The 56,789-nt window shown below is 58.4% G+C and carries 52 protein-coding genes, 4 tRNA genes and 1 pseudogene (2 of these 57 running past the window's edge); 11 read left to right on the forward strand and 46 right to left on the reverse strand.

The annotated features are described in order from the left end of the window. The 9 genes from pheT to VE934_RS13830 all read right to left on the reverse strand — a co-directional run. Positions 1-162, reverse strand: the 5' end (the start) of a protein-coding gene (gene pheT, locus VE934_RS13790; RefSeq protein ID WP_324888438.1) for a phenylalanine--tRNA ligase subunit beta. The gene continues 2,265 nt to the left of window position 1, outside the view; only the first 162 of its 2,427 coding nucleotides appear in the window; it begins with the start codon at positions 160-162; the stop codon falls past the left edge of the window. A gap of 38 nt (positions 163-200) precedes the next feature. After that, positions 201-1,253: a phenylalanine--tRNA ligase subunit alpha gene (pheS, locus tag VE934_RS13795; RefSeq protein WP_324888440.1), complete on the reverse strand. Its 1,053-nt coding sequence runs from the start codon at positions 1,251-1,253 to the stop codon at positions 201-203. A 112-nt stretch (positions 1,254-1,365) separates the two neighbouring features. Then, entirely contained in the window at positions 1,366-1,725 is a 360-nt protein-coding gene (rplT, locus tag VE934_RS13800) for a 50S ribosomal protein L20 (protein WP_324888443.1), read from the reverse strand. A 25-nt stretch (positions 1,726-1,750) separates the two neighbouring features. Further along, the gene (gene rpmI, locus VE934_RS13805; protein WP_296924174.1) at positions 1,751-1,954 is read right to left on the reverse strand and encodes a 50S ribosomal protein L35; all 204 of its coding nucleotides are present in this window, start codon (positions 1,952-1,954) and stop codon (positions 1,751-1,753) included. 265 nt (positions 1,955-2,219) lie between these two features. Then, positions 2,220-2,837: a translation initiation factor IF-3 gene (gene infC, locus VE934_RS13810; protein ID WP_324888565.1), complete on the reverse strand. Its 618-nt coding sequence runs from the start codon at positions 2,835-2,837 to the stop codon at positions 2,220-2,222. 87 nt (positions 2,838-2,924) lie between these two features. Next, on the reverse strand, positions 2,925-4,832 hold the full coding sequence (thrS, locus tag VE934_RS13815; protein ID WP_324888447.1) for a threonine--tRNA ligase: 1,908 nt from the start codon (positions 4,830-4,832) through the stop codon (positions 2,925-2,927). Between the two features lie 229 nt (positions 4,833-5,061). Beyond that, complete coding sequence (locus tag VE934_RS13820; protein WP_324888449.1) at positions 5,062-5,247, reverse strand: hypothetical protein; 186 nt, start codon at positions 5,245-5,247, stop codon at positions 5,062-5,064. 142 nt (positions 5,248-5,389) lie between these two features. Next, entirely contained in the window at positions 5,390-6,709 is a 1,320-nt protein-coding gene (gene aceA, locus VE934_RS13825; RefSeq protein ID WP_324888451.1) for an isocitrate lyase, read from the reverse strand. A 340-nt stretch (positions 6,710-7,049) separates the two neighbouring features. Beyond that, complete coding sequence (locus VE934_RS13830) at positions 7,050-7,478, reverse strand: gamma-glutamylcyclotransferase family protein (RefSeq protein WP_324888453.1); 429 nt, start codon at positions 7,476-7,478, stop codon at positions 7,050-7,052. 83 nt (positions 7,479-7,561) lie between these two features. Between VE934_RS13830 and VE934_RS13835 the strand changes: the two genes are divergently transcribed. After that, positions 7,562-8,494, forward strand: a complete 933-nt coding sequence (locus tag VE934_RS13835; protein ID WP_324888455.1) for a DMT family transporter — start codon at positions 7,562-7,564, stop codon at positions 8,492-8,494. Here VE934_RS13835 and VE934_RS13840 read toward each other — a convergent pair. The 6 genes from VE934_RS13840 to hemN form a co-directional block, all read right to left on the reverse strand. Further along, positions 8,484-9,317, reverse strand: a complete 834-nt coding sequence (locus VE934_RS13840) for an ABC transporter permease (RefSeq protein ID WP_324888566.1) — start codon at positions 9,315-9,317, stop codon at positions 8,484-8,486. The two genes, VE934_RS13835 and VE934_RS13840, sit on opposite strands and share 11 nt — an antisense overlap. A 13-nt stretch (positions 9,318-9,330) precedes the next feature. Then, complete coding sequence (locus VE934_RS13845; protein ID WP_324888456.1) at positions 9,331-10,272, reverse strand: ABC transporter permease; 942 nt, start codon at positions 10,270-10,272, stop codon at positions 9,331-9,333. Positions 10,273-10,297: 25 nt separating this feature from the next. Beyond that, positions 10,298-11,401, reverse strand: a complete 1,104-nt coding sequence (locus tag VE934_RS13850) for an ABC transporter ATP-binding protein (protein WP_324888458.1) — start codon at positions 11,399-11,401, stop codon at positions 10,298-10,300. A 102-nt stretch (positions 11,402-11,503) separates the two neighbouring features. Beyond that, the gene (locus VE934_RS13855; RefSeq protein WP_324888460.1) at positions 11,504-12,664 is read right to left on the reverse strand and encodes an extracellular solute-binding protein; all 1,161 of its coding nucleotides are present in this window, start codon (positions 12,662-12,664) and stop codon (positions 11,504-11,506) included. Positions 12,665-12,799: 135 nt separating this feature from the next. Then, positions 12,800-13,480 (reverse strand): sulfite exporter TauE/SafE family protein, encoded by a 681-nt coding sequence (locus VE934_RS13860; protein WP_324888462.1) that lies wholly within the window; start codon positions 13,478-13,480, stop codon positions 12,800-12,802. Continuing rightward, positions 13,480-14,862, reverse strand: a complete 1,383-nt coding sequence (hemN, locus tag VE934_RS13865; RefSeq protein WP_324888463.1) for an oxygen-independent coproporphyrinogen III oxidase — start codon at positions 14,860-14,862, stop codon at positions 13,480-13,482. Before hemN ends, VE934_RS13860 begins: the two co-directional genes overlap by 1 nt. Positions 14,863-15,057: 195 nt before the next feature. Here hemN and fnr point away from each other — a divergent pair, with 195 nt between their 5' ends. Further along, positions 15,058-15,777, forward strand: a complete 720-nt coding sequence (gene fnr / locus VE934_RS13870; RefSeq protein WP_324888465.1) for a fumarate/nitrate reduction transcriptional regulator Fnr — start codon at positions 15,058-15,060, stop codon at positions 15,775-15,777. On the opposite strand, the gene VE934_RS13875 is transcribed toward fnr, so the two are convergent. The 9 genes and pseudogenes from VE934_RS13875 to VE934_RS13915 all read right to left on the reverse strand — a co-directional run bounded on the left by VE934_RS13875 (position 15,755) and on the right by VE934_RS13915 (position 23,652). Next, the gene (locus tag VE934_RS13875) at positions 15,755-16,030 is read right to left on the reverse strand and encodes a hypothetical protein (protein ID WP_324888467.1); all 276 of its coding nucleotides are present in this window, start codon (positions 16,028-16,030) and stop codon (positions 15,755-15,757) included. The two genes, fnr and VE934_RS13875, sit on opposite strands and share 23 nt — an antisense overlap. Beyond that, positions 16,017-16,301, reverse strand: coding sequence for a FixH family protein (locus VE934_RS13880; RefSeq protein ID WP_324888469.1), 285 nt, complete (start codon positions 16,299-16,301; stop codon positions 16,017-16,019). The genes VE934_RS13875 and VE934_RS13880 overlap by 14 nt, the downstream gene beginning before the upstream one ends. A gap of 23 nt (positions 16,302-16,324) precedes the next feature. Continuing rightward, positions 16,325-17,764 (reverse strand): cytochrome c oxidase accessory protein CcoG, encoded by a 1,440-nt coding sequence (gene ccoG / locus VE934_RS13885; RefSeq protein WP_324888568.1) that lies wholly within the window; start codon positions 17,762-17,764, stop codon positions 16,325-16,327. Positions 17,765-17,829: 65 nt separating this feature from the next. Continuing rightward, positions 17,830-18,801 carry a cytochrome-c oxidase, cbb3-type subunit III gene (ccoP, locus tag VE934_RS13890; RefSeq protein ID WP_324888471.1) on the reverse strand — a complete coding sequence of 324 codons (972 nt, stop codon included), beginning with the start codon at positions 18,799-18,801 and terminating at the stop codon, positions 17,830-17,832. Positions 18,802-18,812: 11 nt separating this feature from the next. Continuing rightward, positions 18,813-18,950: a cbb3-type cytochrome c oxidase subunit 3 gene (locus tag VE934_RS13895; RefSeq protein WP_324888473.1), complete on the reverse strand. Its 138-nt coding sequence runs from the start codon at positions 18,948-18,950 to the stop codon at positions 18,813-18,815. A 10-nt stretch (positions 18,951-18,960) separates the two neighbouring features. Then, entirely contained in the window at positions 18,961-19,566 is a 606-nt protein-coding gene (ccoO, locus tag VE934_RS13900; RefSeq protein ID WP_324888475.1) for a cytochrome-c oxidase, cbb3-type subunit II, read from the reverse strand. Positions 19,567-19,578: 12 nt separating this feature from the next. Further along, positions 19,579-21,054, reverse strand: a complete 1,476-nt coding sequence (gene ccoN / locus VE934_RS13905) for a cytochrome-c oxidase, cbb3-type subunit I (protein ID WP_324888477.1) — start codon at positions 21,052-21,054, stop codon at positions 19,579-19,581. A gap of 115 nt (positions 21,055-21,169) precedes the next feature. Beyond that, a pseudogene (ccoS, locus tag VE934_RS13910) lies at positions 21,170-21,304 on the reverse strand (cbb3-type cytochrome oxidase assembly protein CcoS); the annotation flags it as partial. After that, positions 21,304-23,652 (reverse strand): heavy metal translocating P-type ATPase, encoded by a 2,349-nt coding sequence (locus VE934_RS13915; protein WP_324888479.1) that lies wholly within the window; start codon positions 23,650-23,652, stop codon positions 21,304-21,306. The gene VE934_RS13915 and the pseudogene ccoS, both read right to left, overlap by 1 nt. Positions 23,653-23,756: 104 nt before the next feature. On the opposite strand from VE934_RS13915, the gene VE934_RS13920 reads away from it, so the two are divergent. After that, on the forward strand, positions 23,757-24,200 hold the full coding sequence (locus tag VE934_RS13920) for a universal stress protein (protein WP_324888481.1): 444 nt from the start codon (positions 23,757-23,759) through the stop codon (positions 24,198-24,200). Positions 24,201-24,262: 62 nt separating this feature from the next. On the opposite strand, the gene VE934_RS13925 is transcribed toward VE934_RS13920, so the two are convergent. From VE934_RS13925 to VE934_RS13955, 7 genes are all read right to left on the reverse strand, one after another. Further along, the gene (locus tag VE934_RS13925; RefSeq protein WP_324888483.1) at positions 24,263-25,780 is read right to left on the reverse strand and encodes a malonyl-CoA synthase; all 1,518 of its coding nucleotides are present in this window, start codon (positions 25,778-25,780) and stop codon (positions 24,263-24,265) included. Positions 25,781-25,805: 25 nt separating this feature from the next. Next, complete coding sequence (locus VE934_RS13930) at positions 25,806-26,588, reverse strand: enoyl-CoA hydratase/isomerase family protein (protein ID WP_324888485.1); 783 nt, start codon at positions 26,586-26,588, stop codon at positions 25,806-25,808. An 18-nt stretch (positions 26,589-26,606) separates the two neighbouring features. Beyond that, complete coding sequence (locus tag VE934_RS13935) at positions 26,607-27,605, reverse strand: tripartite tricarboxylate transporter substrate binding protein (protein ID WP_324888487.1); 999 nt, start codon at positions 27,603-27,605, stop codon at positions 26,607-26,609. Positions 27,606-27,674: 69 nt separating this feature from the next. Then, positions 27,675-29,156 (reverse strand): malonyl-CoA decarboxylase, encoded by a 1,482-nt coding sequence (locus VE934_RS13940; protein ID WP_324888489.1) that lies wholly within the window; start codon positions 29,154-29,156, stop codon positions 27,675-27,677. Next, positions 29,153-29,821 carry a GntR family transcriptional regulator gene (locus VE934_RS13945; protein ID WP_324888491.1) on the reverse strand — a complete coding sequence of 223 codons (669 nt, stop codon included), beginning with the start codon at positions 29,819-29,821 and terminating at the stop codon, positions 29,153-29,155. Before VE934_RS13945 ends, VE934_RS13940 begins: the two co-directional genes overlap by 4 nt. A gap of 215 nt (positions 29,822-30,036) precedes the next feature. Then, the gene (gene lgt, locus VE934_RS13950; RefSeq protein ID WP_324888493.1) at positions 30,037-30,852 is read right to left on the reverse strand and encodes a prolipoprotein diacylglyceryl transferase; all 816 of its coding nucleotides are present in this window, start codon (positions 30,850-30,852) and stop codon (positions 30,037-30,039) included. A 29-nt stretch (positions 30,853-30,881) separates the two neighbouring features. Further along, entirely contained in the window at positions 30,882-31,793 is a 912-nt protein-coding gene (locus tag VE934_RS13955) for a LysR family transcriptional regulator (protein WP_324888495.1), read from the reverse strand. 99 nt (positions 31,794-31,892) lie between these two features. On the opposite strand from VE934_RS13955, the gene ilvD reads away from it, so the two are divergent. Continuing rightward, positions 31,893-33,602, forward strand: coding sequence for a dihydroxy-acid dehydratase (gene ilvD / locus VE934_RS13960; protein WP_324888497.1), 1,710 nt, complete (start codon positions 31,893-31,895; stop codon positions 33,600-33,602). A 174-nt stretch (positions 33,603-33,776) separates the two neighbouring features. Here the strand turns inward: ilvD and VE934_RS13965 are convergent, their stop codons facing one another. Then, positions 33,777-34,016: a TIGR04438 family Trp-rich protein gene (locus tag VE934_RS13965; protein ID WP_324888499.1), complete on the reverse strand. Its 240-nt coding sequence runs from the start codon at positions 34,014-34,016 to the stop codon at positions 33,777-33,779. Positions 34,017-34,134: 118 nt separating this feature from the next. On the opposite strand from VE934_RS13965, the gene VE934_RS13970 reads away from it, so the two are divergent. Continuing rightward, positions 34,135-34,449 carry a c-type cytochrome gene (locus tag VE934_RS13970; protein ID WP_324888500.1) on the forward strand — a complete coding sequence of 105 codons (315 nt, stop codon included), beginning with the start codon at positions 34,135-34,137 and terminating at the stop codon, positions 34,447-34,449. Positions 34,450-34,539: 90 nt separating this feature from the next. On the opposite strand, the gene acs is transcribed toward VE934_RS13970, so the two are convergent. Further along, positions 34,540-36,537, reverse strand: coding sequence for an acetate--CoA ligase (acs, locus tag VE934_RS13975; RefSeq protein ID WP_324888502.1), 1,998 nt, complete (start codon positions 36,535-36,537; stop codon positions 34,540-34,542). Between the two features lie 167 nt (positions 36,538-36,704). On the opposite strand from acs, the gene VE934_RS13980 reads away from it, so the two are divergent. Next, positions 36,705-37,319 (forward strand): YqhA family protein, encoded by a 615-nt coding sequence (locus VE934_RS13980; RefSeq protein WP_324888505.1) that lies wholly within the window; start codon positions 36,705-36,707, stop codon positions 37,317-37,319. 116 nt (positions 37,320-37,435) lie between these two features. Here VE934_RS13980 and fumC read toward each other — a convergent pair whose 3' ends face one another. After that, positions 37,436-38,821 carry a class II fumarate hydratase gene (gene fumC, locus VE934_RS13985; protein ID WP_324888506.1) on the reverse strand — a complete coding sequence of 462 codons (1,386 nt, stop codon included), beginning with the start codon at positions 38,819-38,821 and terminating at the stop codon, positions 37,436-37,438. A gap of 91 nt (positions 38,822-38,912) precedes the next feature. Between fumC and VE934_RS13990 the strand changes: the two genes are divergently transcribed. The 3 genes from VE934_RS13990 to VE934_RS14000 all read left to right on the forward strand — a co-directional run bounded on the left by VE934_RS13990 (position 38,913) and on the right by VE934_RS14000 (position 42,074). Continuing rightward, entirely contained in the window at positions 38,913-40,466 is a 1,554-nt protein-coding gene (locus VE934_RS13990) for a fumarate hydratase (RefSeq protein WP_324888508.1), read from the forward strand. Further along, on the forward strand, positions 40,463-41,233 hold the full coding sequence (gene murI / locus VE934_RS13995) for a glutamate racemase (RefSeq protein WP_324888510.1): 771 nt from the start codon (positions 40,463-40,465) through the stop codon (positions 41,231-41,233). The genes VE934_RS13990 and murI overlap by 4 nt, the downstream gene beginning before the upstream one ends. Positions 41,234-41,456: 223 nt before the next feature. Beyond that, positions 41,457-42,074, forward strand: a complete 618-nt coding sequence (locus tag VE934_RS14000; protein ID WP_324888512.1) for an alternative oxidase — start codon at positions 41,457-41,459, stop codon at positions 42,072-42,074. Positions 42,075-42,092: 18 nt separating this feature from the next. Here VE934_RS14000 and VE934_RS14005 read toward each other — a convergent pair whose 3' ends face one another. The 10 genes from VE934_RS14005 to VE934_RS14050 all read right to left on the reverse strand — a co-directional run bounded on the left by VE934_RS14005 (position 42,093) and on the right by VE934_RS14050 (position 51,253). Further along, entirely contained in the window at positions 42,093-42,728 is a 636-nt protein-coding gene (locus VE934_RS14005) for a DUF6806 family protein (RefSeq protein WP_324888514.1), read from the reverse strand. 166 nt (positions 42,729-42,894) lie between these two features. Then, a tRNA-Leu gene (locus VE934_RS14010) sits at positions 42,895-42,986 on the reverse strand. A gap of 76 nt (positions 42,987-43,062) precedes the next feature. Further along, positions 43,063-43,136: transfer RNA gene (locus tag VE934_RS14015), tRNA-Cys, on the reverse strand. A 104-nt stretch (positions 43,137-43,240) separates the two neighbouring features. Next, positions 43,241-43,316, reverse strand: a tRNA-Gly gene (locus tag VE934_RS14020). A 61-nt stretch (positions 43,317-43,377) separates the two neighbouring features. After that, a complete protein-coding gene (lon, locus tag VE934_RS14025) occupies positions 43,378-45,807 on the reverse strand; it encodes an endopeptidase La (protein WP_324888516.1) in 2,430 nt (809 codons plus the stop codon). A gap of 182 nt (positions 45,808-45,989) precedes the next feature. Then, complete coding sequence (gene clpX, locus VE934_RS14030; protein WP_324888518.1) at positions 45,990-47,255, reverse strand: ATP-dependent Clp protease ATP-binding subunit ClpX; 1,266 nt, start codon at positions 47,253-47,255, stop codon at positions 45,990-45,992. Between the two features lie 148 nt (positions 47,256-47,403). Next, on the reverse strand, positions 47,404-48,021 hold the full coding sequence (gene clpP / locus VE934_RS14035; RefSeq protein ID WP_324888520.1) for an ATP-dependent Clp endopeptidase proteolytic subunit ClpP: 618 nt from the start codon (positions 48,019-48,021) through the stop codon (positions 47,404-47,406). A gap of 112 nt (positions 48,022-48,133) precedes the next feature. After that, positions 48,134-49,447 (reverse strand): trigger factor, encoded by a 1,314-nt coding sequence (gene tig / locus VE934_RS14040; RefSeq protein WP_324888522.1) that lies wholly within the window; start codon positions 49,445-49,447, stop codon positions 48,134-48,136. Between the two features lie 90 nt (positions 49,448-49,537). After that, positions 49,538-49,624: transfer RNA gene (locus VE934_RS14045), tRNA-Leu, on the reverse strand. A 165-nt stretch (positions 49,625-49,789) separates the two neighbouring features. After that, complete coding sequence (locus VE934_RS14050; protein WP_324888524.1) at positions 49,790-51,253, reverse strand: PLP-dependent aminotransferase family protein; 1,464 nt, start codon at positions 51,251-51,253, stop codon at positions 49,790-49,792. A gap of 110 nt (positions 51,254-51,363) precedes the next feature. On the opposite strand from VE934_RS14050, the gene VE934_RS14055 reads away from it, so the two are divergent. Then, entirely contained in the window at positions 51,364-51,846 is a 483-nt protein-coding gene (locus VE934_RS14055; RefSeq protein WP_324888526.1) for an OsmC family protein, read from the forward strand. Between the two features lie 13 nt (positions 51,847-51,859). Continuing rightward, positions 51,860-52,501, forward strand: a complete 642-nt coding sequence (locus tag VE934_RS14060) for an FMN-binding negative transcriptional regulator (RefSeq protein WP_324888528.1) — start codon at positions 51,860-51,862, stop codon at positions 52,499-52,501. Positions 52,502-52,654: 153 nt separating this feature from the next. On the opposite strand, the gene VE934_RS14065 is transcribed toward VE934_RS14060, so the two are convergent. Then, positions 52,655-55,846 (reverse strand): efflux RND transporter permease subunit, encoded by a 3,192-nt coding sequence (locus tag VE934_RS14065; protein WP_324888530.1) that lies wholly within the window; start codon positions 55,844-55,846, stop codon positions 52,655-52,657. A 7-nt stretch (positions 55,847-55,853) separates the two neighbouring features. Next, positions 55,854-56,789, reverse strand: partial view of an efflux RND transporter periplasmic adaptor subunit gene (locus VE934_RS14070; protein WP_324888532.1) — the 3' portion only. 213 nt of this gene lie beyond the right edge of the window; only the last 936 of its 1,149 coding nucleotides appear in the window; the start codon falls outside the window, past its right edge; it ends in the stop codon at positions 55,854-55,856.

Below are 56,789 nucleotides of genomic sequence, written 5' to 3' on the forward strand. Positions count from 1 at the left end.
CACCGCCTCCTTGATTTCGCCGACCACAATTTTGGTGAAAGGCGGAGCCACGGGCTTGAGCTCTTCAACTTCCAGACCAGCCATGGTCAGGGTTTCGGCGAGGGCCTCGGTGCTCAGGGGCGGGTTGCAGAATTCGCGCAACCAGGATTCAGGGAATTGCATGTTTTGCTTTGCTGCCTGTTATTTTGTTGTGTTTGTTCTTATTGGAATTGCGAGAGGAAGCGCAAGTCGCCGTCAAAAAACAGCCGCAAGTCGTTGACGCCATAACGCAGCATCGTCAAACGATCTGGGCCCATTCCAAACGCAAAGCCGATGTAGTTTTCAGGATCCAGGCCCATGTTGCGCACCACATTCGGATGCACCTGTCCGGAGCCGGCAACCTCCAGCCAGCGGCCAGCCAACGGTCCGGTCTGAAACTGGATGTCAATCTCCGCACTGGGCTCGGTGAAGGGGAAAAAACTCGGGCGAAAGCGCAGCACCAAGTCGTTCGATTCAAAAAACGTGCGGCAAAAGTCGGTGAAGACAACCTTCAGGTCTTTGAAGCTGACGTTCTGGCCGATCCAGAGGCCTTCGCACTGATGAAACATGGGTGAGTGGGTTGCGTCGCTGTCAACGCGGTAGGTGCGGCCAGGCGCAATGACGCGAATCTCCGGCATCACACCGCCCGCATCAATCAGCGCACGGTGTTTTTTGACATGCTGCACCGCATGGCGGATCTGCATCGGGCTCGTGTGAGTGCGCAACAAGTTGGGGGAAGCCTCGGTGCCGCCCTCGACATAAAAGGTGTCGTGCATGGAGCGCGCGGGATGGTCTTCTGGCGTGTTGAGCGCCGTGAAGTTGAACCAGTCGGTCTCGATCTCGGGGCCCTGTGCAACATCGAAACCCATCGATCCGAAAATCGCCTCGATACGTTCCAGTGTGAGAGACACCGGATGCAAACCGCCCTGCGCACGCTGACGGCCGGGAAGCGACACATCCAGCGCTTCAGCCTGGAGTTGAGCCTGGAGTTCCGCCTCGGCAAGCGCCTGGCGCCGTGCAGTGAGTGCGGCCTCAATGGCCTGCTTGGCCAGGTTGATGGCAGCGCCCCGGGACTTTTTTTCATCCACCGGCAAGGCTGCCAAGCCCTTCATCAGTTCCGTAACGCGGCCAGACTTCCCTAAAAACTGGGCCTTGGCGTTCTCAAGGTCGGCTGGCGTTGCTGCCTGCGCGAAGCTGCTTGTCGCCGAGTCCACCAGAGCATCAAGTTCGTTCATAAATATCTTGTGTTTGTTTTGTGCAGAAAAAAGGGCCAGAGCCTTTTCAAGCTCCAGCCCTTTATTTTCTTGCGCAATACGCTACTAATTCAATAGCATTCTGCTCCGAAAATCAGGCAGCCAGCTTGGTCTTGACCTGGTCCACGATGGCACCAAAAGCAGCGCTGTCGTGAATCGCCATGTCGGACAGAACCTTGCGGTCGATCTCGATGCCGGCTTTTTTCAGGCCATTGGCGAACTGGCTATAGGTGATGCCGAATGAACGGCTGGCTGCGTTGATACGCGCAATCCAGAGGCGGCGGAACACGCGCTTCTTGGTGCGGCGGTCACGGTAGGCATATTGCCCGGCCTTCATCACCGCTTCTTTGGCGATGCGGAAGACGTTACCGCGGCGACCGCGGAAACCTTTTGCAAGGGCTAAAACTTTTTTGTGGCGGGCGCGAGCCGTTACACCACGTTTGACGCGAGGCATGTGTGTACTCCTTGTTCGTCGTTAATTAAATACCCATGCCAGGCAGCATCTGTGCCATGTGACCCATATTGGTCTCATGAACAGCAACTGCACCGCGCAAATGGCGTTTATTTTTGGTGGTCTTCTTGGTCAGGATGTGACGTTTGAAGGCTTGACCGCGCTTGACGGTGCCACCAGGACGAACGCGGAAACGCTTTTTGGCGCCGCTCTTGGTCTTCATTTTGGGCATTAAATGCTCCTTTTCATTTGTGCTCGTGAGGCGCTGCGAACCTTCCGCAGACTTGATGGCCCCGAGCCACTTGTAAGTGGCGAGTTCTTAGCTCTGCCACTTGTAAGTGGCGAGTTTTTAGCTCTGCCACTTGCAGCGAGTGTTACCCCGCCGCTTTTAGGAAACAGTTTTCACTGCTCCCGGGAAATGCTTCACACACTCCCCTGAAATACCTACCGGTGACCAAACCCGCAGGTAGAACTCTTTGTCTCTACGACTCCCGCCCTCAGGCGCTTGTCGACGCCGCCGGTGCCGCTTCTGCAGCAACCGGTGCTGGCTTGGCAGCAACCTTTTTCTTGCCCGGCGCGATCATCATGACCATCTGCCGACCTTCGAGTTTTGGAAACTGCTCGACCACAATCAGATCTGCCAACTCATCACGGATACGCGCCAACAGGGCCAAACCCAGTTCCTGGTGCGTGATCTCGCGACCACGAAAGCGCAAGGTAATCTTGCACTTGTCGCCCTCTTCCAAAAAGCGCTTGATGTTGCGCAATTTGATGTTGTAGTCACCATCATCGGTGCCGGGCCGGAACTTGATTTCCTTAACCTCGATCACCTTCTGCTTTGATTTCGCGTCCGCCGCTTTTTTCTGTTCGGCGTACTTGAACTTGCCGTAGTCCATCAATCTGCACACAGGCGGCACCGCCGTGGGCGAAATTTCAACCAGATCTACGTCGTATTCACCGGCAAGGCGCAAGGCTTCCATCGTGCTGACAACGCCAAGCGGCTCATTGTCCGGCCCGGTCAGTCGCACTTCGGGGGCCATGATTTCACGGTTCAAGCGATGCTTGCGTTCTTCGCGGTGACGGCGGTCACGAAATTCAGTAGCGATGGTTCTAATCCTTTTAAAACTTGCTATAAAAGCTATAGCTGCTTGCGCCCGTCCTGCAAGGACGAATAGCCAAAATCATCAACAAACAGTCAAAAATCAGGCTTTTTGGGTAATGTCAGAAGCGATCGTTTGGGCAAAGGCTTCGAGTGACATGACGCCAAGGTCTTTGTTACCCCGGGCGCGCACTGCAACAGCGCCAGCTTCTTTCTCCTTGTCGCCCACGACGAGGATGTAAGGAAGCTTTTGCATGGAGTGCTCGCGTATTTTATACGTAATTTTCTCGTTGCGCAGGTCCAGATTGACCCTAAGCCCTTGATTTTGCAGCGTTTTAGCTATTTCGCGACAGTAATCGGCCTGCGCATCGGTGATATTGAGCACTGAAACCTGCACCGGGGCCAGCCAGGTTGGCAAGGCGCCAGCGTGTTCCTCGATCAAGATACCGATGAAGCGCTCCAGGCTGCCGACGATGGCCCGGTGCAACATCACGGGGCGATGGCGGGCACCGTCTTCGCCCACATATTCGGCGTCCAGCCGCTCCGGCATCGAAAAATCGACCTGAATGGTGCCGCACTGCCACTGTCGGCCAATCGCGTCTTTCAGTGTGTATTCGATCTTCGGGCCGTAAAAAGCGCCGTCTCCTGGTGAAATTTCGAACTCGCAGCCCGATGCCCGCAGACTTTCCATCAGCGCGTGTTCAGCCTTGTCCCAGCTTTCGTCGGAACCGATGCGCGCCTCCGGCCGCGTAGCCACTTTGTAGATGATGTTATTGAAACCAAAGTCCGTGTAGACCTTCTGCAGCAGGGTCGTGTAATCGACGCATTCCTTGAGGATTTGCTCTTCGGTGCAGAAGATGTGGCCATCGTCCTGGGTGAAGCCGCGCACGCGCATGATGCCGTGCAGACCACCCGAGGGCTCGTTGCGGTGGCACTGGCCAAACTCGCCGTAGCGCAGCGGCAGGTCACGATAGCTCTTGATACCCTGCTTGAAGATCAGGATGTGACCCGGGCAGTTCATCGGCTTGAGCGCGTATTCGCGCTTCTCGGACTCGGTCGTGAACATGTTGTCGCGGTACTTGTCCCAGTGACCGGTTTTTTCCCACAACGTCTTGTCGATCACCTGCGGGCCTTTGACCTCCATATAACCATTGTCCTGGTAGACCTTGCGCATGTACTGCTCAACACCCTGCCACACCGTCCACCCTTTGGGATGCCAGAACACCAGCCCGGGTGCGTGGTCGTCAATGTGAAACAGGTCGAGTTCGCGGCCCAGCTTGCGGTGGTCGCGCTTTTCGGCTTCTTCCAGCATCGTCAAGTACTGTTGCAACTCATCCTTGGTGGCCCAAGCCGTGCCGTACACGCGCTGCAGCATCTCGTTGTTGTGGTCGCCGCGCCAATAGGCGCCAGCCAGCTTCATGAGCTTGAAAAATTTCAGCTTGCCAGTGCTCGGCACGTGCGGGCCGCGGCACAGGTCTTCGAATTTGCCCTCACGGTACAGCGACACATCTTCGTTGGCCGGAATACTGGCAATGATCTCGGCCTTGTAGTGCTCACCGATTTCCTTGAAATGCGCGACAGCCTCATCACGCGGCAACACGCGCCGTGTTACTGGCTCGTCCTTCGCTGCAAGTTCGGCCATCTTCTTCTCGATGGCCGTCAGATCCTCCGGCGTGAAAGGCCGCTTGTACGAAAAGTCATAGAAGAAGCCGTTCTCGATCACCGGGCCGATGGTGACCTGGGCATCCGGAAACAACTCCTTGACTGCATATGCCAAGAGGTGGGCTGCGGAATGGCGGATAACGTCCAGACCTTCGGCATCTTTAGCTGTAATGATGGCAAGTTGACTGTCTGCGGTGATGAGGTAGCTCGTATCCACCACCTTGCCGTTGACCTTGCCAGCAAGCGCGGCCTTGGCCAGACCGGCGCCGATCGAGCCAGCCACCTCGGCGACTGTCACCGGTTCAGGGAATTCACGTATCGAGGCATCTGGCAGCGTAATTTTGATCATGGGAGGATGGCCGTAAAAATGAAAAAAGCGCGGTATGGCCGCGCTTTGCTGAAGAAGGATCTGGAAGTTGCTATTTATTCAGTAGCACTGCGTCACCAAAGGATGCGGCTAGCGCCCTTAATGACTCCAAACCGGAGGCGTGGTCGTAGTTCGCGGTGTCATAACCCGGACTATCCTTCCTGTTTCCAGTTTGATTGATTGCATGCCCGCATTTTACGGCAGCTTTGCCTCAAGGGGCGTCGGGAGCGCCCGGCGGCAAGAAAGCAAGACCGCGGCAGCGTGGGCATTCGGTGATCACCGTTTGTTTTTCCACCTCAAAATCCTCGTTGATGTTCTCGCTATCAATGCGCAATTCACCCGTGCCATTGCAATCAGGACAGGGTGTGCGCTGGAATCCGGTGGTGGCTTCTGACAAGGCGAGCTCCTGTTGCGTTTTATTACATCTACTTTACGCGAAAGTCGCTGCATAAAAAAGGCCCGGCAAAAGCTGGATGCTTTAGCCGGGCCGGACGAACCGCACACAGGGGCGGTTCGCTTTCACCTGATCAGTGGGTGATTCAGTGGAATTGCTCTTCTTCGGTCGAACCTGTCAGCGCAGTCACACTGGACTTGCCACCCTGAATGGTGGTGGTGACTTCGTCGAAGTAGCCGGTGCCAACTTCCTGCTGGTGCGACACAAAAGTGTAGCCACGATCACGTGCTGCGAATTCAGGCTCTTGCACTTTCTCGACGTACGCCGACATGCCGCGCTTGACGTAGTCCTGAGCCAAGTCGAACATGTTGTACCACATGGAATGAATGCCAGCCAGGGTGATGAACTGGTACTTATAGCCCATGGCGCCCAGCTCTTTTTGGAACTTCGCAATAGTTGCGTCGTCCAGGTTTTTCTTCCAGTTGAACGATGGCGAGCAGTTGTACGCCAGCATCTTGCCTGGGTGAACCTTGTGCACTGCGTCGGCAAACTTCTTGGCAAAAGCCAGGTCAGGCGTACCGGTCTCACACCACACCAGGTCAGCGTAATGTGCGTAGGCAATGGCGCGGCTGATGGCCTGGTCAATGCCCTTTTTGGTCTTGTAGAAACCTTCTGAGGTGCGCTCGCCCGTCAGGAAAGGCTTGTCGTTCTCGTCGTAGTCGCTGGTCAGCAGGTCGGCGGCTTCTGCGTCGGTACGGGCAATCACCAAAGTAGGCACGCCGCAAACGTCGGCAGCCATGCGCGCTGCAATCAGCTTCTGGTTGGCTTCAACCGTGGGGACCAGAACCTTGCCGCCCATGTGGCCACATTTTTTGACCGAAGCGAGCTGATCTTCCCAATGCACGCCAGCAGCGCCGGACTTGATCATGGCTTTCATCAACTCGAAGGCATTAAGCACGCCGCCAAAACCTGCTTCAGCATCAGCCACGATGGGCGCGAAGTTGTCGATATAACCCTTGTCGCCAGCATCAATGCCCTTGGCATGCTGGATTTCGTCTGCGCGGCGGAAAGTGTTGTTGATGCGCTCAACCACTTGCGGCACGGAGTCCACAGGGTACAGCGACTGGTCAGGGTACATCGACGAGTAGCTGTTGTTGTCAGCGGCGACTTGCCAGCCCGACAGGTAAATAGCCTTCACGCCGGCTTTAACCTGTTGCATGGCTTGACCACCTGTCAATGCACCGAGACAGTTGACGTAAGGCTCGTTGTTGACCAGATCCCAGAGCTTTTCTGCACCGCGGCGAGCCAGAGTGTGCTCAATGGGGAAGGAACCACGCAGGCGAACCACGTCGGCGGCGCTGTAGCCGCGCTTGATGCCTTTCCAGCGGGGGTTGGTGACCCAGTCTTTTTCGAGGGCGGCAATTTGCTGTTCGCGGCTCAGTTGTTCTGTGAGGGTTTGGGGCATGGTTCACTCCGGAGGTTGAAAAATGAGGGACAAACCTGCTGCGCTATTTCAATGTCGCTGCAGTTTTGCGCTGGGGTCAACTTTAAGTCTTCTACAAGACTTTGTACAGCTCTTATGTCTTATATAAGATAAAAATTATTCTCAATAAAATCAACAACGTTTAGGCTAATTTTTATAATACGGAATTTTATCTCTCATATTGAGAAATTATCCCGCAGTGCACCATTCGAAATTTCCGCAATGCGAAATAATGTTTTCGGATGGTGAAAAAACCGACCTGTGCTTGGAATAGTCCGAAAGTGGGTCGAATCCGCTGCACATTCACAGCACAGCATGAGTGCTATTGAAACGGCTGGCGCTCAAACATCCAGTCCCCGCTGGCAATCACGGGACAGCCCTGAATGCGATTGGTGCTGATTTCGTAAACGAAGCAGTGCAGTTCCTGGCTATCGGAAACACGGGACTCAACACCCTGCACCGTCACCTCGCGTTTTTGATACTCCCCCGTTTGTTGCGGCCAGACTTCCTCAATCTCATCGAGGACCCGCTCCAGCTCTAAACTCACCTCATAAACTTCCCCGACAACCCTGCCCGCACCGCCCAGCACAATGCCCGGATAAGGGCCAAGGTCGTACAGCGTCCCGGCTATTTTCCCCATGGCAACAAACCGTGGCGAGGGATGCAGCCGGTTGATGTCTCGTACATCGCCGCGTCGCAAAGTGCCGTAAACAAAGACGAGGCGGATGGCGGCAGATGATGGTTCAAGCATTGAATTGAGGCATGATTTCGGGCATTGCGTTGAGGGGTACTCCTGCGACGCAAGCCCTGTAATTCCAGAAAGAACACATCTTAATGAACCGGATCGCGGCCTGTGCCTGCCTTGCGCTCAGCATGTCTTTGGTTGGAAGTTATGTTGCGCTGTCCAAGCCGCTTGTGGCCGTTTTCCCCGTCTTCCTGCTTGCGTGGCTGCGTTTTGGCATTGGCGGAGCCGCCATGCTGCACTGGCTCAAGAAGCCTGCCGACGAAGCGCCCATGACACGGCAAACACGACAACTCGTGTTTCTGGAGTCTTTTCTCGGCAACTTCCTTTTTTCGATCTGCATGTTGTATGGCGTCAGCATGACCAGCGCCGTGGCAGCCGGTGTGATCATGGCCTCCATTCCGGCTGCGGTCGCAATCATGAGCTGGTTGCTCCTGCGCGAGCGGGTCACTCTGCGCGTCTGGGGATCTGTGGCCTGCGCCGTCGTCGGCATTGCCCTCGTGTCGCTATCAAAATATGAGCAAAGTATTTCCTTGGATAAGGGGCAAAGCACTGATTTGTCATCAAACAAGCAGTGGATGGGCAATTTACTGCTCCTGGCGGCGGTGATGTGCGAAGCAGCTTATGCCGTCATCGGCAAGAAGCTCACGGGCGTCCTTGGCCCCAAGCGCATCACTGCGCTCATTAACCTTTGGGGATTGGCGCTGGTAACCCCACTGGGTCTGTGGGCCGCCTGGAATTTCGACTTTGCGCCGGTGCCCTCCTCCGCCTGGCTTTTGCTGCTGTTTTATTCGCTGGCAGCCAGCGTGTGGACGGTGTGGCTGTGGATGACCGGACTCAAAGCTGTTCCTGCCAGTCAGGCGGGCGTTTTCACCGTACTGTTGCCGGTCTCCGCGGCCGCTGTGGGCGTCGTGTTTTTGGGTGAGACCATGAACGCCATGGAAATCGGCGCTTTCGGCGTAGCCCTGACCGGCGTGGTGCTGGCTACCTTTCCTCAAGGAAAGTCACTGGGCGCTACGCAGTGACGGCACGACCAAGCCGTTTTTGCTGACGCATCAACCAGATGCTGTAAGCGATGATGCCCAGCGACACCACAGCAATCAAAATCGTTGCCGCGGCATAGATGGATGGGTTCACCCCGCGGCGCGCGTAGCTAAAAATCACCTGCGGCAGGGTGGTCACGCCGGGACCGGACAAAAACTCTGAAATCACGACATCGTCGAAGGACAGGGTAAAGGTCAACAGCCATGCCGACACAAGCGCTGGGGCGATGTTGGGCAAGGTCACAAGAAAGAACACCTGCATGGGCCGGCAACCCAGGTCCATGGCCGCCTCCTCAAGGGATCTATCCATTTCGCTTAAGCGCGACTGAATCACCACCGTGGCATAGGCCATGCCGAGCAGTGTATGGCCCAACACGATGGTGATGAAGCCACGGTCTGGCCAACCGAGGGTTCGCTGCACCGCAACCATCAGCAGTAGCAAGGCCAGACCGATGACAACTTCCGGCATGACCAGCGGCGCGTTCACCAGGCCGTAAAACATCGTGCGCCCGGTAAAGCGCAGGTAGCGCACCAGCACAAAGGCCGCAAAACAGCCAAGCACCACGGACAAGGTGCCGGTGAATAACGCCACCTTGAGCGAAAGAAAGAAACCTTCCACCAGACGGGAATCCGACAACAGCGCCTCGTACCAACGCAGCGAAAAGCCTGTGAACACCCCATCCTGCCGCGTGCTGTTAAACGAAAACACGATCAGAAAGAAGAGCGGGATGTAGAGAAATAGATACACCAATCCCATCCAGAGCCGGCCGATATACCTTTCAGAAAACCGCGTCAGGCTTTTCATCAAAGCGTCCATATCAGCCCGCCCCCCGATCGCTCCGGTTGCTGCTGGAGCGGTAATACAAAGCCAGAGGCACGAGAATCAGCATAATCATGACCACTGCCAGCGCAGACGCGCGCGGCCAGTTGTTGCTGCTGAACATTTCATCCCACACCACCCGGCCAATCATGATGTTCTCGGCGCCGCCAAGCAACGAAGGAATCACAAACTCACCCACTGCAGGAATGAACACCAGCATGGAGCCGGCAATGATGCCGGACTTGCTGAGCGGCACGGTGATCAGCCAAAAAGCCTTCCATGAGCTTGCCCCCAAATCGTAGGCTGCTTCCAGCAGGCGAAAGTCCATCTTCACCAGCGTTGCATACAGCGGCAGGATCATGAAGGGGCAATACACATAGGTCATGCCCACCAGCATGGACACATCGGTGTAAAGCATGACCATGGGCTCCTGGATGATGCCCAGCCACAACAACAGGTTGTTCAGCACGCCCTGGTCGGCCAGGATGCCCTTCCACGCATAAACGCGCAGCAGAAATGATGTCCAGAACGGCAGCATGACCAGCATCAACAACACCGGACGGATCTCCGGCCGCGCCCGCGCCATGAAGTACGCGAACGGGTAGCCAATCAACAGGCATGACAGCGTGGTCAGCAAGGCGTACTTGACCGACAGCCCGTAGGCTTCCATATATATCGTGTTGCCGATGCCGGCCGCAGCGCCCGGCGTGTCGTCCATGAAGATGGAGGCATAGTTGTCGTAGCGCAGCATGACGCGCCACGAACCGGACACGGTATCAATCAGTGGGGCAAAGGGATCGACGCCATTGCCCATGTCCGTCACGCTGATACGCAGCAGGATCAGAAATGGCAAAACAAAAAACACCAGCAACCAGATATACGGCACGCCGATGACAAAGCGGCGGCCCGGTTTGAGCTGGAGCCAGGTTGAGGGTTTCATTGCCGCCGTATACCGATGTACCGTATTACTGCGTCAGGACCACGGGCGCCGCGTCGTCCCACCAAATAAAGACAGGATCGTTCCAGGTGATGTCACGGCTGTCATGCCGCGTTGCGTTGGTTTCGGTGACCTTCATGATCCGCCCGTCAGGCATTTCCACCACAAAGCTGTTGTAGCTTCCAAAATAGGCGATTTCCCGGACGTGGCCGTGAAACAGGTTGACGCTAACGTCGGGCCGGGTTTTGGCGATATGGATTTTCTCGGGCCGCACCGCAATGGCAGCAGCCATGCCCAAAGCACCGCTGATCCCGTGACCGACGTTGACGACGCCGTGTTGCGTTGTCACCTCGCAGCGGTCCACCTCGTCAAGGGTGAGTTCGCCTTCCATCAAGTTGACGTTGCCAATGAAGTCGGCCACAAATCGGCAGTTGGGATGCTCGTAAATTTCCTGGGGCGTACCCACTTGCAGCACGCGGCCCTGACTCATGACCGCGATTCGGGTGGCCATGGCCATTGCTTCTTCCTGGTCGTGCGTCACCATGACGCAAGTGACACCTACCGACTCAAGAATATTGACCAGCTCAAACTGTGTTCGCTCGCGGAGTTTTTTGTCCAGTGCTCCCAAGGGCTCGTCCAGCAGCAGGAGCTGGGGTTTCTTGGCCAAACTGCGAGCCAACGCCACGCGCTGCTGTTGCCCGCCCGAGAGCTGGTGCGGCTTCCGTTTGGAAAAACTTTCCAACTGCACAAGCTTGAGCATTTCCTGCACGCGCTCTTCAATCTGCGCCTTGGGCATTCCCTCGCGCTTGAGGCCAAACGCTATGTTGTCCCAGATGTTCAGATGCGGAAACAGCGCGTACGACTGGAACATCATGTTGATGGGCCGTTCGTAAGGCGGAAAAGATGCGATGTCGACACCGTCAAGATAAACAGCGCCCGCGGTGGGCTTCTCAAATCCGGCCAGCATGCGCAGCAAGGTGGACTTGCCGCAACCCGAACTGCCGAGGAGCGCAAAAATCTCGCCTTTGGCTATGGACAGCGACACATCATCGACAGCGGCGACGCCGTCAAACCGTTTGACTAGATGGTCAGTGCGCAGAAAGCCGTCGCCGGACAATTCAGGTGGGTTCATGTAAACGGTTCCTGCAGCCTCGCCACCTGATGAAAAACCGGGTCACGCATTGCATGACAGGCCTTCATCGAGGTGGCCTGAGGCTCTTGACGGGGCTGGCGGTTACTTGCCCTTTTTGAACGCTGTGAATGTGTTGCTCATGGATTCCCGAGCTTCATTGCTGAAGCTAGCTGGGGAAATCATTTTCTTGAGGTTGTCAGCGTCCGGGAAGACGGCTTTGTCCTGGGCGATCTCCGGCTTGACACTGGCCAGACTGGCTTTGTTGGCAGTGGCATAACCAAGCTCGTTTGTCAGGGCCGCGGATACATCAGGACGCAAAGCGTAATTAATGAACGCCAACGCATTGTTGGGGTGCTTGGCATCTTTGGGAATGGCCATCGTGTCAAAGAAAATCAAACCGCCGGTGCTTGGCAGCAGAGCCTCCACATCGTTGCCGCTCTTGTTTTCAATCGCCCTGGCCCGTGCGATGTTGATGTCGCCGGCCCAGGCCAGCGCAACGCAGGCCTTGCCGCCAGCCAGGTCATCAATCATGGTGCTGGAGAACATCCGCACGTGAGGACGAACCTTGGCCAGCATCTCGCCTGCCGCCTTGTGATCTGCTGGATCGTTGGAGTACGCGTTTTTGCCCAGGTAATGCATGGCCGGCGGCAACACCTCGGTCGGTGAATCAAGATAGGCAATACCGCAGGACTTGAGCTTGGACGTGTAGACCGGGTTGAACACCAGTTCCCAGGCGTTGTCCGGCAGGGGTGTGCCGCCCAGAGCCTTGGTCACCTTGGCTTTGTTGATGCCAACTGTGGTGAAGCTCCAGGCCCAAGGCACCAGATGAGCATTGCCCGGATCAATCGTGCCCAGCTTTTCCATGATGGCCGGGTCCAGGTTGCTGTAGTTGCCGACTTTGGACTTGTCCAGCGTCATCAGCAGTCCGCCATCAATCTGCGGTTTGGCGAAAACGGCGCCGGGGACCACGATGTCGTAACCCGTATTGCCAGCCACCAGCTTGGCGTGCAGCGCTTCATTGTTCTCAAAGGTCTGGTAGTTGACCTTGATGCCGGTTTCCTTTTCAAAGTTCGCCACCATGTCCTTGGCCACGTAATCAGGCCAGTTGTAGACGTTAAGGACCTTTTCCTCCTGCTTTTCAGCTGGAGCCGGGGCGCTGGCGACCGGAGCGGGCGCTACGACCACGACGGGAGCTTCTTCCTTTTTGCCGCAGGCTACCAGGGCAATGGCGGAAAATGCAAAAGACCACAAGTGCTTTTTCATGATGTCCTCAAAATTAGGAAGTGGGGAGCGCCGTGCAGGCCACCGGCGCAGGTTTGGGGCTGGCGAATTGTATGTTCTATTTCCAGCCGGTTTCAAGCCCACTGTCAAACCCTTGCGCTCAAGGGCCAGGCGGGTTTAGTCCGGTAAGCACCAAGGGGCTGTGTTGTGCACTAGGCCCATCCTGAGCCCGGCCACCGACACCAGGAACAAGGCCAGGCCCGCCAGGCGTATGGCCCACTGCCCGGAACCGGGCTTTCGAAGCCGCAGCCAGAGCCACGGCCCGGCCATCAGCGACACGCTGCTGCCGGCAGCAAACAGCGCCATGACTGCAGCGCCCTCCGCGGCATGGCTCGTCAACGCCGCCACCAGAAGAGCCGAATAAAGCAAACCGCAGGGCAGCAAGGCCCACAAGAATCCCAAGAGAAGCGGCGCCCCGCTGCTGGATCCACGGGTGACAGACCGCACCTTGCGCCACACCTGCTGGCCCGTGGTTTCGAGCCACGCCGGTTGGCGGGCCTGCCACAGCAGCATCAAGCCCATCAGCGCTGCTGCCACATGAAAAAGGGTCCATACCGGTCGAAGCGCCGCTGACTGGATGCTGAGCCATCCCAGCCCTTGCATGGAGGCGGCAGCCAGCCCGCCGAGTGCGGAATAACCAGCCAGACGGCCGAACTGAAATATCCACAGCGCACGCGTACCCTGACCCGCGCTGGCCGAGCGACCGATGCCAGCACAAGCCGCGCCGCACATGGCAAGGCAATGCGGACCGCCGACAAGCCCCATCAGCAAGGCGGTGACGGCCAGCGTTGTCTGCATCAGATGATCTTCGAAAAACGGGCGCGGTTGCGGTCAGCCTGAAGGTAACGGTCAAACACCATGGCCACCGCTCTGACAAAAAACCATCCCTGCTCAGTCACCTCAATACCGGAATCACTCACCGCGACGAGGCCCTGCCCGGCCAACACTTCAAGCGCTTGCAATTCGGCCGCAAAGTAGGAAGAAAAATCGATCAGGTAGGCCAGCTCCACCGACTCAAATTGCAACTGCCCCTGGCACATCAGGGCCATGATCACGGTGCGCCTGACCAGGTCATCACGCGTCAGGGCCATGCCCCGAATCACCGGAAGCCTTCCCTGATCCAGGTGATCGTAATAATCTTCCAGCGTCTTGGCGTTCTGGCTGTAACTGGGCCCCACCCTGCCAATGGCCGAAACACCCAGAGCGATCAAATCGCAGTCAGGCTGCGTGCTGTACCCCTGGAAATTGCGGTGCAGGCGGCCCTGCCGCTTGGCGATCGCCAGCGCGTCGTCTGGCAAGGCGAAATGATCCATGCCCACGTACACATAGTCGGCTTTTTCAAACGCCACCAGCGATTGGGCCAGCATGGCTGTCCGGTCCGAGGCCGTGGGAAGATCGGCAGACACGATCCGGCGCTGCGGCTTGAACCGCTCAGGCAGATGCGCATAGGCATACAGCGCCACCCTATCGGGGCGCAAGTGGGTCACCTGCGCCAAAGTTCGCTCGAAGGACTCCGGTGTTTGCCTGGGCAAACCGTAGATCAGGTCGACATTAATGGATTCGAAATCCAGCTGGCGTGCTGCTTCGACCAACGAAAACACCTGCTCCGTCGCTTGCACACGATGCACTGCCTTTTGCACAGCAGGGTCAAAATCCTGCACGCCAAAACTTAAACGGTTAAATCCCAGTTCCGCAAGCACGGCCAGGCGTGCTGGGGTGACAGTGCGTGGATCCACCTCAATCGAGTACTCGCCGCCGGGCGCCAACGTGAAGCTCCGGCGCAGCATGGCCATGAGGCTACGCAACTCATCGTCGCTCAGAAATGTGGGTGTGCCGCCGCCCAGGTGCAGTTGACTGACGACCTGACCCTTGCCGAGGTGCGCAGTATGCAAATCGACTTCCAGCTCTAGGTAGCGCAGATAGGGCTGGGCACGATCATGGTGTTTGGTAATGATCTTGTTACAAGCACAGTAGTAACAAAGAGACTCACAAAACGGGATGTGCACATACAGCGAAAGCGGCGTCGCCATGGACGCCACGCCGGCCCGGCGCTGTTTCAGCGCCTGAACATATTCATCTGCGCCAAAAGCGTCAACAAAACGGTCCGCCGTCGGATAAGAGGTATATCGCGGCCCTGACAGGTCAAACTGTCTTAGCAAATCAGGTGAAACAACACTCATGGGAACTACCTTGGGGATTGCCACCACTATGGGGTCAAAACATGCGATGAACCTTGACCTGGATCAATACCCAACCGATGCGACTCAATCACACTTGGTGGACGGGCCCTGCCGGTACCTGCGCAGCAACATGCGCCAGCGCCATCCGGAACGCGAAGACCCGACATAGGAATGACTCTGCAACCAATGGTCCCAATGCTTAAAGAATCCATCAAGACCGCCTGCTCCACCTGCAACCTGCGCGAGTTGTGCATGCCCGTCGGCCTTGACGCTGAGGAACTGAGCCGCCTTGATGCTCTGGTCGCCACGCGCCGACCGGTCAAACGAGGCGCGACCTTGTTTCACAACGGTGAAAAGTTCACATCCTTGTACGCCATCCGCACCGGTTTCTTCAAAACTCTGGTCACCACCGAAGACGGGCGCGATCAGGTCACGGGTTTTCAGATGGCTGGGGAGATCATCGGCCTGGACGGCATCGTGAACGACCAGCACACCTGTGATGCCGTGGCACTTGAGGACGCGGAAGTTTGCGTCATGCCCTATGACCGCATTGAAGAAATTTCGCGTGAGGTGAAGGCATTGCAGCATCACGTTCACAAGATCATGAGCCGGGAAATTGTGCGGGAGCACGGTGTCATGCTCCTGCTGGGCAGCATGCGTGCCGAAGAGCGACTGGCGGCCTTTCTGCTCAACCTGGTGCAGCGCCTGCAGGCGCGCGGATTCTCAAAATCTGATCTGGTGCTGCGGATGACGCGTGAAGAAATCGGCAGCTATCTGGGTATGAAACTTGAAACCGTGAGCCGCACTTTTTCCAGGTTTGCTGACGACGGTATCGTGCAGGTTCAGCAGCGCAACATTCACATTCTGGATGCGGACGCGCTCAAGCGCATGGTCAACCTGCAAGTTTGTCATTGACCTTTTCCCCGCCTCTGGCCAGCCACAAGACGAGGCTGCTGCAAGCCATGGCGATCAACCAGAACAAGAAAAACGCCACCGTGTAAACAGCCTGACGCGTCGGCTGCGACTGTTGGCCCGGCCAATGAACCTCAGCGGGATCAACGACTGCAAATACCAGCCCCTGCAACAGGCACGCCGCCAGAAAAGCCGGCCAGCCAATCAGCACCCAGAGTTTGGTCCTTGGCACTGAATTGGGTTCAGGGCTTTTCATAGGTCCTGCCTCCCGTCGCGCTGTGGTTTCGCCCCATTTGGGCAGGCTGCAACGGAGGCGGAGCCGCCTCGAGCTCCCTGCGGATTTCAACGCCGGCCTGGTAATTGTCTTCTGGTACCACGGCGTCGGGTCCCCGGAATATAAAGACAGCCGTCACGGCACAGGCCAGAACGGCTGACAACGGCCCCGAAATCACCATCCACACATAGGGCTCTTTCCACCAGGGGCGCGCCCCAGGATGCGGGACTTCAATCTCTTGTAGGGAATGCATGTGCCGACTCCTTCATGAACTTGCTAACGGGGGACGAGAAACACTGATCTCTCGATCACCTCATCGCGCACGAGACCTTGCGTGGTGATTGAAAAGTCAATGGGATGCGAGCCAGGTGATGCAGCGTCGGGCGGCAGTTGCACGCGAACCGGAACCCAACGCGATTCCGCAGCATCCACCATCACCACCCCTTCAGTGACCACGCGCGCGCCGTCCAGACCCGTCACCTGGATCAGGTACTGCTGGCCGTGCTCTGTGGCATTCATGATCTGGAGGCGGTAGACGTTTTCGATCTGTCCCTGACCAACGACGCGCGCCATTGACCCACGGTCGCGCACGACATCCACACGGAAAGAGTGGCGTGAAAAGAGGCTCCACAGTAAACCCAGACTCACCACCGCAAGCACGCCCGAATAGATCAGGACCCGTGGGCGCAACACGCGACGAAACATTTGCGCGCGAGACAGCTTTTTCGTGATGCCGTTTTGTGTGCTGTTGCGAATCAGGCCACGTGGATAGTGCATTTTGTCCATCACGCCATCACACACATCAATACATGCGGAACAACTGATGCATTCATATTGCAGACCATTGCGAATGTCGATTCCGGTCGGGCAAACCTGCACGCAAAGGCCGCAGTCAATGCAGTCGCCCAAGCCCTTGGCCTTGTACTGTGCCGGCGTATCACTTCGTGGGCGTGAGCCACGACCCTCGCCACGCGCTTCATCGTAGGTCACGATGAGCGTGTCACGGTCAAACATGGCGCTCTGAAAGCGCGCATAGGGGCACATGTACTTGCACACCTGCTCACGCATCCAACCCGCGTTGCCATAAGTCGCAAATCCGTAAAACAGCACCCAAAAGGACTCCCACGGTCCAAGGGATAAGGTGCTCACCGCGCCCGCCAACTCCTTGATCGGGGTGAAGTAACCCACAAAGGTAAAGCCGGTCCACAGCCCAATGGCGATCCAGACCGCGTGCTTGAGACCTTTGCGCAGAAGCTTGTTGCCTCCCATTGGCGCCTTGTCCAGTCGCATACGGGCGATTCGGTCGCCTTCAATCTTGCGCTCCACCCACATGAAGATTTCGGTATAGACCGTCTGCGGGCAGGCGTAACCACACCAAAGCCGACCCGCCACCGCGGTGAACAGGAAGAGTGACAAGGCACTGACAATGAGCAGGCCGGTGAGGTAAATCAGGTCTTGCGGATACAGCACCAGATTGAAAATGTAAAACCGCCGAGCGACCAGATCGAACAGCATCGCCTGCCGGTCATTCATGGACAACCAGGGCAGACCGTAAAACACCAGCTGTGTAGCCCAAACCAGGGCCCATCGCCAACGGTTAAACCACCCCGAGACCCCACGGGCATAAATTTTTTGCTCGGATCGGTACAGCGACGCGATGGTCGATGAATCGTCCTGGCCGACGGGGCCGACAGGGCCGCCAGGACGCCCTTCCATCGCCGCAATCGGGATGACCCGGCGTGCGGAGCTACGATCGTCTGCAGGAATAGTCACGCCAGTTTTCAGGGCGCCTTGGCCGGTGGCGCAGTGGCCACGGCCTTGGTGGTATCGGCGAATCCGCTACGGGAAAGACTCAGCACATACGCTGACACCACGTGGATCTGTTCGGGCGTCAAGTTCGCAGACTGAGCTGGCATCACGTTGCTCTTGCCGTTTTTAACAATGTTTGCAATGGCAGCCTCGCCCCAGCCGTGCAACCAGTAGTCATCCGTCAGGTTGGGCGCGCCCATCGCCTTGTTGCCCTTGCCGTCCACCCCATGGCAGGCCGCGCAGGCCGAATACAATTTCTTGCCGCTGAAAGCCTTGATCTCGTTGTGCGGACTGGCGGACAGCGACAGAACATAGTGGGCCAGTTGACTGATTTCTGCGTCCCCGCCAATGGCGGCGCCCATGGCCGGCATCACGCCAGTCCTGCCCTGTGTCATGGTTTGAACAATATGCGCGGCACCGCGTTCGCCCAGCCACGCCGAGTTGCCATTGGTGAGGTTGGGATAGGACTTGCTCCCACGCCCGTCAGAACCATGGCACTGGGAACAATTGTTCATGAACAGGCGCTCTCCGATTGCCAGCGCGCGCGGGTCTTTGGCAAGCGCTTCAGCAGGCTGGGCCGCAAACCCGGCATAAAGCGGAGCAACGTCGGCCCGCATGCTGGTGACATCCTGTTTGTGTTCGCCCTGGGTAGACCATTTCAGCCATCCAGAAAAACTCCCCAGACCCGGAAAAATCACCAGATAAGCCAAGGAAAAAACAATGGTCAGGACAAACAGCCACATCCACCAAAGTGGCAAGGGGTTGTTGTACTCCCGCAAGTCCTCATCCCAGACATGGCCGGTGGTGTTGTCGTCTACCTTGCCAGGCTGCACAGTCACCCTGGCCTTGCCGGCTACCCACAGCAACCAGCCGCAGGCCAGAATGGACACCAGACTGATGGCAGCAACATACCAGGACCAGAAGCCGTTTGTGAAATCACTCATGACACGTCTTCCTATTCAGACCTGAAGGGCAGTTGCGCGGCATCGTCGAACCGGGCTTTCCTGGAGGGCATGCAGGCCCAGACAAGAATGCCGATAAACACCGCGAAAGCGGCAACGGTGACAACGGTACGAAGCAGATTGATATCCACGCGAATTCCCCTATTTCAGCGCAAGGCCCAAGCCCTGCAAATACGCCACCATGGCGTCCAGCTCAGTCTTGCCCTTGAGCTCGGCAGGCGCGGCAGCGATCTGCGCATCGGTATAAGGCACACCGACTGCCCTGAGAGCCCGCATGTGGCGCTGAATTGATTCAGCGTCGGCAGGCGTCTTTTCCAGCCAGGGATAGGCGGGCATGATGGATTCGGGTACGAGATCGCGCGGAGCGATCAAATGCAGGCGCTGCCATTCGTCGCTGTACTTGCCACCCACACGGTGCAAGTCCGGCCCGGTGCGCTTGCTGCCCCACTGAAAGGGGTGGTCGTAAACATACTCACCGGCAACCGAGTAATGCCCGTAGCGCAGGGTTTCGGCAACCAGCGGCCGGATCATCTGGGAGTGGCAGTTGTAGCAACCTTCGCGCACATAGATATCGCGGCCCACAATTCTCAATGGCGAGTCCGGCACAAGCCCCTTCACAGGCTGCGTTGTGGACTTCTGAAAGAACAGGGGAACAATCTCGACCAGACCGCCAACAGCGATGACGGCCAGGATCAGGACGATGAGCAACCAGTTGTTGGTTTCAACTTTTTCATGAGAGAAAGACATGGCTGATTTCTTTCAGGCGTGAGCCATGGCAGTGGGGATGGTTGCGTTGTGCGGCTTTCCGGCCAGCGCCGTCATGGCGACATTCCAGGCCATCAAACACATGCCGGTGAGGTACAGAACGCCACCGAAAAAGCGAACGACATAAAACGGGAGGGTAGCCTTGACGCTTTCGACAAAGGTATAGGTGAGGCTGCCATCAGCGTTGATAGCGCGCCACATCAGGCCCTGCATCACACCGGCAATCCACATGGCGGCGATGTACAGCACGATGCCGATCGTGGCGATCCAGAAATGAACTTCAATCGCCTTGATGCTGTGCATTTTTTCCCGTCCAAACATGCGTGGAACCAGGTAATACAGCGCGCCCATCGAAATGAAACCTACCCAGCCCAGGGTGCCACCGTGCACATGGGCGACGTTCCAGTCGGTGTAGTGCGACAGCGCGTTGACCGTTTTGATGGACATCATCGGCCCCTCAAAAGTGGCTATTCCATAGAAAGACAGCGCCACGATCATGAAGCGGATGATGGGATCGTCCCGCAGCTTGTGCCATGCGCCAGACAAGGTCATCACGCCGTTGATCATGCCGCCCCAGCTCGGCGCCAGGAGGATCAGGGAAAAAACCATGCCCAGCGATTGCGTCCAGTCTGGCAAGGCTGTGTAGTGCAGGTGGTGTGGGCCAGCCCACATGTAGGTAAAGATCAACGCCCAGAAATGAACGATGGACAAGCGGTACGAATACACCGGGCGCCCCGCCTGCTTTGGAATGAAGTAGTACACGATGCCCAGGAAACCGGCGGTCAGAAAGAAGCCGACAGCATTGTGGCCGTACCACCACTGGACCATGGCGTCCTGGACACCCGCATAGGCTGAATAAGACTTCATCCAGCCTGCAGGGACCACAGCCGCATTCACGATGTGCAGCAACGCCACCGCGATGATGAAGGAGCCGTAGAACCAGTTGGCCACATAAATATGGCGGACCTTGCGAATGCCTATCGTGCCGAAGAACACAATCGCGTAAGCGACCCATGTCACGGCAATGAGAATCGCAATAGGCCACTCCAGCTCTGCATACTCTTTGCCGCGGGTGAAACCCATGGGCAAGGAAACTGCGGCCGCAACGATGACCGCTTGCCAACCCCAGAAGTGAAAGGCGGCGAGTTTGTCCGAGATCACCCTCACCTGGCAGGTACGCTGAACCACGTAATAACTGGTGGCAAACAGGGCGCAGCCGCCGAAGGCAAAGATGGCCGCATTGGTATGCAGTGGGCGCAGGCGTCCAAAGGACAACCAGGATATCCCGAAGTTCAGCTCGGGCCATGCCATTTGTGCGGCGATGAAAACGCCCACCAGCATGCTCACAACGCCCCAAACGACAGCCGCGATGGCGAACTGGCGCACCACCTTGTCGTTATAAACCGTTGCATGAGAAGCAGCCCAGCTTCTCGTGGGGTGCGCAGTCGCAATGGGAAGTACCGCACTCATTGAAATATCCTGTGTTGTCTAGGGTGACTGCCAGTTTCCACCCGGAGGCCGGTTTGCGTATTGATATGGATCAAGCTTGCCGCCCAGAATCCGGTTTCGAACGGGTTGAGGGGTCGCCATCTGAAAGGATTCGCACGCCTTCGCTCTCCACGTTCTCGAACTGCCCGGCCCAGACAGCCCAGCCGAGCAGACCCAACACCGCCAACGCCAGAATGACGGACAGGGGAACCAGGAGAAACAGGATGTCCACTAAGTACGCCCCTTCACATGCGCCAGGCGGGAAGCATTGGCGATAACCAGCAGCGAGCTCAGCGCCATGCCCAGACCGGCCAGCCATGCAGGCAACCAGCCCGCCAGCGCAAGCGGCACACACGCAGCGTTGTAGAGCGCGGCCCAGCAGAGGTTCTGGCGTACCACCTGCATCGTGCGGCGGGCGTGAGCCAGCATGACCGGAAGCATCAGCAATTGCTCGCCGGGCAAAACAAAATCCGATTGCGCCTGAGCCAGCGGCAGCGCCCCACCCACAGCCACCGATACGTGCGCACTGGCCAGCACGGGGCCATCGTTGAGGCCATCCCCAACCATCAGCACCTTTCGTCCCTTGCGCTGCAGGGCATGCAAGTGGTCCAGCTTGGCCTGAGGCGTGCAATCGCCTAGGGCTGACTTTATTCCCAACTGTTCAGCAATCTGTCTGGCAACGGCAGCCCTGTCCCCAGACAGGATTTGCACGTCTGCGCCAGCTGCCTGCAAGGCGGCAACAATTTCTGCAGCATCCGAACGAGTCGCTTCTTCAAGATCAAAACGTGCGAGCCAACCGCTCTCGTCTGCAAGGAATACCTGCAGGGTGTCGTGCAAGCTGTCCCCGGCGTCGCAGAATCGGGCGGACCCCAGCCGGACACGGCCCAGGGTGAGGGACATCGGTGAAGCAGTCAAACTGGCTTGCAACCCCTGGCCCGGAAACTCCTGCACATCGATCAAGGTCTGGGCGTCAAAAGCAGGCCCGGATCCGGCCGGGGCACCTTCCGCTGCTGCCACAAGCGCGCGGGACACGGGGTGACGCGAGTGGCGCGCCATCGCTGCCGCCAGTTGCAGCGCCTGATCCGCGGCAATACCCTCGCGTGTGCTCACATCCCTGAGACTCACCTGGGCAGTGGTCAATGTGCCGGTCTTGTCGAAGATGACCGTATCAATGGCGGCCAGCGATTCCAATGCCTGGAGGCGACGCACCAGCACGCCTCTGCGCGCCAGAAACCCCGCCGAGCTGAGCATGGCAACGGGAGTGGCCAGAGACAAGGCACAGGGACAAGTCACCACCAGAACCGCCACCGCCGCCATCAGGGCCCTGGCGGGATCCGTACTCCACCAGACGGCTGCGGCCATTGCGGCCGCCAGCAAGACAAACCACAAAAAGGGCTTGGCGACCCGATCCGCAAGCAAGGCCAGCCGTGGTTTGTCGACCGAGGCGCGCTGCATCAACGCCACGATTTGCGCATAGCGGGTGGACGGCCCGATCTGCTCGACGCGGACCTGAACTGCCGCAGAGAGGTTGTAGCTGCCCGCGATAACCGCCTCTCCTGCAAGCCGAACCAGGGGACGCGACTCTCCGGTCAGCAGGGCTTCATCCACTGAAGTTTCGCCAGAAACAATGCTGCCATCGGCAGGGAAGGCTTCGCCGGGCAAGACACGAATCAGATCTCCAGCGGCCAGCCTGCGAACCGCAATGCGCTCGAAAGTGCCGTTTGCTCCCTGCCGCTCCACGCTGTCCGGCAATCGCTGCATCAGGCTCTCCAATGAGCCAGCCGTACGATCCCGCAAGCGCTGCTCCAGCCAGCGGCCGCTCAGCAAAAAGAAAACAAACATGGTCAGCGAATCAAAATAGACCTCCTGCCCCCACCAGCCCCGCGGATCAAAGGTTGCGGCCGAACTGATGGCAAAGGTGATGGTTATGCCCAGCGCCACGGGCAGATCCATGCTGATGCTGCGCCGCCTCAGGTCGCGCAGAGCATTGGAGAAAAACGGTCGGCATGAAAAAAGAATGACCGGCAGGCTGAGCATCCAGGAGGCCCAGCGAAGCAGGTTCTGGATGTCTGGCGTGATGTCGTCCGGCCCTGCGATGTAAGCCGGAAACGCATACATCATGACCTGCATCATGCAAAACCCGGCGACCAGCCAGCGCCACAGGGCAAGGCGACTCTCTTTGCGCTCCGGGTCAGGGGCAAACGCGTCGGAAGCGGGCAGCAGACGGTAACCCACCGCCAGCGGAGCGGTTAACCACACGGAAGGTTTTGTTTGGGCTGCAGACCAGACGACGCTGGCACGCTGGCTGGCGGCGCTGACCTGGACCGAGACAACGCCGGGGGTGGCCAGTAGCGCATGCTCCAGCTGGAGGGAGCACGCTGCGCAATGCATGCCGCGGACCGCCACCTGGGATTCCCACAATGAAGAGGCGGCAGCCTGGTCGTGCGGTTCCGGAAGCGGTCGACTGAACAGACTCCACTCCGAGACATCGTCCAGCAGAGAAAACCGCGCAAGGGCGTCGCCTTCCGGGAGGTGCGAGCGCAATCCCGCGAGCTGAGGTGAAAGGACGGCGGCTTGCATCGCCCTAGGCTAACGGCACGGGATGTGCCCCGCCTTGACATGGATCAACGCGCCCGTCCATCAAGAGGACTAAGGTCAAAACCATCTTCCCCAAAGGACCTGCCATGTATCAGCGCATCCTCATCGCCACGGACGGATCAACCCTCTCCCGCAAGGCCGTGAACAGCGGCATCAAGCTGGCCGAACTGACCGGCGCGCAAATCGTCGCGCTAAGTGTTGTTGCGCGCTATCCCGTCAGCTATTTCGAAGGTGGTCTGTCGGTACCGTCGAGCGACGTGGCAAGGATCGAAAAGCAGTGGTCCGAAAGCGCCATGGCTGTGGTTGAGGCTGTAAAACTGACCGCGGAGGCCAAAGGCATCAAGACCAGGGCGGTGACCATGTCCTCAGACCTGATTGCCGAGTCCATCATCGCAGCCGCAAAAAAGCACAAGTGCGACCTGATCGTCATGGCCTCTCACGGCCGCCGGGGAATCAAGCGCCTGTTGTTGGGAAGCGAAACGACGCACGTCCTCACGCATTCTCATATTCCGGTGCTGGTTCTGAGGTAAATAGCACTTTGGCCCTTTAATATCGGCCATAGTCTGCTATCCAAACGATAGCACACCAGCCTTCACACGAACAAAGCCCCGTATTGCTCGCGCAGCAGGTTCTTCTGAACCTTGCCCATGGTGTTGCGCGGCAGCTCTTCAACAACAAAACACTTTTTGGGAATCTTGAAGTTTGCCAGTTGCGACTTCAGCACGGCCAGGATCTGATCCGGATTCACCACGCTACCCGGACGGGCTACAACAACGGCGACACCCACTTCACCAAAGTCCGGATGAGGCACGCCCACCAGGGCGCTTTCAGCCACGCCCTGCATGTCGTTGACGCAGGCCTCTATTTCCGCCGGGTAGACGTTGTAGCCGCCGCTGATGATGAGGTCTTTGCTGCGGCCGACAATGGAGATATAACCCCGGTCGTCGATCTTGCCTACGTCACCTGTCTTGAAGAAACCGTCAGCGCTGAACTCTTCTTTGGTCTTCTCCGGCATGCGCCAGTAGCCCTGGAACACATTCGGCCCCTTGACCTCAATGCCACCGATTTCCCCAGCGGACAGCGCCCTGCCTGCATCGCCGTGAATCCGCACAGACACGCCGGGCAAAGCGAAGCCGACAGTACCGCCGCGGCGCTCACCTTCATATGGATTGGAGGTCAGCATGGCAGTCTCAGACATGCCGTAACGCTCGAGGATGGTGTGGCCCGTGCGCTCCTGCCAGGCATTGAAGGTCTCGAGCAGCAGCGGCGCCGAGCCGGCCACGAACAGTCGCATGTTGCTGCAGGCCTCGCGGTTGAGGCCGGGCTCAGCCAGCAAACGAACGTACAGGGTGGGTACCCCCATGAAGACAGTAGCCTCGGGAAGCTTCTGCAATACCAGCTGCGGGTCAAATTTGCCCAGCCAGATCATTTTGCTGCCGTTGATCAAGGCGCCGTGCAGCGCCACAAACAGGCCGTGCACGTGAAAAATGGGTAGCGCGTGAATCAACACATCCCCCGCACGCCAGCCCCAATAGTCTTTGAGCACCTGGGCATTGCTGAGCATGTTGCCATGCGACAGCATGGCCCCCTTGCTGCGACCGGTGGTGCCGCTGGTGTAGAGAATAGCTGCCAGGTCATCCGACTGGCGGTGAACTATTTCGTGCTGGTCACTGCATTGCGCGGCGCGGTCCAGCAGCGAGCCGGTGCGGTCGTCGTCCAGCGTAAACACATTCCAGATACCCGCGCCAAACGCGATTTTGCTCACCCAGCCAAAGTTTTTGCGGCTGCAGACCACCACGGCAGGTTCTGCATTGGCGATGAAGTAAGCCATCTCCCCGCTTTGGTAAGCGGTATTGAGCGGCAAAAAAACATACCCCGCCCGCAAGGTAGCCAGGTACAACAACATGGCCTCTACCGATTTGTCGACCTGCACCGCTACGCGGGAGCCGGCTGGCAGCTGCAGGGACTTCAGCAAGTTGGCGAGCATCGCGGTTGCGCGCTCCAGATCGCGCCAGGAATAAAAGAGACCGTTGTCGGTCTCGACAGCAATCTCGTCAAGATTGTCTGGAAAGGCGGCGCGCAAGGCGGCAAAAAGATTGTTGTTTTTCATCTGGTACGGAGTTGCGAACAGTTAATCACCGGGCAAAATGCGGTGCCCGCTTTTCAACAAAGGCCATCACACCTTCGCGGTGCTCGGCTGAGGACGCATAGGCGTAAGGCTTCGCTATTGAATTGATAGCTGCCACCGCCCGTCCTTCCTGGGCAAAAGCCCTGAAGGACTGTTTATTCATTCTCGCGGCCTGGGGAGCCAATTGCACAATGCGTGCAGCGGTTTCCACCACCAGCGCATGTAATGCTGCGTCCTCCACGACTCGGTTGAGAAAGCCGCGCTGCAGCATGGTAGCCGGGTCGAGCACTGTGGCGGCCAGAAGCATCTCGCGTGCAGTGAGCTCGCCGGCTACGCGGCAGACCAAAGCAGCCTCGCGCGGCGCCATGGGAAAACCCAATTTGGCAATCGGCGCGCCAAACTTTGCGCTAGCGCTGGCGAAACGAAAGTCCGCACAACAAGCAACCTCTACTCCGGCACCCATGCAATTGCCCTCGATCTGCGCGATGACAGGGATGTCGCAGTCCAGCATCGACTGCAGGCCGGCCCAGACCTCGTTTTCGTGAAAGTCGCGCAGTGTTTTCTCATCAAACCGGAAATCCGGGTACTCGGAAATGTCGCCACCCGCACAAAAGGCGCCACCCTCCCCTGTGACCACCACACACCTCACGTCGGCGCGCCCTTGCAAACTCGCAAACACGTCACGCAAAGCACGCCACATCGCGCGTGACATGGCATTGAGCTTGCCTGGATGGGACAGCGTCACCCGCGCGATGGGGCCGTCCGTGGCCAGCAGAACCTTTCCCGACATCTCAGCGTGTTCTCATGCTCAGTCGAGCTTGGCGCCAGACGCTTTCACCACCTGGGTCCATTTTTTGACTTCGGCGTTGATGAAACTTGCAAACTGCGGGCCTGCCAGATTGGCAAACTCCGCGCCCTGACTCGCCCACACTGCTTTGGATTCGTCAGTCGTGCAGGCTTTGCGGATCTCGTCGATAGCCCGCGCCTGCAGATCTGCCGGCGTGCCTTTTGGGGCCCAGACCCCATACCAGGTCGTCACGTTGTAATCGGGCATGCCAACCTCAGCCGCAGAGGGCACATCCGGAAAAGCGGCGCTGCGCTTGTTGCCCGACACCATCAGTGCCTTGACGCGGCCGCCCTTGATGTGTGCAGCAGATGAACCGAGCCCATCAAACATCATGTCGACCTGGCCGCCAACAAGGTCTCGCAGCGAGGGACCGGCCCCCGTGTAAGGAATGTGGGTGATGAAGGTCTTGCTCTGTTGCTTGAACAGCTCCCCAGCGAGATGGTGTGAGGTGCCGGTTCCAGCAGAGCCGTAATTGAATTTGCCCGGGCTCTTGCGAACCAATTCGAGAAAGGACTTGAAATCAGGCACCGCCATGTTTTTGGGGTTGACTACCAAAACCTGGGGCACGTTGGCGACAAGAATCAGCGGAATCAGGTCTTTCTCAATGTCGTAGTCCAGCTTGGGGTACATGCTGGGGGCGATGGTGTGATGCACAGCACCCATGAACAGGGTGTAACCATCGGGCTGGGCCCGCGCCGCAATGCCGGCGCCAAGAGTACCGCCCGCACCACCGCGATTTTCAATAACCAATTGCTTACCCGTCAGCCGCGCGAATTGGGCGGACATCGGGCGGGCAAAGGCGTCCGTGCCACCCCCTGCGGGAAACGGCACGATCATCGTCACCGGCTTGGATGGCCAGGCAGATTGCGCCTGACTGCCCAAGGACAGGACCGCAGCACCAGCGGCGGCCGCTCGCAACATATCGCGTCTGGATGCATGGGGCAGAAAATTCGATGTCATGTTTGTCTCCTGTCATTGTTAAAAATGTCGAAATTCAGAACGGAAAAACAAGGCGATTCGCGGTTCGCTCTAAATATATAAGTCCTCGATGTCACCCGATACGGGCACTTTCCCCTGTGCCAATAACCCTCGATGCTTGTCGAGCTTCTTGAGGTCGTACAGGTAGTTGACCATCAGACCGAAAGACTGCTTCAAGCCTTTGGCGGATGGATCCCCCGCCCAGTTGAGCCGCTCAACCCGCGCGCCGTTACCCAGGTGAAAACGGGCAACCGGGTCTTGTGGGAGGCCGTCGTCCGTGGTGCGCCCGAGGTAATGCGCGGCGCAGCACAGCAGGATACGGCGCACGGGTGATTTTTCGTCGAGTGCCATTGGCTGCTCGGCGGCAGTCAGAAAGTGTTGTGCGCTGGGTGGCTCAAAACCCACGGCGCGTCCCAGCAAGGACAGCTCTTTTTCGTCAAGCAACTGCAACATGGCCGCAGCGTTCTTCCCCAACCAGTGACGGAAACCGGGGACAGGCGAAAGCGTTGCAAAAGTTTTGAGGCGCGGAAACTCGGCATGCAGGGTCTCCACCACACGCTTGATCAAAGAGTCGCCAAAACTGACGCCGCGTAACCCCGCCTGGGTATTGCTGATGGAATAGAAAATCGCCGTTGTTGCTTTGGCAATGTCGGTCGGCTCCGCAGACTCGTCCAGCAGCGGGGTAATGCTCGATGCCATGTCGTTCATCAACGCAACTTCAACAAAAATAAGGGGCTCATCCGGAATGCGCGGGTGAAAAAATCCGTAACAACGCCGATCGGAGTCAAGGCGGTTTTTCATGTCCGCCCAACTTTTGATGTCATGCACCGCCTCATACTTGATGAGCTTTTCAATCAGCGATGCCGGGGAATCCCAGCTGATGCGGCGAAGGTCCAGAAAGCCGACGTCAAACCAGGTGGAGAACATGTATTCCATCTCAACATCCAGCGCTTGCAGGCGCTTGTCAGCCTTGAGATAGGGCAGCATGTCGGCGCGCAAATCGACCAGAAAACGGATGCCCTCGGGGAAGGCACTGAAACGCTGAAGCAGCCGGCGTCTGGGAGACACCGTGGCGCGGCGGTAACGAACCTCGGCGACTGCTTCATCTGGCGTGCCCAGTGCCGCCGCCAATTGAGCCTGCGCCGCTTTGGCCTTTTGCGCGTCAGCCACAAACTGCTCGCTCATCAGCAACCACATGTCGCGCCGCTCATTGAGTGCGGCCTTTGAATACCAGCCTGCCACGCCTTTGGCGCGGCGCCCGCCTTCCACCTCACTCACCTGCGGATCGACGATGGCTTTTAATTCCTCCAGCGTACGCCGCAACACGCGCGGCGAGAGAGCCTCTTCTTTTTGCCGCAGGGTGGCCTGCAGGCGTTCCCGTGTGGAGCGGCCTGCCGATTGCGGTTGTGAAGAGACGGCGCTGCCTGACTTCTTCGCAGCAGTCGGGCTTTCAGACGCCGGCGTGGCTGTCGGCGCCTTTTTATCGGGCGCAAAACGCGCCACGCTGCGTGTGAGCCACTCGGCGGCACTCATGACGCCAACCTCGAGCGTTGACTGCGGGCCAGTTCGCGCAAGGCTTCGCGCTGGCGAGTCAGGTGGGTACGCATGGCGGCCTCGGCGCCATCGCTGTCACGGCTGCGGATAGCGGCAAACACGGTCATGTGCTCGGACAGGCTTTGCTGCAAACGTCCGGGGGCACCGAGCGACTTCAGGCGGGAGAGCTTGAGTATCTTGCGGAGATCGGCAATCGCCTGAGCAAGCCAGCGATTGTTGGCAAGGGTGATGATGGCCTCATGAATGGCGAAATTCGCCTCGTAATATTCCTGAATACGCCCCGCCCTGGCGTGGCTGCTCAGATGCTCGTGCAATGTCACCAACGCCGCCAGGTCGGCGTCGGTTGCATGCCGCGCTGCCTCATACGCACAGCGCCCTTCCAGCAAGGCAATGACAGGAAAAATGTCGTCCAGATCCTGCTCGGTAACCTCGTTGATGAAACATCCGCGCCGCGGCTCGTGCCTCAGCAGGCCTTCAGCGGTAAGAACCTTGAGAGCTTCACGTAAAGGCGTGCGGGAAATTTCAAGACGCTCGCACAACACCACCTCGTCCAGAAAGCTGCCCGGCGCATACACCCCCGCAAAAATCTGCTCTCGCAAGGTAGCTGCGACTTCCTGATGCAGTGAGTTTTGTACCAAACGCATGGGTGGGTGCTTATGATCGCTGGCGGAGGTAGCGAGAAAAGAATGAAGGCGGGCCTGAGCTTGACTGCTTGTAATTTTCTATAATTACGTGTAATTATGAAGAGGCAGGCGGCGCGAGGCAAGGTTTTTTAAACGGGCGGTATGTAAAGAGACTAAAGCCTGCCGCAGCACTAGCTGCGCTATTGAAGGCCGCGGCAGAACTGCAATTCAGCAGATCAACTAAGCGGCTGCCGCTTTTCCGCCCACAGCCACATCCATACGCCGGCAAGAATCATCGGCACGCACAACCACTGCCCCATGCTCATGCCAAGTGCAAGCGTGCCCAAAAAGTCATCCGGCTGGCGAAAGTACTCCGCAATAAACCGGAACACGCCGTAGCCGATGAGGAAAGCAGCTGAGACCTGCCCCATCTTGCGGGGCTTGCGGGCGTAGAGCCACAGCAACACGAACAGCAAAAGGCCTTCGAGCAGAAACTGGTAAATCTGCGAGGGGTGCCTCGGCTCCATGGACCCGCTATGTTTAAAAACCATGCCCCACGGAAGGTCAGGGCTGCTGAACCGCCCCCACAACTCGCCATTGATGAAATTGCCCACACGCCCGGCCGCCAGACCCGTTGGCACGCATGGGGCGATCAGGTCCATGACTTGTAACCACGGCTTTTTCCGCGTACGCGCAAACCAGATTTGAGAAACAAACACGCCCAGCATGCCGCCATGAAAACTCATGCCGCCTTGCCAGACATACAAAATTTCAAGCGGGTGCGCCAGGTAATAGGCGGGCTTGTAAAACAGGCAATAACCAATGCGGCCGCCCAACACCACTCCCATGACGCCCAAAAAGAGAATGTCCTCGATGTCTTTGCGACTCCATGCGGCATCGCCCGTCATGGACGCATACGGCTCGTGCTTTATTCGGCGCATGCCCAAAAACAAAAACAGTCCAAAAGCGGCCAGATAGGTCAGGCCATACCAATGGATGGCCAGCGGACCCAGCTGCAGGGCGACGGGATTGATGGTGGGGTGAATCAACATGCGGCTTATTGTGCCAGCGGGCTTGATGACTACCGGACCGGCGTTGCAAACTCCATAAAGCGTTGCAGGCAGGGGTTGATTGCCCCGGAAGGCCAGACAAGACTGGTTTCGCACAAAGGCACGCGCCGGCTCTTTGGCCCCGAGACACTTCTGTAAACCACGCCTGGCCGCTGAAACTGGCGGACACTTTGCGGCACCCAGGCAACACCGAGCCCTGCTGACACGAGGTTAACAATGGTTTGCATCTGAATCGCTTCCTGCACGATGTTGGGCGGTTGCGCCGCAGCGTGGTACATCACAAAAATGGCGTCGTACAGGGACGGCAGAATTCGCCGGGGAAAGATCACCAGAGGCTGCGCCAGCACCTCGTCCAGCAGCAAAGTCGTGGCCGATGCCAGCGGGTGATGCTCAGCCAGCGCCACCATCAAAGGCTCGGTAGCCACCAGGCGGCGCTCCAGTCCGGGGGGTGCAAACCCCGGCGAATGCAGCATGATGCCAGCATCAATTTCCTGCCGTCCAAAGGCCTGCAACTGCATATCACCTGTGGCCTCCAGCAACTCCAGTTGCACCCCCGGAAATTTCTGCCGAAAGGCCCTGACCCACTCGGGCAGCAACGAGAACCCGGCAGTGGACACAAAAGCCAGACGTAGACGCCCTTGCTCTCCTGCTTCGGCCGCACGGGCGAGCTCAGGCAGCGACTGAGCCCTTGCAAGCAGCTCCCTCACTGCAGGCAGCAGCGCTGCACCCGTCGCCGTCAAGCAGACACTGCGCTTGGTCCGGTCAAACAGGCGGACGCCCAGGACCTTTTCCAGATGAGCGATAGCCTGGGTCAGTGGCGGCTGCGTCATGTGCAGACGCGCCGCTGCCCGGCTAAAGTGCAACTCTTCCGCAAGGGTGACAAACTGGCGCCAGAGTCGCAGTTCGACAGTCGAATGATTCATATACCAAACATATTAATGCACTCCTAAAAATATATTGGAATCGATCAACTGCGCGGCGCATACTTTGCCTTTCCCTGCAATTACTACAAAAGACACCCCATGAATCAGCAAGACAAAGACGGCGCTGGCGACGCCATCAACCGCCGCAGCAAAAACATCACCGAAGGCACCTCGCGCGCGCCCAACCGTTCCATGTACTACGCCATGGGTTACGAGGCTGGCGACTTCAAGAAGCCCATGGTCGGCGTGGCCAACGGGCACAGCACCATCACCCCTTGCAACAGCGGCCTGCAAAAACTTGCCGACGCCGCAATTGCGGGCATTGAAGAAGCCGGAGGCAACGCCCAGGTGTTCGGCACGCCCACCATTTCTGACGGCATGGCCATGGGCACCGAAGGCATGAAATATTCGCTGGTCAGCCGCGAGGTGATCTCTGACTGCATCGAAACCTGCGTTCAGGGCCAGTGGATGGACGGTGTGCTGGTGGTCGGCGGTTGCGATAAAAACATGCCCGGCGGCCTGATGGGCATGCTGCGCGCCAACGTGCCCTCCATCTATGTTTACGGCGGGACCATCCTGCCCGGGAGCTACAAGGGCAAAGACCTGAATATCGTCAGCGTATTTGAAGCGGTGGGCGAGCATTCAGCCGGACGCATGAGCGACGAGGACCTGCTGCAGATCGAGCGCCGTGCCATCCCCGGCACCGGCAGCTGCGGCGGCATGTACACGGCCAACACCATGTCGTCCGCCTTCGAGGCTCTGGGCATTTCCCTCCCCTACTCCTCGACCATGGCCAACCCCCATGACGAGAAAATGAACTCAGCCAAAGAGTCCGCCAAGGTGCTGGTTGAGGCCATTAAAAAGAACATCAAGCCACGCGACATCGTCACTAAAAAGTCGATTGAAAACGCTGTTGCCGTCATCATGGCCACAGGCGGCTCCACCAACGCGGTGCTGCACTTTCTGGCCATCGCACATGCCGCGGAGGTCGACTGGACGATCGACGACTTTGAGCGCGTGCGTGTCAAGACGCCCGTGCTGTGCGACCTAAAGCCCAGCGGCAAATACCTGGCCGTGGACCTGCACAAGGCAGGTGGCATCCCGCAAGTGATGAAGACATTGTTGGCAGCCGGCCTACTGCATGGCGATTGCCTGACGATTACCGGACAAACCATTGCCGAAGTTCTGAAGGACGTCCCTGACGCGCCGCGTGCCGACCAGGACGTGATCCGACCCATCAACAACCCTATGTACAAGCAGGGCCACCTGGCGATCCTGAAGGGCAACCTTTCACCTGAGGGCTGCGTCGCCAAAATTACCGGCCTTAAAAATCCGGTGATGACAGGTCCCGCACGCGTGTTTGACGACGAGCAGTCAGCGCTGGCAGCGATTCTTGCGGGCAAGATTGTTGCGGGCGATGTGATGGTGTTGCGTTATCTGGGCCCCAAAGGCGGCCCCGGTATGCCCGAAATGCTGGCGCCCACGGGCGCGCTGATTGGCGCCGGGCTGGGCGAAAGTGTCGGCTTGATTACCGACGGACGGTTTTCCGGCGGCACATGGGGCATGGTGGTCGGCCACGTTGCACCGGAAGCGGCAGCAGGCGGCAACATCGCCTTTATCCAGGAGGGTGACTCCATCACGATAGACGCCAAGCAGCTTTTGCTGCAACTTAACGTCAGCGACGCGGTGCTGGCCAAACGCAAGGAAGGCTGGAAAGCTCCACTGCCCCGCTACACGCGCGGCGTTCAGGCGAAATTCGCGTTTAACGCATCAAGCGCCAGCAAAGGCGCGGTGCTTGACGATTATTGAGACCGGTAACACGCCACCAATGAAAAAGCCCCTGCAGAGGGGCTTTTTCATTTGCCAAAGCGAAGCGATCGGCTCTTATTCAAGCAGGGGCCGCGGATCTGGCTCCGCCAGGCCGCAGGCGCAGCGCCCCCTCGGGGGGCAGAGAGTTACACGCAGTGAGCGAACGTGGGGGCTCTATTTTCTTTTCTTGAGCATGCCCATCGCATCACGCTGCTTGTCAATACGCTCCTGCTTGCGCTTTTCCATCTTTTCCATGGCCTTTTTCTCGGTGAAGCCGGACTTGTCTGCCCACCACCACCAAACAACGGCCAGGCCAAAGGGTGAAAGAACCATCCACCAGCTCAAGGTGGCCACTGGCCCAATCTCCAGATATTTAAGCGCCAGTCCGACAATGCCAACAAGCAGAAAAAACATATAAAACTCCTGAAAATGCGGGGGACCCTTTACACAGCACACACAACAAGGTCAACACACACCCCTACAATCGCGTTAAACAACTGTAACCGAATCCATAACTCCCACGAGGCTCATGATGAAACGTATATTCCTGGCGATTGCTTCCATTGCGGCTGGTTTTGTCATCTCCACGCCAGCGCTGGCAGACCTGCCACTGGCGACTGCCAAAAACTGCATGACTTGCCATGCCGTGGCAACCAAGCTGGTCGGCCCCTCTTTTAAAGACGTTGCCGCCAAATACGCAGGCCAGAAAGACGCTGTGGACAAACTTTCCGCGAAGATTGTCAAAGGTGGCGCTGGCACCTGGGGGCCAGTGCCCATGCCAGCCAATGCGCAAGTCACGTCTGACGAAGCCAAAAAATTGGCTGCTTGGGTGATGACGCAGAAATAAGCGTTCCTTCATAAAAAAAGCCCGTTGATCCAACGGGCTTTTTTTATGGGCGCCAGGTGCTCAGAACTCCCTGGCTTGGGGCTCACCCGATCACTGCTTCTCGGCCAGTTGCTCAAGGATAGCCGGATTCTCCAGCGTTGAGGTGTCCTGGGTAATGGCTTCGCCTTTGGCAATGCCGCGCAGCAGGCGCCGCATGATCTTCCCGCTCCGGGTCTTGGGCAAGTTGTCGCCAAAACGAATGTCCTTTGGCTTGGCGATGGGACCGATCTCCTTGCCCACCCAGTCGCGCAGCTCTTTGGCAATCGCTTTGGCTTCTTCGCCGGTTGGCCGGGAGCGTTTGAGCACCACAAAGGCAACGATCGCCTCCCCCGTTAAATCGTCGGGCCGTCCAACCACGGCGGCCTCAGCCACCAGCGTGGAATGTGCAACCAGTGCAGACTCGATCTCCATCGTGCCCATGCGGTGGCCGGACACATTCAACACGTCGTCGATACGGCCCGTGATGCGGAAGTAGCCGTTGTCGATGTTGCGGACCGCACCATCGCCTGCCAGATAGGTCGTGCCACCCATTTCTTCGGGGAAATACGCCTTCTTGAACCGCTCGGGGTCGTTCCAGATCGTGCGAATCATGGAAGGCCACGGGCGCTTGACCACCAGCATGCCGCCCGAACCATTGGGCACGTCTTTACCCACCTCATCCACGATGGCCGCCATGATGCCGGGCAAGGGCAGTGTGCAACTGCCGGGTACCAGAGGGGTCGCACCTGGCAGCGGCGTGATCATGTGCCCGCCGGTTTCGGTTTGCCAGAAGGTATCCACCACAGGGCAGCGCTCGCCACCGATGTTTTTGTAGTACCACATCCAGGCCTCGGGATTGATGGGCTCGCCTACCGAACCGAGGATGCGCAGGCTACTCAGGTCAGAGCGCGCAGGGTGCACTTTTTCGTCACCTTCAGCCGCCTTGATCAAAGACCGGATGGCAGTGGGCGCCGTATAAAAAATCGTGACCTTGTGCTTTTCGATCATCTGCCAGAAGCGCCCGGCATTGGGGTAAGTGGGAATGCCCTCAAAAATCACTTGCGTTGCGCCCGCAGCGAGCGGTCCGTAAGCCACGTAGGTGTGTCCGGTGATCCAGCCAATGTCGGCGGTACACCAGAACACATCTGCGGGCTGGATATCAAAGGTCCAGTCCATGGTGAGCTTGGCCCAGAGCAAGTAGCCGCCAGTGCTGTGCTGCACACCTTTGGGTTTGCCGGTAGAGCCGGAGGTGTAGAGGATGAACAGCGGATGCTCGGCGCCAACAAACTCTGGCTCGCAAGTTTCGCCCTGCCCGGCCATGACTTCGTGCATCAGGCTGTCGCGGCCAGCCACCATATTGCAGGCCGTTGGCGTGCGCTGATAGACCAGCACGTTCTTAATGGACTCGCACCCGCCCATCGCAATGCCCTCATCCACAATCGCCTTGAGAGGCAACTCTTTGCCGCCGCGTAGCTGATAGTTGGCGGTGATGACTGCCACGGCACCAGCGTCCTGAATGCGCTCCTGCAGACTCTTTGCAGAGAACCCGCCAAACACAACAGAGTGCGTTGCACCAATGCGCGCGCAGGCCTGCATGGCGACCACGCCCTCCACTGTCATGGGCATGTAGATGATGACGCGGTCGCCCTTCTTGATGCCCATGGCCTTGAGCGCATTGGCAAACTGGCAAACCTTGGCATGCAACTCCCTGTAGGTGACGTTGGTCACCTTGCCATCATCACTCTCGAAAATAATCGCTTTTTTGTTTTCGGTGGGTGTACCCAGATGGCGGTCCAGGCAGTTGTAAGAAGCGTTGAGTTCACCGTCCGCAAACCACTGATAAAAGGGCGCGTTGGACTCGTCCAGTGTTTTGGTAAACGGCTTTTTCCAGCTCAGATTTTCACGTGCGAGGCGAGCCCAGAAACCTTCGAAGTCTTTGCCGGCTTCGGCGCAGAGGGCGTTGTAGCCTTCCATTCCCGAAATACGCGCCGCTTTGACCAAAGCCGCGCTTGGCGGGAACACCCGGTTTTCAACCAGCGTGGATTGAATGGCAGATGATGGTGTGCTCATGATGTTTTGTCTCCTCGGGTGGATGGCACCAAAGCCGTAATGGCCGCTTGGTGCTCAGGTTGCTAATGTCATATTCGGCACTTACAGTCCACTGACTGGCACGAAGCTTACAAACCCGGCGGCACACCTACAATCCGCTCATTCAGATCATTTCCCCCACCACTTCTATGTCAGATCCCAAAATTACCCCTCCGCCCACATCCCCGCTTGCGCCCATTCCGGGTTTCATCTTTGCCAGCCGGTGGCTGCAACTGCCGCTTTACCTGGGGTTGATCGCAGCCCAGGGTGTCTACGTGTTTCACTTTCTGGTCGAGTTGCTTCACCTGATCGAGGCTGTATTCGGCAGCAAGACCGCCCTCCAGGCGCTGGTCACCAGCATAGGCTACAAGACCGACGTCCCCATCACCTCGCTCAATGAAACCGTGATCATGCTGGTGGTGCTGGCGCTGATCGACGTGGTCATGATCTCCAATCTGCTGATCATGGTGATCGTCGGCGGTTACGAAACCTTCGTCAGCCGCATGAACCTGCAAGGCCACCGAGACCAGCCTGAGTGGCTGAGCCACGTCAATGCCTCAGTCCTCAAGGTCAAGCTGGCGACGGCCATCATCGGCATCAGCTCCATTCACCTGTTGAAAACCTTCATCAACGCTGCGAACTACAGCGAACAGGTGTTGATCGCGCAGACCGTGATCCACATTACCTTTCTGCTGTCGGCGCTGGCCATCGCCTATACCGACAAGATCATGTCTGGCATTGCTGCAGCCGCGCAAAAGCACTGAAACTCGAGGCTTTCAAGAAAAAGGGGCAATCAGCCCCTTTTTTATTGTCGAAAACGGCCTCTCGCCCTTTCCATACGGGCGTAAGTAGCTATCAATTCAATAGCGACTGCACCCTGTCAGCGGCCCACCATGTTTCCGGGCACTACCCACTCGTCAAACTGCTCGGCCGTCAGATGGCCAGAAGCCACCGCGGCATCGCGCAGGCTACTCCCGTCTTTGTGGGCCTTCTTGGCAATAGAGGCAGCCCTGTCGTAACCAATATGCGGATTGAGTGCGGTGACGAGCATGAGAGAACGGTCCACCAGTTCGGCGATGCGGTCACGGTTGGGTTCGATGCCAACCGCGCAATGGTCATTGAAGCTAACCATCCCATCGGCCAGGAGACGCACGCTTTGCAGGAAATTGTGGGCGATCATGGGTCTGAACACATTGAGCTCAAAATTGCCCGAGGCGCCGCCCATGTTGATGGCCACGTCGTTGCCAAACACCTGGCAACACAGCATGGTCACCGCCTCGCTTTGCGTCGGGTTGACCTTGCCCGGCATGATCGAAGAACCAGGCTCGTTTTCAGGAATCGTCAGCTCACCAATGCCGCTGCGCGGTCCGCTGGCCAGCCATCGCACGTCGTTGGCGAGCTTCATCATGCTGGCGGCCAGGGTTTTAAGCGCGCCGTGCGCATGGACCAGGGCATCGCAGGATGCCATGGCCTCGAATTTGTTGGGCGCGGTGACAAAGGGCAATCCAGTCAGGCGCGCGAGCTCAGCAGCGGCCTGTTCCGCATAACCTTTTGGCGCGTGCAACCCGGTGCCCACGGCGGTGCCGCCCAGCGCCAGCTCACACACATGCGGCAGAGCCGCGCGCAGGTGTTGCTCACCATGGGCAAGCTGTGCCACGTAACCCGAGAACTCCTGGCCCAGGGTCAGCGGCGTCGCATCCTGCAAATGGGTGCGCCCAATCTTGACGATACGTTCAAAGTCGCGGGCCTTTTTCTCCAGCGTAGCGCGTAACTTCGCGACCGCCGGGAGCAGCCGGTTCGTAATCGCATCAACAGCCGCCACATGCATCGCTGTGGGAAACACGTCATTGGACGACTGGCTGCGGTTGACGTCGTCATTGGGATGTACCAACCGGCCTTCGCCACGCTGACCGCCCAGAAGCTCACTCGCGCGGTTGGCCAGTACCTCGTTGATATTCATATTGCTCTGGGTGCCCGAGCCGGTTTGCCAGACCACCAAGGGGAACTCGTCCGCATGCTGCCCGGCAATCACCTCATCAGCCGCGGCCATGATGGCCTTGGCTTTTTTTCCGTCCAGCAGCCCGAGCGCAAGGTTGACGCTGGCTGAGACGCGTTTGACCTGTACCAGCGCGCGGATAATTTCGCGCGGTTGCAATTCGCCCGAGATATCGAAGTTTTGCAGCGAGCGTTGAGTCTGCGCGCCCCACAGCCTGTTGGCGGGGACTTCAATCGGGCCAAAGGTGTCGCGCTCGGTGCGTGTCTTCATGGTTGTGCTTACCTGTCAAAATACGGGGTTGTGCCAACCGTAGCACACGCGCCCTCTCCTGCAAAGCCACTCACCCACCACGCACCTGACCATGACGACCCTCATCAAACAAGCCGACCTGATTGAATCCGTTGCCGCCGCCCTGCAGTACATCAGCTACTACCACCCGGCCGACTACATTGCCCACTTGGCGCGCGCCTACGAGGCCGAGGCCAGCCCGGCGGCCAAGGATGCGATTGCGCAGATCCTGACCAACAGCAAGATGAGCGCCACCGGCCAGCGCCCGATCTGCCAGGACACTGGCATCGTCAACGTATTTCTCAAGGTCGGCATGGACGTCAAGTTCGACGGATTCACCGGCAGCCTGGAAGACGCTATCAACGAGGGCGTACGCCAGGGCTACAACCACCCCGACAACACCCTGCGCGCCAGCGTGGTGGCTGACCCGCAGTTCGACCGCAAAAACACCAAGGACAACACGCCGGCCGTGATCTTCACCGAGATCGTTCCCGGCAACAAAGTCGATGTGACTGTGGCGGCCAAAGGCGGTGGCTCCGAGAACAAAAGCAAGATGGTCATGCTCAATCCGGGTGACTCGGTGGTGGACTGGGTGCTCAAGACAGTGCCGACCATGGGCGCCGGCTGGTGCCCGCCGGGCATGCTGGGCATTGGCATAGGCGGCACCGCCGAGAAGGCCGTGCTGATGGCCAAAGAAAGCCTGATGGACGACCTGGACATGTATGAGCTGCAGGCCAAATCGTCTTCTGGCGCCAAGCTCAGCAAAACCGAAGAGCTGCGCTTGGAACTGTTTGAAAAGGTCAACGCGCTGGGCATAGGCGCGCAGGGCCTGGGCGGCCTCACCACCGTGCTGGACATCAAGATCAAGATGTACCCGACCCACGCGGCCAGCAAACCGGTGGCGATGATTCCCAACTGCGCCGCCACCCGCCATGCGCATTTCGTGATGGACGGCAGTGGCCCTGTTTACCTGACCCCGCCCAGCCTGGACCTCTGGCCCAACGTCAACTGGACGCCAGACTACGTCAAGAGCCAAAAGGTCAACCTGGACACACTCACCAAGGCTGAAGTGGCCAGCTGGAAGCCCGGCCAGACCCTGCTGCTCAACGGCAAGATGCTGACCGGCCGCGATGCGGCCCACAAGCGCATTGCCGACATGCTGCTTAAGGGCGAAAAACTGCCAGTCGATTTCACCAACCGCGTGATTTATTACGTGGGCCCGGTGGACCCGGTGGCTGGCGAAGCTGTGGGGCCTGCTGGCCCGACCACCGCCACCCGCATGGATGGCTTCACCGAGATGATGCTGGCCCAGACCGGCCTGATTTCCATGATAGGCAAGGCCGAGCGCGGACCAGTGGCCATTGAAGCCATCAAGAAACACCAGAGCGCTTATCTGATGGCCGTGGGCGGCGCCGCCTACCTGGTCAGCAAGGCCATCAAGAGTGCAAAAGTGGTGGGCTTTGCCGACTTGGGCATGGAAGCCATTTACGAGTTCGATGTGGTCGACATGCCGGTGACCGTGGCAGTGGACTCAGGCGGCACCAGCGCCCACATCACCGGCCCAGCCGAATGGCAGAAAAAAATTGCCACCGGCGAGTTCAAAGGCATCACGGTCGCCGCTGCTTGAAGCCCATAGGCGTATTCGACAGTGGCGTCGGCGGCCTGAGTATTCTCAAGGCGCTGCGCGCCCGGCTTCCCGCTGAGGATTTTGTCTATCTGGCTGACGCGGGTTTTGCGCCTTATGGCGAACGGGGTGATGACTACGTTATCGAGCGTACGCGTGTGGTGGTGGATCGCCTGGTCCGCGAGCATGATGTCAAGGCTCTGGTGATAGCCTGCAACACGGCGACCGCTGCCGCAGTCCAGCTGATGCGCACGCAATATCCTGGCTTGATTCTGGTCGGCGTTGAGCCCGCACTCAAGCCGGCCATCGCCCTCAGCCGAACCCGTCGTATTGGCGTACTTGGCACGCGCGGCACGTTGGCCAGTGCCAAGATTCGCGTGTTGCATGACTCGCTGAAAGACCAGGCGGACTTTGTGTTTATGCCTTGCGATGGCCTGGCGGACGCCATCCAGAACGACGATACCCAGCAGATCACACAGCTGTGTGCCCGCTACATGCAGGCACTTGGCACTTTCGGCACTGAAGAAGGTCAAATCGACACGCTGGTACTGGGTTGCACCCACTACCCGTTTGCCCAGCACCATCTTGCAGTTCATGCTGGTGAGAACGTGAAAATGATAGAAACGGGAGAGCCGGTGGCGCGCCAGACGCACCGCCTGCTGGAAACTGCAGGCCTGCTGAACACCGAAGGCACGGGTAGCGTCACACTTATCACCACGGGCTCGCCGCAAGCGCTGGTGGCAGCCGCGCACCGCTGGCTCGGGATATAGCGGAGGAAATCCGGATTTACTCTCGATTTAATAGCAGACAGTCCCCGTCGATACTGGGCCAGTGAGGTAAATGACCATTCATTTTGACCGGAGGGACGCCGAACACGCCCCTGCGCGGCAATACATGCTCAAATGGCAGTTGGCCCTTTAATGACGCGGATTTTTAGCTATTAACCTGATAGCAAACTGGATATCTCCAGCGCGCCACCTCCGGAGAATACTGATGCAAGTCACCCCACCCCCGGCCACCCACCACGAACAGGAAGACTTTTCGGATCGCTTTGCCTGGCGCACCACCCGACTGCTGCGTTTTCTGGCCGACACGTTTTTCGCCGGCCGCTACGGCAACCGCGCCGTCGTGCTGGAAACGGTGGCCGCCGTGCCGGGCATGGTGGGAGGTGCGCTGGTTCACTTGAAATCGCTGCGCAGCATGAAGGACGACGAAGGCTGGATACGCCAGCTGCTGGACGAAGCCGAGAACGAGCGCATGCACCTGATGACTTTTGTCCACATCGCTAGGCCAAGCCGGCTGGAGCGCTGGATGGTCATGCTGACGCAGGGTATTTTTTATAACCTGTTTTTTGTGCTCTACCTCGTCTCTGCCCGCACCGCGCACCGGCTGGTGGGCTACTTTGAAGAAGAGGCGGTTTACAGCTACACCGAGTATCTGGAAGGCATCGACGGCGGGCAGTATGAGAACGTGCCTGCGCCGCAGATTGCGATCGACTACTGGAAGCTGGCGCCAGGTGCGCGTCTGCGGGATGTGATTGTGGCGGTGCGCGAAGACGAGGCAGGCCACCGCGACGTGAACCACCGGTTTGCGGACCAGCTCAAGGGCTAGCCGGCGGGCAGTACCGCATTAGTGCAGGTGGCGCGGCTTGCGCCCACCGCCATGGCCGGAGCCACCTTGTGAGCCGCCCAATCCACGCGGTGGGCGACCCAGCTGCATGGAATTGACGAGTGTTTCGAAACGCTGCTCAAACAGCTTGTCGACCGCTGCGACCACATCGCCCAGCTCAGTCGCGTCAAAGTGCCGCTCCATCAACCCGATCATGTCCTGCACCAGGAGGTCGCGCTGGACCTGCATGATGGCGGCAGGCGTGGGGCCGACGAAATACATCGCGAAGTCGTCTCTGGCTTCTTCGCCATCGCGTTCTTCGTCTTCGTCAAAATCCGAATCGTAAAAAGTCACTTCAATCGGCGCGCCACTGACTGCGAGATCGTTCAAGGCCATGCAGACCTCATCAAGCACCTGCTTGAAGTCCTCATCACCGGGCACTGTCCAGCACAGCTGCAACAGATGTTGGTGAACATCGAAACGGATGCCCGGCTCTTCTTCATACACGCTGGCTGCGCCATCCGCCAGAGACTTGGCTCCGGGGTAGGACCACAGCGGCTTCAAGGCCTCCTGCAGCTGCTCAAAGCCAACATCCTCACGCAGCGGAACTTCACCGTGAACATGGATTTCAAAGGGGGGATTGTTGTAGCGAGCCATGGAATCTATCTTAACCAGTTGCAGCGGGAAATGAGCATCACCACAGCGTAGCGAAAACTGTCATTTGTGCCCGGGATGGGAATCGAACCCGCGCACGAAGAGTGCTTTGTCCCTATCGCCAAAGGTGTGCGGTTCGCGAAAGCCGACAGCTGAGTATTCAAAGGAGTGGTGCCCGGGACCGGAATCGAACCGGTACGCCCCGATTAAGGAAGCGGCGGATTTTAAGTCCGATGTGTCTACCAATTTCACCACCCGGGCAGAGCTTTATTGTGAAACAAAAAGAGCCTTGTCAGAGCACCAACAAGGCCGCCAAAATCAATACCGATTGTGTTGTTGGAGGCGCGGGGCGGAGTCGAACCGCCCTGGATGGATTTGCAATCCACTGCATAACCGCTTTGCTACCGCGCCATGTGATGCCTGACTTTCGCCAGGCTCATTACTATCAAGTCCGTATTCATCGGGCACCGGCCCAATGAAAAAGGACAGCATTTTTAAGTGCTGCCCTTTTGAATTGGAGCGGGAGAAGAGTCTCGAACTCTCGACCTCAACCTTGGCAAGGTTGCGCTCTACCAACTGAGCTACTCCCGCGATTACAGCCTCAAATTATAGCTTAGATTTTTTGCCTTTGCGAATCTATGACAAAAATCGTTCAATGTTTGACGTTGCCCGCCGCTTCCACGGGAGGCACAGCCGACGCTGCAGCAGACACTGCGGCCTCTTCTTCGGTAAGAGGAACAGGCTGACGCACCAGCGCAATCTGCAGCACCTGATCAATCCATTTGACAGGCACGATCTCCAGTCCAGCTTTGACGTTATCCGGAATCTCCTGAAGGTCTTTCGCATTCTCTTCGGGAATCAGTACGGTCTTGATGCCACCGCGCAATGCGGCCAGCAGTTTTTCCTTCAGACCGCCAATCGCAGTCACTTCACCGCGCAGAGTGATCTCTCCTGTCATGGCGACATCGCCTCGCACAGGTATACCCGTGATGGCAGAAACAAATGCCGTGGTCATGGCCGCACCAGCACTTGGACCGTCCTTGGGGGTGGCGCCATCCGGCACGTGGATGTGAATGTCCCGCTTCTCGAACATTTCATCCTTGATCCCCAGCACGCGTGCGCGGCTGCGGACCACGGTCCGAGCGGCCTCCACTGACTCTTTCATCACGTCGCCCAGTGAGCCAGTACGCGTGATCACACCTTTGCCCGGCATCATGGCCGCTTCAATGGTCAGCAGGTCGCCGCCTACTTCGGTCCATGCCAGACCGACCACCTGGCCGACCTGGTTGTGGTTTTCGGCGCGGCCATAGTCATACTTGCGCACACCCAGAAAGTCGTTGAGGTTATCGGGCGTGACGGTCACCTTGGCCTCCATCTTCTTCAGCTGGATGCCCTTGACCACCTTGCGGCAGATCTTGGAGAGCTCGCGCTCGAGCGAACGCACACCGGCCTCACGCGTGTAGTAACGCACGATGTCGCGCACGGCCTGCTCCTGAACTTCGAGTTCGCCATCCTTGACGCCGTTGTTCTTGAGCTGCTTGGGCAGGAGGTAGCGCATGGCAATGCTGGTCTTTTCATCCTCGGTGTAACCCGACAGGCGAATCACTTCCATGCGATCCAGCAGCGCCGGCGGGATGTTCATGGAGTTGGAGGTCGCCACAAACATCACATCGCTCAGGTCGAAATCAACCTCGACGTAGTGATCGCCAAAAGTGTGGTTCTGCTCGGGATCCAGCACCTCCAGCAAGGCACTTGATGGGTCGCCGCGGAAGTCGGTTCCCAGCTTGTCAATCTCGTCCAGCAGGAACAGTGGATTACGGGTCCCCGCCTTGGTCAGGCTCTGAAGCACCTTGCCCGGCAGCGCACCGATATAGGTACGGCGGTGACCGCGAATCTCGGCCTCATCGCGCATGCCGCCCAGCGCCATGCGGACGTATTTGCGGCCGGTGGCTTTCGCAATCGACTGCCCCAGCGAGGTCTTGCCAACGCCGGGAGGGCCGACCAGGCAAAGAATCGGCGCCTTGAGCTTGTCAACGCGCTGCTGCACTGCAAGATACTCAACAATGCGGTCCTTGACCTTCTCAAGCCCGTAGTGATCTTCGTCCAGCACCACCTCGGCATTGGCAAGGTCATGCTTGATTTTGGTTTTCTTGCTCCAGGGCAAACCGGTCAGCACGTCGATATAGGTGCGCACCACAGTTGCCTCAGCAGACATGGGCGACATCAGCTTTAGCTTCTTCAGTTCGCTTTCAGCCTTTTTTCGGGCTTCCTGCGGCATCTTGGCGGTCTTGATCTTTTTCTCGATCTCTTCAATGTCCGCGCCCTCTTCGCCCTCTCCCAGTTCTTTCTGGATGGCTTTGACCTGTTCGTTCAGATAAAAGTCGCGCTGGTTTTTCTCCATCTGCCGTTTGACACGACCGCGGATTTTCTTGTCGACATTGAGGATGTCGACCTCACGCTCAAGCTGCTCGTACAGGTTTTCCAGTCGGGCCTTGACGTTATCCAGGTCAAGAATGACCTGCTTGGCATCAAGCTTGAGCGGCAAGTGCGCTGCAATGGTGTCTGCCAGGCGGCCGGCATCGTCAATGCTGGAGATGGACGTCAGAATCTCAGGCGGGATTTTTTTGTTGAGTTTGACGTAGTGGTCAAACTGTTGCATCACCGCACGGCGCAGCGCTTCGATCTCGCTGGTCTTGTCAGTGGGGTCGAGCACGGGCGGCTCCACCGGCGTCACATTGGCGCTGAAATGAAACTCACCCTCTTCAATTTTATTGACGGTGGCCCGCTGCTGACCTTCCACCAGAACCTTGACGGTGCCATCCGGCAGTTTGAGCATTTGCAAAATCGTCGCCACGCAGCCAACGGAAAACATGTCCTCAACCGAGGGCTCGTCCTTGGCGGCAGCTTTTTGGGCAACCAGCATGATGCGGCGCTCGGCCTCCATTGCTGACTCTAGCGCCTTGATGCTCTTGGGTCGACCCACAAAGAGGGGAATCACCATGTGAGGAAAGACCACGACGTCGCGAAGAGGCAGCAGCGGCAGCTCAATCGGACTGGGGGGCAATGTGGTTTGTGCGGACATATCAACCTTAAAGGTAAGCCTTAACAAAAGCCCCAGAGTGCTGTCTCAGGGTCAGGCTTTCATGCAGCAGAGAAAACAATACATTCGAAATGGGGGACCACTGGCAATTTTCAAGCAAGGCGCAGATTCAACCTGCGTCGCGCGCCCTATCAACTCCCGATGCCCTCGTCACCCTTGTCGCCTCATGCTTGCTTGGCCGCTTCGCGGTACACCAGCAAGGGCGCCTTGTTTTCCTCAATCGTCGCTTCATCAACCACCACTTTTTCCACGTTGCTGCTGTTGGGCAAGTCAAACATGGTGTCAATCAGGGACTGCTCCAAAATGGAGCGCAAACCGCGTGCACCGGTTTTTCGGGCGAGCGCCTTGCGGGCAATCGCCTTGAGAGCTGATGGGCGAATTTCCAGGTCAACGCCTTCCATGGACAGGAGTTTGCTGAACTGTTTGACCACAGCGTTTTTCGGTTCGGTCAGGATCTGCACCAACGCGTCTTCAGTCAGCTCGGCCAGCGTCGCGACCACGGGCATGCGGCCGACCAGCTCGGGGATCAGGCCAAACTTGATCAGGTCTTCGGGCTCGACGTCTTTGAAAGATTCCGTGAGGCTGCGCGCCTTTTTGCTTTTGACCGCAGCGCCAAAACCAATGCCGGAGGCCTCGGTGCGGTTTTCAATAACCTTCTCAAGACCCGAAAAAGCGCCGCCACAGATAAACAGGATGTTGGTGGTGTCCACCTGCAGGAAGTCCTGATTGGGGTGCTTGCGTCCGCCCTGCGGGGGCACTGACGCCATGGTGCCTTCGATCAGCTTGAGCAGCGCCTGCTGCACGCCCTCACCTGACACATCACGCGTGATGGACGGGTTGTCTGACTTGCGGGAAATCTTGTCGATTTCGTCGATGTAAACAATGCCCTGCTGAGCCCGCTCGACTTCGTAGTTGCAGCTCTGCAGCAATTTCTGGATGATGTTTTCAACGTCCTCGCCCACATAACCAGCTTCGGTCAGCGTCGTGGCGTCGGCCATGACGAAAGGAACATTGAGCGTACGGGCCAGCGTCTGCGCCAGCAGCGTCTTGCCCGATCCCGTGGGGCCGATCAGCAAGATATTGCTTTTGGTCAGCTCGACATCGTCCTTTTTCGCTTTTTCCTTGTGACGCAGGCGCTTGTAGTGGTTGTAGACCGCAACCGCCAGCGTACGTTTGGCCGGCTCCTGCCCGATCACATAGCCGTCCAGCGTGGCCTTGATTTCCAGCGGGGTCGGCAAATCGCCCCGGGTTTCGCGCACGTCCTCGCCAGCCGGCAGTTCGTCGCGAATGATTTCGTTGCAAAGATCTATGCACTCATCACAGATAAAAACCGAAGGCCCTGCTATCAGCTTTTTGACTTCGTGCTGGCTTTTGCCGCAGAAAGAGCAGTACAGGGTTTTTTCGCTGGATGAGCCTTTTTTTTCGGCCATGGATTTGATGCCTTTGGGGGGTGACCCGGAGGAGGTTGTTACCTAATGATAACCAAATAAAAACGGCGTTCTCTGTTACAGAAAACGCCGTTGCCGCCCAGCAACTGACAGGGTTTACGCGAGCGCTGGGGTTTACGCCTAGGTGCGCTCAGGGACGCTTGGCAATCACCTCGTCGACCACGCCATAAGCCTTGGCTTCATCGGCAAACATGAAGTAGTCACGCTCGGTGTCGCGTTCGATTTTTTCCACGGTTTGCCCAGTGTTCTCGGCCAGGATGCGGTTGAGCTGGTCACGTGTTTTAAGGATGTCACGCGCGTGAATTTCGATGTCAGTAGCCTGACCCTGTGCACCGCCCGAGGGCTGGTGAATCATCACGCGTGAATTGGGCAGGGAAAAACGCTTGCCTTTGGCGCCCGCCGCCAGCAAAAAAGCACCCATGCTGGCAGCCATACCCACGCACAGCGTAGATACATCGGCTTTGATGAATTGCATGGTGTCGTAAATCGCCATGCCTGCCGTCACAGAGCCGCCAGGAGAGTTGATGTAGAACGAAATGTCTTTGTCCGGGTTTTCGCTCTCAAGAAAGAGCAACTGGGCGACCACCAGGTTGGCTGTCTGGTCATTGACTGGGCCCACCAGAAAAATCACGCGCTCTTTCAGCAAGCGTGAATAAATATCATAGGACCGCTCGCCACGGCCAGACTGTTCAATCACCATCGGCACCATGCCGAGGCCTTGAATGTCTTGTGCACTGCTGTAAATCATGGGTTCTCCAAAGGTTGGGGCTACTGTACCCAAAATAAAATGGGGCTTGAAGCCGTAGCCGCAAGCCCCCGTATTGAAAATCAGGTCACGCCGTCCGCATCGGACGCAACGCTCAGCCCTGCTGACCCATCAAATCATCGAAGGACACAGCCTTCTCGACTACCTTGGCCTTGCCCAGCACGAAGTCAGTGACATTGTTCTCAATCACGACAGACTGGACTTCGGACATGCGTTTTTCATCGCTGAAGTACCAGCGCACGACGTCCTCCGGCTTCTCGTAGCTCGATGCGAGCTCTTCCACGTGCGCCTTGATCTGCTCGGGTTTCGGGAACAGGTCATTGGCGCGGGTCAGCTCAGCGACCACCAGACCCAGGCGCACACGGCGCTCGGCTTGTGGACGGAAGATGTCATCGGGAATCGGCGCCTTGTCTGCATCCTTGATGCCGCGCTGCTTCAGATCGGCGCGTGCGCCTTCGACCATCCGCTCGAGTTCAGCCTGGACAACTGCCTGCGGCAGATCCAGTTCTGCGGTGGCCAGCAAGGCATCCATGGCGGCGTTTTTGTTGCGGGCCAGCAAACGGAATTTGACTTCGCGCTCCAGGTTTTTGCGAATATCGGCGCGCAGACCTTCAACGGTGGCATCGGCAATGCCGAGGGACTTGGCCAGAGCTTCATTAACTTCTGGCAAGTTGGCAGCTTCAATTTTCTTCACGGTCACCATGAAGTCGGCCTGCTTGCCGGCCACGTCTTTGCCGTGATAGTCCGCTGGAAAGCTCAGTGGGAAAGTCTTGCTTTCGCCGCTTTTCATGCCGCGCACAGCATCTTCAAATTCCTTGAGCATCTGGCCGTCACCCACCAGAAACTGAAAAGCTTCAGCCTTGCCGCCGGCGAAGGTTTCGCCGTCGATCTTGCCTTCAAAGTCGATGGTTACACGGTCGCCGTCTTGCGCTGCGGCATCCATGGCGCGCTGGGCAAAGGTGCGACGCTGTTTGCGCAAGATATCGATGGTCTTGTCGATGGCTTCATCGCTGACTTCGGCGCTGACTTTTTCAACTTCAGCACCGGACAAGTCGCCAAGCTTGACTTCGGGGTACACCTCGAAGATGGCGTCGAATGTCAACTCGCCTTCGGGGGCGCCTTCTTTTTCGCTGATGCGCGGCTGGCCTGCAACACGCAGCTTGGCTTCGTTGGCGGCCATGGAAAACGCTTCGCCGACCTTGTCGTTCATGACTTCGTAGTGCACGGAGTAACCGTAACGCTGGGTAACCACAGTCATCGGCACCTTGCCTGGACGGAAACCGTCCATCTTGACCGTGCGGGCCAGGCGCTTCAGGCGTGAATCGACTTCGGACTGGATGGTGTTGACCGGGAGGGTCAAAGTCATTTTGCGTTCCAGCTTTTCAAGGGTTTCAACAGTCACGGCCATGATCTACTCCTAATATCCAGATGTATAAAAGGACGAGCGCACGCACGGAAAAAGTCCAGCCGTGCGGCAATCATCCTGAATTCTCAAAGGTGGTGCGCGGGGCGGGACTCGAACCCGCACAGTATTGCTACCGTCAGGACCTAAACCTGGTGCGTCTACCAATTTCGCCACCCGCGCGCCGGAAACAAAAACGGGAATCGGATGTTTTCCAAATTCCCGTTTGAAATCGGTCAACTTTCTATTTTAGCCTGTAACGGCCTCGGCTTCCGGGGGTGCTGCAAGTCGTCAGCACCGGCGCTCGCTTTGAAAACCCGCAATCAACCAGACAGAAAACACGGTTTTCTACTTGTTCTGCAGCAATTTTCCCAGTTTGTTTGCCGCCGCGCGCAGCGACGCGGTGTCATACCCCGCATAACCAAACAACCACCCCCGGCGTCTGGAGGTAATGGTGTAACGCGACAGCGGCGCCAGCAGAATACCCGCCTCCTGTGCCCGCGCCGACAGGGTTTGGTCGTCACGCCCCGCCGGCAATTCGTGCAGCAGATGCATGCCCTGCTCGCTGGGCTGCAGCACCAGTTGGCCTTTGCTGGCGCTGGCAAGCGCATCTATCAGGGCTTGCTGGCGCTGCGGATACAACTCGCGCATGCGGCGCAGGTGGCGCAAGAGGTGGCCTTCTGTGATGAAGCGAGCCAGCACCTCCTGAGCGTCGCCCGGCGAGTGGCGGTCGATCAAGGCGCGGGCCATCGCAAAGGCACCTGCCAGCGCATGCGGCAGCACGATAAACCCCAGCCGCAACCCGGGGTGCAGCGTTTTGGAGAAGGTTCCCACATACAGCACGCGCTGCGCATGCGGGAGGCTGCACAGCGCGGGCAGGCGATGTTTGCCGTACTGAAATTCGCCGTCGTAGTCGTCTTCCACAATCCAGGCGCGCTGGGCATTGGCCCAGTCCAGCAGTTCCAGTCGGCGCTGCAAGCTCATACGCACACCGGTCGGAAATTGAGACGTGGGCGTGACCACCGCCAGCCGGGCGTCAGGCCATTGCGCTGCTGCCTGGCTGACCAGCAGGCCTTCGGCGTCCACCGGTACCGGCCGTGCGGTCACGCCGTGTCCGACGAGGCTGGCACGAATGCCGGGATAGCCTGGGTCTTCCACCCAGGCATCGTCGCCCGGATCCAGCAGCAGGCGTCCCACCAGATCAATGGCCTGCTGCGAACCCGAGCACACCACCACCTGCGCCGCCTCGCAGCGAATGCCGCGCGACACCCACAGCCAATGCGCAATGGCGTCGCGCAGTGCCGGCGCACCTGCCGGGTCCAAATATTGCGCCTGGGCCATGCGCTGGGCTTTGGAGGCTTGCCGTGTCAAACGGTCCCACACTGCAAAAGGAAAGGTGGCGATCTCGGGCGCACCGATGCGAAACGGCAGCGCCGCCTGCAAGGGCGGATTCCAGCGCAGCACCGTGTCAGCCACCAACTGCCCGCGTTGCGACAGGCCGGCAGCGATGCTGGGACGCAAGCCCTCGCGGACGGTCACCACGGTTGCCAACGCACCCAGGTTGTCGGCCACAAAACTGCCGTCTCCCACGCGGGCCAGCACATAACCCTCGGACTGCAGGCGCTCCAGCGCCCACAAAACGCTGTTGCGCGACACACCCAGCGTTTTGGCCTGCTCACGGGAGGCGGGCAGGCGTGTGCCGGGCTTGAAGGTGCCCTGCTCAATGGCGCGGCGCAGCTCCAGGTACACCCGCTGGCGTACCGATTCGCTGCGGGGTTGGGGTCGTGTTGGCGCAATGGCTCTTTGAATCACCCTGAATTGGCCCCTCGAACAAAGGAAGATCTTAATAAACTAGGGAACCACTTTATCAGTTCCTGCCTTTACCCATCCCGTCACCAAAGACCTGTCAAAGGAGCAGCACCATGGCCCAGCACAGCACCACCATTTTTTGGGAACGCGACAACGCAGCGTTTACGGACCACCGCTACAGCCGCCGACACACCTGGCTCTTTGACGGAGGCGCGGTCGTGCCGGGTTCGTCGTCGCCACACGTGGTACCAAAGCCCTATTCGGACCCGGCAGCCGTCGACCCCGAAGAGGCCTTCGTAGCCTCGCTGTCGAGTTGCCACATGCTCTGGTTCCTCGACCTGGCCGCACGCGACGGCTGGGTGGCGGACAGCTATCGCGATGAAGCGGTGGGCACCCTGGCGCGCAACGAGGAAGGCCGGCAAGCCATCACCCGTGTGGTGCTGCGCCCTGCGGTTCAATTTGCGCCTGGGCACTGCCCCGCGCCTGACGAACTCCATGACCTTCACCACCGGGCCCACGCCTCATGTTTTATCGCCAACTCGGTCAAGACCGAGGTTCTGTGCGAACCCCGTATTGAATCTGAAACCCACAGCTAAAGCCAAGCGCACCATGACGTATTTGCCACCCCACTTTGCAGAGACCGACACCGCCACGCTGCACGCCTTGGTGCGCGCCCACCCGCTGGCCACCTGGGTCGTGCAACACCAGGGAGAACTGCTGGTTAACCATATTCCCATGCTGCTGGACCCCGACCGCGGAGAACACGGCACGCTGGTGGGCCATGTGGCGCGCGCCAACCCGGTGTGGCAGGCCCTGGCCGCAGGCGCCCAATCGGTAGCGGTGTTCGCCGGCCCGCAAGCCTATGTGTCGCCCAATTGGTACCCGAGTAAACATGCACATGGCAAGGCGGTGCCCACGTGGAACTACGCCACTGTGCACGCCCACGGCGTGCCGCAGGCCTTTGACGACACAGAGCGCGTGCTGGACGTGGTGACACGCCTCACCCGGACGCACGAGGCGAGCCAGGCCCTGCCGTGGCATGTGTCGGATGCGCCGGCCGACTACATCACTCAGATGCTCAAAGCCATCGTCGGCGTGGAGATGCCGGTGCAACGCTGGATCGGCAAATGGAAAGTCAGCCAGAACCGCCCCGCTTCTGACCAGCATGGCATTGCAGCGGGGCTGAGTGGTCAAAGCACCCCCGCTGCCGCCGAAATGGCTGCGCTGGTGCAACAAAAAATCAAACCCTAAAGGGCCGCCCTGCACAGCCAAAACACCCATCACCATCGACGCCTTGCCATGGTGTGGCGCGCCCAAGCTGTATCGGCTGACCCGCGCCACCAATGCCCGGGCGCGTCGCCTTTATGACCGGCTTGCCAAACACCCGGGCTCTATCCGTTACGACTAAGCGCCAAGCTGAAGCACACCTGGGGTTGCCGGAGCATTCAACACTCCCGGTGTATCACGTTTGACGCGAAACCATGCGGCGTACATCGCAGGCAAGGCCAGCAAGGTCAGCACGGTTGCCACAATCAGTCCGCCCATGATGGCAACAGCCATCGGCCCCCAGAACACGCTGCGCGACAGCGGAATCATCGCCAGCACCGCTGCAGCAGCCGTAAGCACGATGGGACGAAGCCGCCGCACCGCCGACTCGACAATCGCGTCCCACGCGAGAATGCCTGCCGCACGATCCTGCTCGATCTGGTCAATCAGGATCACCGAATTACGCTGAATCATGCCCATCAGGGCAATCACGCCCAGCAGAGCCACAAATCCAAAAGGCCGGCCCAGCACCAGCAGCGCGCCAGCGACACCGGCAATTCCGAGCGGCCCGGTAATAAACACCAGCATCGCGCGGCTGAAGCTGTGCAACTGCAACATGAGCAAGGTAAAAGTCAAAAACAGCATGATCGGAACGCCCGCCACGATGGAGCTGGAGCCCTTGCTGCTTTCCTCCACAGCACCCGCTACCTCAATGCGGTAGCCGCTCATACCGTTTTTGTGCCACCTGGCTTCAATGGCTTTCAGTGCCGGCAACAACTCGTTGGTCACCGTTGCGCCTTGCAAGCCTTCCACGATGTCGCTTTGCACCGTGATCGCGTAGTCGCGGTTCTCACGCCACATCACACCCGGCTCCCAGGTGAAAACCGGTTTGGCGATTTGCGTCAGCGGAATCGACTTGCCCGACGCCGTCGGAATGTAGGCATTGGCAATGTCAGTGATCGCATTGCGCTCGTCCTGCGGCTGGCGCAGCACGATGTCAATGAGTTTGTCGCCTTCGCGGTACTGGCCCACATTGGTGCCGGCCAATATAGTCCGGGATGCCTGCGCAATCGACTGGCTGGTCACGCCCAATGCACGCGCTTTCGATTGATCCACTTCCAGACGCAGCACCTTGACGGATTCGTTCCAGTTGTCGTTCACGCCTCGCGTGTTCGGGCTTTCACGCATCGCGGCCTTGACCTCATCGGCTCGGTCGCGCAGCACCAGCGGGTCTATGCCTACTACCCTGAACTGCACCGGATACGGCACAGGCGGGCCATTGGGCAGCAGTTTGATACGGCCCCGCACTTCGGGAAATTCCTGGGCCAACAAGGTCGGCAGCTTCACGCGCAAAGACTCGCGCACCTTCAGATCCTTGGGCAACACGATGAATTGCGACACGTTGGTCTGCGGAAAAACCTGATCCAGCGGCAGGTAAAAGCGCGGCACGCCAGAACCTACCCAGGTACTGACCGAGCTGACCCCTTCTTCTTTAAGCAGGCGCTCTTCTACGCGTTTGGTGATCTGTTCGTTGGATGCAAACGAGGTGCCCTCGGGAAACCAGATGTCCACCATGATTTCCGGCCGACTTGAGTCCGGAAAGAACTGCTGCTGCACCTTGCCCATGCCGACGATGCCCAGGGCAAAAGTCAGCACGGTCGCGCCGATGGTGACCCAGCGGTACTCCACACACCAGTTCACAAGGCGGCGGAAGTTGCGATAAAACGGGGTATCAAAATGCTCCTGGTGGCCAGCAGCCCCTTCCGCTACAGGTTTGGCTTTAAGCAGCAGTGTGCCCAGGTAGGGCACAAAATACACCGAGACAATCCAGCTCAGCACCAGCGCGATCACGGTCACGGCGAAAATCGCGAAGGTGTATTCACCCACGGTCGATTTCGCCATACCGATGGGCAGAAAACCGACAGCGGTAATCAGCGTGCCGGTCAACATCGGCATGGCCGTGATTTCGTAAGCGAACGTTGCGGCGCGCACCTTGTCGTAACCTTCTTCCATCTTGCGCACCATCATCTCCACCGCAATGATGGCGTCGTCCACCAAGAGACCGAGCGCGATGATGAGCGAGCCCAGCGAAATTTTGTGCAGGCCAATGCCGAAGTAGTTCATCGCAAGGAAAGTCACCGCCAGCACCAGCGGGATGGTGATACCCACCACCAGACCGGGACGCATGTCGATGTAATAACGCCGCCGCAGCGGATGTTCACCGGGGCGGCGGTGGAACCCGAGGGCGATAAAACTGACGGCCAGCACAATCGCCACGGCTTCAATCAGCACCCGGACAAACTCGTTGACTGACGTTGTCACTGCGGTCGGCTGATCCTGTATCTGCACCAACTCAACGCCGGCAGGAAGGGTCGTTTTAATACGGGCCACTGTCTTGTCCAGCGCGTCTCCGAGAGCGATGATGTCGCCGCCTTTGGCCATGGACACGCCAATGGCGATGACTTCCCTGCCCTGATGACGCACCTTGACCGCCGGGGGGTCTACATAACCACGCTTGATTTCGGCAATGTCGCCCAGCCGAAGCTGGCTACCGGAGCTGCCGCGAATGGGCATGGCGCGCAGTTGCTCCACCGCCTCAAACTGCCCCGCAACCCGCACCTGCACCACATCCAGTGGCGTCTGCACCGCGCCCGCCGACTCGACCGCGTTTTGCTGCCCCAGCTGGCTGAGAACCTGGTTGAAGTCCAGCCCGAGTTGGGCCAGCCGCTTCTGGGAAACTTCAATGAAAAGCTTTTCGTCCTGAACCCCAAATTGCTCAGCCTTGGCGACATCCGGCACACGCAGCAGTTGCTGGCGCACGTCGTCTGCAAAGGTCTTGAGTTCGGCGTAATTAAACCCATCAGACTGCAGCGCATAAATCACGCCATACACATCGCCAAAGTCGTCATTAAAAAACGGCCCCTGAATGCCGCCCGGCAAGGTGTGGCGCATGTCGGCAATCTTTTTGCGCACCGCATACCAAGCACCGGCCACATCAGATGCTTTGGATGAATCCTTGATCTGGAAAATGATTTGCGACTCACCCGGCTTGGAATAGCTGCGGATCTTGTCTGCGTAGGGCGCTTCCTGCAACGTGCGCTCAAGTTTGTCGGTGACTTGTTCGGCCACCTGCTGCGCAGTAGCGCCGGGCCAGTAAGTGCGTACCACCATGGCACGGAAGGTAAACGGCGGGTCCTCGTCCTGCCCCAGCTGAAAATACGCGGCAAAGCCGAGCAGCATCAGCACCACCATCAAATACCGCGTCAACGCAGGATGGTCCAGCGCCCATTTCGACAGGTTAAAACTGTCTTTCGGTTGAACTTTGGTCATGCTGATCTCACTTTGCTGCAGATGCAGCGACTGCCGGCACAGCGGAGGCAGGTTCAGCGGCTACAGAGGCAGCACTGGCCACAGCCATCTTTTGCTGAAAGATGGTGACTTTCTGCCCCGGAGAAAGCACATGCACCCCGGCGCTGACCACCAGCATGCCCGGTTGCAGGCCAGACGCGATGACCGCTTCATTGCCGTCGGCCGTAGCAATTTGCACCGGCTGGGATTTAAGCGTCATGCTTGTTTTGTCCAGCACCCAGACGGCGCTGGCCTTGCCGTCCTGGCGCAGGGCGGTGGTCGGCAACTTGATGACCTGGGTACCGGTGATGCCCATGCCTTGCGGCAGCACATACACCGTTGCGCCCAGCACCGGCGGCGTCGGCGTATCGAGCGCCACCTTGACAGGGTAGGTCCGCGTGACCGGGTCGGCGCTGGCGGCAACTTCGCGCACCTTGCCGTCCAGCTCGCTGTTTTGGGCCCAAAGCCGGACCTTGACGCCCTGGCCCGGCTTGAAGGCCGCTACCTTGTCTTCTGGCACCGAAAACACAACATCACGCACGCCATCCGCAGCGATGCGCACCACCGGTGTACCTGCGGATACCACCTGCCCCACTTCTGCTTCCACAGCGGTTACGACACCTGAAACATCTGCCACCAGCACCGCATAGTTGGCCTGGTTACCCTGCACCGCCAGTTGCGACTGGGCCTGCTGCATCTGCGCCTGGGCAGCTTTCAGCGTGGTGTCGCGGCGCTCCAGTTCGGCTCCGCTGATGAAGTTCTGGTCGCGCAGCTCCTTGTAGCGCTTGTAATCGGCGGCGGCCAGATCGCGGTTGGTACTGGCCGCGGCCAGCTGGGCGCGGGCAGCATCGGCCGCCAGTCTGTAATCCTGCGGGTCAAGCTGGGCCAGCACCTGGCCGGCCTTCACACGCTGACCCACCTCGGC

Source organism: Polaromonas sp., assembly GCF_035638815.1.
GTDB lineage: Bacteria > Pseudomonadota > Gammaproteobacteria > Burkholderiales > Burkholderiaceae_C > Polaromonas.

Excerpts from the sequence above, each read along its gene's own strand:
- VE934_RS13875 (WP_324888467.1), bottom strand. The coding sequence starts at position 16,030 with ATGAAAAGCCCTGAACCCAATTCAGTGCCAAGGACCAAACTCTGGGTG.
- VE934_RS14060 (WP_324888528.1), top strand. The coding sequence starts at position 51,860 with ATGACGTATTTGCCACCCCACTTTGCAGAGACCGACACCGCCACGCTG.
- rplT (WP_324888443.1), bottom strand. The coding sequence starts at position 1,725 with ATGCCTCGCGTCAAACGTGGTGTAACGGCTCGCGCCCGCCACAAAAAA.
- tig (WP_324888522.1), bottom strand. The coding sequence starts at position 49,447 with ATGGCCGTGACTGTTGAAACCCTTGAAAAGCTGGAACGCAAAATGACT.
- VE934_RS13990 (WP_324888508.1), top strand. The coding sequence starts at position 38,913 with ATGACGACCCTCATCAAACAAGCCGACCTGATTGAATCCGTTGCCGCC.
- VE934_RS13840 (WP_324888566.1), bottom strand. The coding sequence starts at position 9,317 with ATGAAAAGCCTGACGCGGTTTTCTGAAAGGTATATCGGCCGGCTCTGG.
- ilvD (WP_324888497.1), top strand. The coding sequence starts at position 31,893 with ATGAATCAGCAAGACAAAGACGGCGCTGGCGACGCCATCAACCGCCGC.
- ccoG (WP_324888568.1), bottom strand. The coding sequence starts at position 17,764 with ATGGAAGGGCGTCCTGGCGGCCCTGTCGGCCCCGTCGGCCAGGACGAT.
- lon (WP_324888516.1), bottom strand. The coding sequence starts at position 45,807 with ATGTCCGCACAAACCACATTGCCCCCCAGTCCGATTGAGCTGCCGCTG.
- pheS (WP_324888440.1), bottom strand. The coding sequence starts at position 1,253 with ATGAACGAACTTGATGCTCTGGTGGACTCGGCGACAAGCAGCTTCGCG.
- VE934_RS13835 (WP_324888455.1), top strand. The coding sequence starts at position 7,562 with ATGAACCGGATCGCGGCCTGTGCCTGCCTTGCGCTCAGCATGTCTTTG.
- VE934_RS13965 (WP_324888499.1), bottom strand. The coding sequence starts at position 34,016 with ATGTTTTTTCTGCTTGTTGGCATTGTCGGACTGGCGCTTAAATATCTG.
- clpP (WP_324888520.1), bottom strand. The coding sequence starts at position 48,021 with ATGATTTACAGCAGTGCACAAGACATTCAAGGCCTCGGCATGGTGCCG.
- VE934_RS13925 (WP_324888483.1), bottom strand. The coding sequence starts at position 25,780 with ATGAAAAACAACAATCTTTTTGCCGCCTTGCGCGCCGCCTTTCCAGAC.
- VE934_RS14000 (WP_324888512.1), top strand. The coding sequence starts at position 41,457 with ATGCAAGTCACCCCACCCCCGGCCACCCACCACGAACAGGAAGACTTT.
- VE934_RS13970 (WP_324888500.1), top strand. The coding sequence starts at position 34,135 with ATGAAACGTATATTCCTGGCGATTGCTTCCATTGCGGCTGGTTTTGTC.
- ccoN (WP_324888477.1), bottom strand. The coding sequence starts at position 21,054 with ATGAGTGCGGTACTTCCCATTGCGACTGCGCACCCCACGAGAAGCTGG.
- VE934_RS13955 (WP_324888495.1), bottom strand. The coding sequence starts at position 31,793 with ATGAATCATTCGACTGTCGAACTGCGACTCTGGCGCCAGTTTGTCACC.
- VE934_RS13935 (WP_324888487.1), bottom strand. The coding sequence starts at position 27,605 with ATGACATCGAATTTTCTGCCCCATGCATCCAGACGCGATATGTTGCGA.
- hemN (WP_324888463.1), bottom strand. The coding sequence starts at position 14,862 with ATGAGTGTTGTTTCACCTGATTTGCTAAGACAGTTTGACCTGTCAGGG.
- VE934_RS13980 (WP_324888505.1), top strand. The coding sequence starts at position 36,705 with ATGTCAGATCCCAAAATTACCCCTCCGCCCACATCCCCGCTTGCGCCC.
- VE934_RS14005 (WP_324888514.1), bottom strand. The coding sequence starts at position 42,728 with ATGGCTCGCTACAACAATCCCCCCTTTGAAATCCATGTTCACGGTGAA.
- VE934_RS13860 (WP_324888462.1), bottom strand. The coding sequence starts at position 13,480 with ATGCAGACAACGCTGGCCGTCACCGCCTTGCTGATGGGGCTTGTCGGC.
- aceA (WP_324888451.1), bottom strand. The coding sequence starts at position 6,709 with ATGCCCCAAACCCTCACAGAACAACTGAGCCGCGAACAGCAAATTGCC.
- fnr (WP_324888465.1), top strand. The coding sequence starts at position 15,058 with ATGCTTAAAGAATCCATCAAGACCGCCTGCTCCACCTGCAACCTGCGC.
- VE934_RS13930 (WP_324888485.1), bottom strand. The coding sequence starts at position 26,588 with ATGTCGGGAAAGGTTCTGCTGGCCACGGACGGCCCCATCGCGCGGGTG.
- clpX (WP_324888518.1), bottom strand. The coding sequence starts at position 47,255 with ATGGCCGAAAAAAAAGGCTCATCCAGCGAAAAAACCCTGTACTGCTCT.
- VE934_RS13830 (WP_324888453.1), bottom strand. The coding sequence starts at position 7,478 with ATGCTTGAACCATCATCTGCCGCCATCCGCCTCGTCTTTGTTTACGGC.
- fumC (WP_324888506.1), bottom strand. The coding sequence starts at position 38,821 with ATGAAGACACGCACCGAGCGCGACACCTTTGGCCCGATTGAAGTCCCC.
- VE934_RS13850 (WP_324888458.1), bottom strand. The coding sequence starts at position 11,401 with ATGAACCCACCTGAATTGTCCGGCGACGGCTTTCTGCGCACTGACCAT.
- thrS (WP_324888447.1), bottom strand. The coding sequence starts at position 4,832 with ATGATCAAAATTACGCTGCCAGATGCCTCGATACGTGAATTCCCTGAA.
- lgt (WP_324888493.1), bottom strand. The coding sequence starts at position 30,852 with ATGTTGATTCACCCCACCATCAATCCCGTCGCCCTGCAGCTGGGTCCG.
- ccoP (WP_324888471.1), bottom strand. The coding sequence starts at position 18,801 with ATGAGTGATTTCACAAACGGCTTCTGGTCCTGGTATGTTGCTGCCATC.
- VE934_RS13855 (WP_324888460.1), bottom strand. The coding sequence starts at position 12,664 with ATGAAAAAGCACTTGTGGTCTTTTGCATTTTCCGCCATTGCCCTGGTA.
- ccoO (WP_324888475.1), bottom strand. The coding sequence starts at position 19,566 with ATGTCTTTCTCTCATGAAAAAGTTGAAACCAACAACTGGTTGCTCATC.
- VE934_RS14065 (WP_324888530.1), bottom strand. The coding sequence starts at position 55,846 with ATGACCAAAGTTCAACCGAAAGACAGTTTTAACCTGTCGAAATGGGCG.
- rpmI (WP_296924174.1), bottom strand. The coding sequence starts at position 1,954 with ATGCCCAAAATGAAGACCAAGAGCGGCGCCAAAAAGCGTTTCCGCGTT.
- VE934_RS13940 (WP_324888489.1), bottom strand. The coding sequence starts at position 29,156 with ATGAGTGCCGCCGAGTGGCTCACACGCAGCGTGGCGCGTTTTGCGCCC.
- VE934_RS13845 (WP_324888456.1), bottom strand. The coding sequence starts at position 10,272 with ATGAAACCCTCAACCTGGCTCCAGCTCAAACCGGGCCGCCGCTTTGTC.
- VE934_RS13920 (WP_324888481.1), top strand. The coding sequence starts at position 23,757 with ATGTATCAGCGCATCCTCATCGCCACGGACGGATCAACCCTCTCCCGC.
- VE934_RS13945 (WP_324888491.1), bottom strand. The coding sequence starts at position 29,821 with ATGCGTTTGGTACAAAACTCACTGCATCAGGAAGTCGCAGCTACCTTG.
- VE934_RS13880 (WP_324888469.1), bottom strand. The coding sequence starts at position 16,301 with ATGCATTCCCTACAAGAGATTGAAGTCCCGCATCCTGGGGCGCGCCCC.
- VE934_RS13915 (WP_324888479.1), bottom strand. The coding sequence starts at position 23,652 with ATGCAAGCCGCCGTCCTTTCACCTCAGCTCGCGGGATTGCGCTCGCAC.
- VE934_RS14055 (WP_324888526.1), top strand. The coding sequence starts at position 51,364 with ATGGCCCAGCACAGCACCACCATTTTTTGGGAACGCGACAACGCAGCG.
- acs (WP_324888502.1), bottom strand. The coding sequence starts at position 36,537 with ATGAGCACACCATCATCTGCCATTCAATCCACGCTGGTTGAAAACCGG.